The sequence below is a fragment of the Streptomyces sp. Ru73 genome, assembly GCF_002920575.1.
GTDB lineage: Bacteria > Actinomycetota > Actinomycetes > Streptomycetales > Streptomycetaceae > Streptomyces.
In genome coordinates this window covers 57672-114216 of the sequence record NZ_PQSQ01000009.1, presented here as the reverse complement: position 1 = coordinate 114216, position 56545 = coordinate 57672, and the positions used below count along the sequence as shown (strand labels likewise).

The 56545-nt window shown below is 72.1% G+C and carries 49 protein-coding genes (2 of these 49 only partly in view); 22 read left to right on the top strand and 27 right to left on the bottom strand.

Annotated elements, in window-relative coordinates; genetic code table 11:
- Positions 1-157, top strand: the 3' portion of a protein-coding gene (locus C3486_RS06615; protein ID WP_103831638.1) for an NAD(P)H-quinone oxidoreductase. Its footprint begins 824 nt before the window's first position; the window shows 157 of its 981 coding nt (coding positions 825-981); its start codon lies off the left edge, out of view; the stop codon is at positions 155-157.
- A 164-nt stretch (positions 158-321) separates the two neighbouring features.
- On the opposite strand, the gene C3486_RS06610 is transcribed toward C3486_RS06615, so the two are convergent.
- Complete coding sequence (locus tag C3486_RS06610; protein WP_103831637.1) at positions 322-1170, bottom strand: hypothetical protein; 849 nt, start codon at positions 1168-1170, stop codon at positions 322-324.
- 223 nt (positions 1171-1393) lie between these two features.
- Between C3486_RS06610 and C3486_RS06605 the strand changes: the two genes are divergently transcribed.
- Positions 1394-1963, top strand: a complete 570-nt coding sequence (locus tag C3486_RS06605; protein ID WP_181138464.1) for a bacterial proteasome activator family protein — start codon at positions 1394-1396, stop codon at positions 1961-1963.
- 135 nt (positions 1964-2098) lie between these two features.
- On the opposite strand, the gene C3486_RS06600 is transcribed toward C3486_RS06605, so the two are convergent.
- Both C3486_RS06600 and C3486_RS06595 read right to left on the bottom strand, forming a co-directional pair.
- On the bottom strand, positions 2099-2521 hold the full coding sequence (locus C3486_RS06600; protein ID WP_103831635.1) for a hypothetical protein: 423 nt from the start codon (positions 2519-2521) through the stop codon (positions 2099-2101).
- 92 nt (positions 2522-2613) lie between these two features.
- Positions 2614-4266, bottom strand: coding sequence for a protein kinase (locus tag C3486_RS06595; protein WP_103831634.1), 1653 nt, complete (start codon positions 4264-4266; stop codon positions 2614-2616).
- A 446-nt stretch (positions 4267-4712) separates the two neighbouring features.
- Here C3486_RS06595 and C3486_RS06590 point away from each other — a divergent pair, with 446 nt between their 5' ends.
- Complete coding sequence (locus tag C3486_RS06590) at positions 4713-6260, top strand: protein kinase (RefSeq protein WP_103831633.1); 1548 nt, start codon at positions 4713-4715, stop codon at positions 6258-6260.
- Between the two features lie 96 nt (positions 6261-6356).
- Here C3486_RS06590 and C3486_RS06585 read toward each other — a convergent pair whose 3' ends face one another.
- From C3486_RS06585 to C3486_RS06575, 3 genes are all read right to left on the bottom strand, one after another.
- Positions 6357-7382: a phosphotransferase gene (locus C3486_RS06585; RefSeq protein WP_103831632.1), complete on the bottom strand. Its 1026-nt coding sequence runs from the start codon at positions 7380-7382 to the stop codon at positions 6357-6359.
- A 57-nt stretch (positions 7383-7439) separates the two neighbouring features.
- Positions 7440-7856, bottom strand: a complete 417-nt coding sequence (locus C3486_RS06580; RefSeq protein WP_103831631.1) for a pyridoxamine 5'-phosphate oxidase family protein — start codon at positions 7854-7856, stop codon at positions 7440-7442.
- Positions 7857-7992: 136 nt separating this feature from the next.
- Positions 7993-8652, bottom strand: a complete 660-nt coding sequence (locus tag C3486_RS06575) for a response regulator transcription factor (protein ID WP_103831630.1) — start codon at positions 8650-8652, stop codon at positions 7993-7995.
- A 327-nt stretch (positions 8653-8979) separates the two neighbouring features.
- Here C3486_RS06575 and pdhA point away from each other — a divergent pair, with 327 nt between their 5' ends.
- The 6 genes from pdhA (at position 8980) to C3486_RS06545 (ending at position 15340) form a co-directional block, all read left to right on the top strand.
- Positions 8980-10203, top strand: a complete 1224-nt coding sequence (pdhA, locus tag C3486_RS06570; RefSeq protein WP_103831629.1) for a pyruvate dehydrogenase (acetyl-transferring) E1 component subunit alpha — start codon at positions 8980-8982, stop codon at positions 10201-10203.
- Between the two features lies 1 nt (position 10204).
- Positions 10205-11188, top strand: a complete 984-nt coding sequence (locus C3486_RS06565) for an alpha-ketoacid dehydrogenase subunit beta (protein ID WP_103831628.1) — start codon at positions 10205-10207, stop codon at positions 11186-11188.
- 23 nt (positions 11189-11211) lie between these two features.
- Positions 11212-12666, top strand: a complete 1455-nt coding sequence (locus tag C3486_RS06560; RefSeq protein WP_103831627.1) for a dihydrolipoamide acetyltransferase family protein — start codon at positions 11212-11214, stop codon at positions 12664-12666.
- A 99-nt stretch (positions 12667-12765) separates the two neighbouring features.
- Positions 12766-13203 (top strand): NUDIX domain-containing protein, encoded by a 438-nt coding sequence (locus tag C3486_RS06555; protein WP_181138463.1) that lies wholly within the window; start codon positions 12766-12768, stop codon positions 13201-13203.
- Between the two features lie 137 nt (positions 13204-13340).
- A complete protein-coding gene (locus C3486_RS06550) occupies positions 13341-14030 on the top strand; it encodes a GntR family transcriptional regulator (protein WP_103831625.1) in 690 nt (229 codons plus the stop codon).
- The gene (locus C3486_RS06545; RefSeq protein ID WP_103831624.1) at positions 14027-15340 is read left to right on the top strand and encodes a nitrate/nitrite transporter; all 1314 of its coding nucleotides are present in this window, start codon (positions 14027-14029) and stop codon (positions 15338-15340) included. The genes C3486_RS06550 and C3486_RS06545 overlap by 4 nt, the downstream gene beginning before the upstream one ends.
- A gap of 107 nt (positions 15341-15447) precedes the next feature.
- Here C3486_RS06545 and C3486_RS06540 read toward each other — a convergent pair whose 3' ends face one another.
- Positions 15448-16272 (bottom strand): maleylpyruvate isomerase family mycothiol-dependent enzyme, encoded by an 825-nt coding sequence (locus C3486_RS06540; protein WP_103831623.1) that lies wholly within the window; start codon positions 16270-16272, stop codon positions 15448-15450.
- Between the two features lie 144 nt (positions 16273-16416).
- Between C3486_RS06540 and C3486_RS06535 the strand changes: the two genes are divergently transcribed.
- Positions 16417-17205: a carbon-nitrogen family hydrolase gene (locus C3486_RS06535; RefSeq protein WP_103831622.1), complete on the top strand. Its 789-nt coding sequence runs from the start codon at positions 16417-16419 to the stop codon at positions 17203-17205.
- 64 nt (positions 17206-17269) lie between these two features.
- Here C3486_RS06535 and C3486_RS06530 read toward each other — a convergent pair whose 3' ends face one another.
- Positions 17270-17761, bottom strand: coding sequence for an LURP-one-related/scramblase family protein (locus C3486_RS06530; RefSeq protein ID WP_103831621.1), 492 nt, complete (start codon positions 17759-17761; stop codon positions 17270-17272).
- A gap of 152 nt (positions 17762-17913) precedes the next feature.
- Here C3486_RS06530 and C3486_RS06525 point away from each other — a divergent pair, with 152 nt between their 5' ends.
- Both C3486_RS06525 and C3486_RS06520 read left to right on the top strand, forming a co-directional pair.
- Positions 17914-18129, top strand: a complete 216-nt coding sequence (locus C3486_RS06525; RefSeq protein WP_103831620.1) for a hypothetical protein — start codon at positions 17914-17916, stop codon at positions 18127-18129.
- Between the two features lie 84 nt (positions 18130-18213).
- Positions 18214-20052, top strand: coding sequence for an NHL domain-containing thioredoxin family protein (locus C3486_RS06520; protein WP_103831619.1), 1839 nt, complete (start codon positions 18214-18216; stop codon positions 20050-20052).
- 18 nt (positions 20053-20070) lie between these two features.
- Here the strand turns inward: C3486_RS06520 and C3486_RS06515 are convergent, their stop codons facing one another.
- The 6 genes from C3486_RS06515 to C3486_RS06490 form a co-directional block, all read right to left on the bottom strand.
- Complete coding sequence (locus tag C3486_RS06515; RefSeq protein ID WP_258052637.1) at positions 20071-20874, bottom strand: helix-turn-helix transcriptional regulator; 804 nt, start codon at positions 20872-20874, stop codon at positions 20071-20073.
- 154 nt (positions 20875-21028) lie between these two features.
- Complete coding sequence (locus C3486_RS06510) at positions 21029-21967, bottom strand: hypothetical protein (RefSeq protein WP_103831617.1); 939 nt, start codon at positions 21965-21967, stop codon at positions 21029-21031.
- 359 nt (positions 21968-22326) lie between these two features.
- A complete protein-coding gene (locus tag C3486_RS06505) occupies positions 22327-22554 on the bottom strand; it encodes a DUF6458 family protein (protein WP_052866301.1) in 228 nt (75 codons plus the stop codon).
- A 103-nt stretch (positions 22555-22657) separates the two neighbouring features.
- Entirely contained in the window at positions 22658-24565 is a 1908-nt protein-coding gene (locus tag C3486_RS06500; protein WP_103831616.1) for a BTAD domain-containing putative transcriptional regulator, read from the bottom strand.
- A gap of 1 nt (position 24566) precedes the next feature.
- Positions 24567-25859: a M18 family aminopeptidase gene (locus C3486_RS06495; protein ID WP_103831615.1), complete on the bottom strand. Its 1293-nt coding sequence runs from the start codon at positions 25857-25859 to the stop codon at positions 24567-24569.
- Between the two features lie 223 nt (positions 25860-26082).
- Entirely contained in the window at positions 26083-27909 is a 1827-nt protein-coding gene (locus tag C3486_RS06490; RefSeq protein ID WP_103831614.1) for an acyl-CoA dehydrogenase, read from the bottom strand.
- Positions 27910-28040: 131 nt separating this feature from the next.
- Between C3486_RS06490 and C3486_RS06485 the strand changes: the two genes are divergently transcribed.
- From C3486_RS06485 to C3486_RS06475, 3 genes are all read left to right on the top strand, one after another.
- Positions 28041-28514 (top strand): SseB family protein, encoded by a 474-nt coding sequence (locus C3486_RS06485; RefSeq protein ID WP_103831613.1) that lies wholly within the window; start codon positions 28041-28043, stop codon positions 28512-28514.
- A gap of 182 nt (positions 28515-28696) precedes the next feature.
- Entirely contained in the window at positions 28697-29650 is a 954-nt protein-coding gene (locus tag C3486_RS06480; protein ID WP_103831612.1) for a pirin family protein, read from the top strand.
- Positions 29651-29851: 201 nt separating this feature from the next.
- A complete protein-coding gene (locus tag C3486_RS06475; protein WP_103831663.1) occupies positions 29852-30961 on the top strand; it encodes an AI-2E family transporter in 1110 nt (369 codons plus the stop codon).
- Here the strand turns inward: C3486_RS06475 and C3486_RS06470 are convergent.
- On the bottom strand, positions 30880-33093 hold the full coding sequence (locus C3486_RS06470) for a SpoIIE family protein phosphatase (RefSeq protein WP_103831611.1): 2214 nt from the start codon (positions 33091-33093) through the stop codon (positions 30880-30882). The two genes, C3486_RS06475 and C3486_RS06470, sit on opposite strands and share 82 nt — an antisense overlap.
- Positions 33094-33338: 245 nt before the next feature.
- Here C3486_RS06470 and aspS point away from each other — a divergent pair, with 245 nt between their 5' ends.
- Positions 33339-35102 carry an aspartate--tRNA ligase gene (aspS, locus tag C3486_RS06465; RefSeq protein ID WP_103831610.1) on the top strand — a complete coding sequence of 588 codons (1764 nt, stop codon included), beginning with the start codon at positions 33339-33341 and terminating at the stop codon, positions 35100-35102.
- Between the two features lie 144 nt (positions 35103-35246).
- Here aspS and metG read toward each other — a convergent pair whose 3' ends face one another.
- Positions 35247-36962: a methionine--tRNA ligase gene (gene metG / locus C3486_RS06460; RefSeq protein WP_103831609.1), complete on the bottom strand. Its 1716-nt coding sequence runs from the start codon at positions 36960-36962 to the stop codon at positions 35247-35249.
- 212 nt (positions 36963-37174) lie between these two features.
- On the opposite strand from metG, the gene C3486_RS06455 reads away from it, so the two are divergent.
- Entirely contained in the window at positions 37175-37366 is a 192-nt protein-coding gene (locus C3486_RS06455) for a DUF397 domain-containing protein (RefSeq protein ID WP_258052636.1), read from the top strand.
- A gap of 157 nt (positions 37367-37523) precedes the next feature.
- On the opposite strand, the gene C3486_RS06450 is transcribed toward C3486_RS06455, so the two are convergent.
- A complete protein-coding gene (locus C3486_RS06450; protein WP_103831608.1) occupies positions 37524-39257 on the bottom strand; it encodes a VWA domain-containing protein in 1734 nt (577 codons plus the stop codon).
- A 304-nt stretch (positions 39258-39561) separates the two neighbouring features.
- Between C3486_RS06450 and C3486_RS06445 the strand changes: the two genes are divergently transcribed.
- A complete protein-coding gene (locus tag C3486_RS06445; RefSeq protein ID WP_103831607.1) occupies positions 39562-41649 on the top strand; it encodes a PhoX family phosphatase in 2088 nt (695 codons plus the stop codon).
- Between the two features lie 71 nt (positions 41650-41720).
- Here the strand turns inward: C3486_RS06445 and ligD are convergent, their stop codons facing one another.
- Positions 41721-42656, bottom strand: coding sequence for a non-homologous end-joining DNA ligase (gene ligD, locus C3486_RS06440; RefSeq protein ID WP_103831606.1), 936 nt, complete (start codon positions 42654-42656; stop codon positions 41721-41723).
- A 197-nt stretch (positions 42657-42853) separates the two neighbouring features.
- Here ligD and C3486_RS06435 point away from each other — a divergent pair, with 197 nt between their 5' ends.
- Positions 42854-43795 carry an NADP-dependent oxidoreductase gene (locus tag C3486_RS06435; protein WP_258052635.1) on the top strand — a complete coding sequence of 314 codons (942 nt, stop codon included), beginning with the start codon at positions 42854-42856 and terminating at the stop codon, positions 43793-43795.
- On the opposite strand, the gene C3486_RS06430 is transcribed toward C3486_RS06435, so the two are convergent.
- Together C3486_RS06430 and C3486_RS06425 are read right to left on the bottom strand one after the other, a co-directional pair.
- The gene (locus tag C3486_RS06430) at positions 43782-44756 is read right to left on the bottom strand and encodes a hypothetical protein (RefSeq protein ID WP_258052634.1); all 975 of its coding nucleotides are present in this window, start codon (positions 44754-44756) and stop codon (positions 43782-43784) included. The two genes, C3486_RS06435 and C3486_RS06430, sit on opposite strands and share 14 nt — an antisense overlap.
- 124 nt (positions 44757-44880) lie before the next feature.
- Positions 44881-45891, bottom strand: coding sequence for a cation diffusion facilitator family transporter (locus C3486_RS06425; protein WP_103831604.1), 1011 nt, complete (start codon positions 45889-45891; stop codon positions 44881-44883).
- Between the two features lie 357 nt (positions 45892-46248).
- On the opposite strand from C3486_RS06425, the gene C3486_RS06420 reads away from it, so the two are divergent.
- Positions 46249-47421, top strand: coding sequence for a cytochrome P450 (locus C3486_RS06420; RefSeq protein ID WP_374936842.1), 1173 nt, complete (start codon positions 46249-46251; stop codon positions 47419-47421).
- A 75-nt stretch (positions 47422-47496) separates the two neighbouring features.
- Here C3486_RS06420 and C3486_RS06415 read toward each other — a convergent pair whose 3' ends face one another.
- Genes C3486_RS06415 through C3486_RS06395 form a run of 5 tightly spaced genes read right to left on the bottom strand, consistent with a single transcriptional unit; the run spans position 47497 to position 51786 of the window.
- On the bottom strand, positions 47497-48747 hold the full coding sequence (locus C3486_RS06415; protein ID WP_103831602.1) for a cytochrome P450: 1251 nt from the start codon (positions 48745-48747) through the stop codon (positions 47497-47499).
- 22 nt (positions 48748-48769) lie between these two features.
- Positions 48770-49399, bottom strand: a complete 630-nt coding sequence (locus C3486_RS06410) for an ATP/GTP-binding protein (RefSeq protein WP_103831601.1) — start codon at positions 49397-49399, stop codon at positions 48770-48772.
- Entirely contained in the window at positions 49380-49733 is a 354-nt protein-coding gene (locus tag C3486_RS06405; protein ID WP_103831600.1) for a DUF742 domain-containing protein, read from the bottom strand. Before C3486_RS06405 ends, C3486_RS06410 begins: the two co-directional genes overlap by 20 nt.
- Complete coding sequence (locus C3486_RS06400) at positions 49730-50158, bottom strand: roadblock/LC7 domain-containing protein (RefSeq protein WP_103831599.1); 429 nt, start codon at positions 50156-50158, stop codon at positions 49730-49732. Before C3486_RS06400 ends, C3486_RS06405 begins: the two co-directional genes overlap by 4 nt.
- Positions 50155-51786, bottom strand: a complete 1632-nt coding sequence (locus C3486_RS06395) for an ATP-binding protein (protein ID WP_103831598.1) — start codon at positions 51784-51786, stop codon at positions 50155-50157. Before C3486_RS06395 ends, C3486_RS06400 begins: the two co-directional genes overlap by 4 nt.
- Positions 51787-52046: 260 nt before the next feature.
- On the opposite strand from C3486_RS06395, the gene C3486_RS06390 reads away from it, so the two are divergent.
- Complete coding sequence (locus C3486_RS06390) at positions 52047-53297, top strand: GTP-binding protein (protein ID WP_103831597.1); 1251 nt, start codon at positions 52047-52049, stop codon at positions 53295-53297.
- Between the two features lie 130 nt (positions 53298-53427).
- Here the strand turns inward: C3486_RS06390 and C3486_RS06385 are convergent, their stop codons facing one another.
- A complete protein-coding gene (locus C3486_RS06385) occupies positions 53428-53817 on the bottom strand; it encodes a helix-turn-helix domain-containing protein (protein ID WP_103831596.1) in 390 nt (129 codons plus the stop codon).
- A 63-nt stretch (positions 53818-53880) separates the two neighbouring features.
- Here C3486_RS06385 and C3486_RS06380 point away from each other — a divergent pair, with 63 nt between their 5' ends.
- Positions 53881-55038 carry a Gfo/Idh/MocA family protein gene (locus C3486_RS06380; RefSeq protein ID WP_258052633.1) on the top strand — a complete coding sequence of 386 codons (1158 nt, stop codon included), beginning with the start codon at positions 53881-53883 and terminating at the stop codon, positions 55036-55038.
- Between the two features lie 3 nt (positions 55039-55041).
- Here the strand turns inward: C3486_RS06380 and C3486_RS06375 are convergent, their stop codons facing one another.
- Positions 55042-56545, bottom strand: partial view of a phosphoketolase gene (locus tag C3486_RS06375; RefSeq protein ID WP_103831595.1) — the 3' portion only. It continues 920 nt past the right edge of the window; the window shows 1504 of its 2424 coding nt (coding positions 921-2424); its start codon lies off the right edge, out of view — the gene reads right to left on this strand; it ends in the stop codon at positions 55042-55044.

Sequence of the window (56545 nt, the reverse complement as noted above, 5' to 3'; positions counted from 1 at the left end):
CGTCGCCGCCGTGCGGGAGCACGTCTGGCCGCTGATCGAGAACGGTCAGGTCCGGCCGATCGTGGACCGCACGCTGCCGATGGCGGAGGCCGCCGAGGCGCACCGCATCCTGGAGGAGAGCAGCCACATCGGCAAGATCGTCCTGACGGTCGGCTGAGTGGGCTCCACCGGCGACGGCCCGTCCCCGTACGGCCGTACGTGGCACCGCCCCCGTTCGGCCGTACGCGGCGCACCACCTCCGGTAGGTCCGTAAGCCGTTCGCTGCTCAGTGGCGCGTCGCCCCGGTACGTCCGTACGCCGCCACCACTCCCCAGCGGCCCCTCAGCGGCGTCGCAGCCGGAGGCCGATGAAGGCCAGGCCCAGACCGGTGAGTGCGAGGCCGGCCCCGAAAGGGAGGACGCGGGCGACCCGGGCGGCCCGCTCCGTGGTGTACGGCGGCCGGAGGGCACCGGCGGTCTCGCTGCTGGTCGAGGAGGGGTCGGTGGTCGATGCTCCCTCCGGCGGGACCAGCGGCTGCCAGCCGCGCCCGGTGCGGCCGTGCGGCGACAGCGGCGGGTACGGGCTGCCGGGCCGGTCGCCGGACGGCCGGTCGGACGTGCCGGGGCTCTGCAGCGCCGTGCCGACGCCCGCTGAGGCGGAGTCCCCGGGCGTGCCGGAAACGGTTCCTGTGGGGTCCGAAGCGCTGCTCCTGGACGGGGTGGCGGGCCGGTCGGCCGTACTGCCGGAGCCGGTGGCCGACCGGCTCGGTGTCGGCCGGCCGGGTGACGCCGTGGCGGAATCGCTGGCGCCCGCCGTCGGGCTCGGGCCGGTGGCGGTCGAGGACGGTGAGGGGCTCTGCCCCGGCTCCGTCGGTGCGTCGGACGAGCCGGCGGGCCCCGAGGAGCCGGGCCCCTGGGAGCGGCCGGTCGTGCCGTCGTCCGTCGGGACCTGGGCCGGCGGGAGTCCCGGCACGTCCTGGGAGGCGCTGCGGCCGGGGGAAGCGCCGGCGGGCGGCCGGCCGGCGCCGGGCCGCCCGTCGGTGGTCTGTGGCTGTGGCGGGTCGGCCGCGGCCCGGGCGTGCACCCGCCCGTGGGGCGCCGTCGCGGCGGCGCAGGCCGCGGGTACGGCGGGGAAGAGCGTGGTGGCCGTCAGCAGTCCGGCGGCGATGAGCGAGCGGAGTCCTGCAACCACGCCGTGTCCTCCCGTGCCAAGCCGTCGAGTGACGTAATCAGGGTCACATGGGCCGACTATCGCGGCATCTCGTAAATGAGCCGCAAAACGGGAGAAGTCACAGGAAACGCAGTGATGTGCCTGCATCTCGACCGAAGTACTGAGACTTTGCCGCCCGACGGGGTGGATCACCAGTTCTCCGGGGCACAACTGTTCTTAAGTGCATGTACGAGAGAATGGCGGCATGGATATGCCGATGAACGAACGGTCGCAGGAGAGCCCGCACGTCCTGGTTGTCGGCCCGGACGGCATGGCTCTCGGCAGCGCAGGCGGCTCCGGTGGCGGAGACGGCGATGACGAGCCACGCGAGGTTCCGGTGACGGAGATGGTCGAACAGCCGGCGAAGGTCATGCGCATCGGCAGCATGATCAAGCAGCTGCTGGAAGAGGTGAAGGCCGCCCCGCTGGACGAGGCGAGCCGGGTCCGTCTCAAGGAGATCCATGCCGGCTCCGTGAAGGAGCTGGAGGACGGGCTGGCCCCGGAGCTGGTGGAGGAGCTGGAGCGCCTCTCCCTCCCCTTCACCGACGACTCCGTCCCCACCGAAGCCGAACTCCGTATCGCGCAGGCCCAGTTGGTGGGCTGGCTGGAGGGCCTCTTCCACGGCATCCAGACCGCCCTGTTCGCCCAGCAGATGGCCGCCCGCGCCCAGTTGGAGCAGATGCGCCGCGCCCTCCCGCCCGGCGCCGTCCCCGCCGAGGACGACGACCACCCCCACCCCGGCCGCGGCAGCGCCCGCTCCGGTCCGTACCTCTGAGCTTGCGGCGGCGCCGATGCCCCGGGCAGCGGGAGCCAGCGCGGCACACGTCACCCCGAGCCGAGAATGGGGCGAGGGCCCACCGCGCAGCAACGCGGTGGGCCCTCGCTCGTTCCCGGGACCCCGGTACCGGATTTACCAGTAGGGGTTGGCCTTGCTGGCGCCTCCGCACTCCCGGATCAGCGTCTTGCCGTTGAAGATCGCGAGCTCGATGTTGGCGCGCTTGATGCCCGCGGTGTCGTTCGCCGAGCTGGTCCAGGTGTCCTGGTTGCCGTTCCCCCCGTACATGTGGTGGTAGGGCCAGTAGTGCATGGTGTCGTTCGACTTGAGCGTCACCAGCCGGATGGCCACGTGACGGCCGTCCGCGGCCAGGTCACGTGCCGTCAGCCGTACGTTGGAGAGCTTGTACTTGCTGCTCCACGTCCACTTGCCCGTGCCGCTGCCGCCCGACGTCGAGCAGTTGACCTCCGCGCTGGAGGCCGCTGCCGCCGGGCCGGCGGACAGTGGAAGCGTCGCGGCCGCGATGGCGGCGGCGACCAGATAACCGATGCGTCGCACGGTGATCCCCCTGAGTAATTTGTTGGTCGATCAGCGAATGTACCCAGGAAGATCACTTAAGTGTGCCGCGTTCTGCGGTCGTGCCGGAGCCGTTATGAAGACTTGCCCGTCGACACGACCAGCTGGATCTTCTCGTCGCCCTTGGGGTCGTAGTCGTCGCTCTCGGCCGGGGTCTGCCGGATGACCGCGTTCTTGCCCCACATGGGCTCGCTGTTCTCGTAGGAGATGTCCCACTGCCAGCCGGCCTCGCGCATGCACGCCTTCACCGAACTCAGGTTCTTGCTGTAGAAGTTCGGCATCATGACCTTCGACTTGTCGTCGAAGCTCTCGACCGCGTCCGTGCACTCCTTCGGGTCGATGGTCCGGTCCTTCTGTTCGGGCTGGACCTTGTTCGCGGAGTCCTCGGTGGGGGAGGCGGTGGGCTGGGGGGAGCCGGAGCCGCCGGCCTGGGGGCTCGGCTTGTCCGGGTCGCCGCCGCTGAGGGCGATGACCAGGACCACGGCGACGACGGCGATCAGGGCGACCACCGCGGAGCCGATCAGCACCGGCTTGTTGTTGTTCCTGCCGCCGCCGGACTGCCCGCCGTTCTGCGGCGAGATGGTGTACGGCGGCGGGGTCTGGAGGCCGCCGTTGTACGGGCCGGGCGTCGGGGCCGGTGTCTGGTAACCGTGCGTGGGCGGCGGCGGGGTCGACGGGCCGAAGCCGCCGAACTGGCCGTTCGCGGGCGGCGGGGTGTACGGGCTCTGCACGTTCGGCGCGCCCGTCGCCGGGGCTCCGGTCGCCGAGGGGAAGACCGCGGAGGCCACCGAGGAGCCGCTGGTCCGCGGGCCCTGACCGCCGACGATCACCGGCGAGCCGCCGGTCTGTCCGGCCTGGGCGATGCGCAGGCACTCGTCCTGCATGGCCTGGGCGGTGGGGAAGCGCTCGTTGGGGTTCTTCTTCAGCGCGCGGGCCACCAGCGCGTCCACCGCGGGCGGCACCGAGCGGTTGATGCTGGAGGGCACCGGCGGCTCCTCCTGCACGTGCGCGTACGCGATGGCCAGCGGCGAGTCCGCGTCGAAGGGCAGCTGCCCGGTCAGCAGCTCGAAGAGCATGATGCCGACGGAGTACAGGTCGGAGCGGGCGTCGACGCCGCGGCCCAGGGCCTGCTCGGGCGAGAGGTACTGCGGGGTGCCGACGACCATGCCGGTCTGGGTCATGGAGGTGACGCCGGACTGCATGGCGCGGGCGATGCCGAAGTCCATGACCTTCACGACGTTGCGCTTGGTCATCATGACGTTGCCGGGCTTGATGTCCCGGTGGACCAGGCCCATCTCGTGGCTGACCTCGAGGGCCGCCAGCACATCGGCGGTGATCTTCAGCGCCTTCTCGGTCGGCATGGCGCCGAACTGCGCGACGTCGGCGTCCAGCACCGAGCGCAGCGGCTGCCCGGCGACGTACTCCATGACGATGTACGGCGTCATCCCGCCGTCGAGCTCGTCCTCGCCGGAGTCGTAGACCGAGACGATGTTGGTGTGCGAGAGCTTCGCGACGGCCTGTGCCTCGCGGCGGAAGCGCTCGCGGAAGGCCTGCTCGCGGCCGAGCTCGGTGTGCAGCGTCTTGATCGCGACCTCGCGGTCCAGCACGCTGTCGTACGCGAGGTGGACGGAGGCCATGCCGCCGGCGCCGAGAAGATCACGCAGCTGGTAGCGTCCCCGCCCCACCGCACGGCCCGCGCCATGGCCCTGTGCGCCGTCCTGGCTCATCTTTCCGTTTCCCCCTCGGCGCACTGCCCGGTCCGCCCGTACGCGGCGTGCCCGGGCTGTTCTGTTGCTGGCCGGGGCCGGTATGCGACCGGCAGGCCAGGTTCTGGAATTCCGCAGCCAAGTGTGCCTCAGGCCTCCGGCCAGTCAAGCCGCGTGCCCGTTCCGTGACCAGATGGGCAGCGGCCCCGCACGCCCGCGCCGCGGACAGGAGCCTGCCAGTAATGGGCCGGGCCGTTGTCGCGAGCGTGTCAGAAACCTGTCACGACTCTGTCAGCGCGCCCCGGGCAAATCGGTCACTCGTAGTGAACTTGCGACATGTGAGCGGTGCAGGGTTTGATGGCCGGTCCCTCACAAAACCGGTGCGCGCCGCGGAGCCTGTAGCGTGCTCTTGCGAAGACCGAGACGTAAAACCGCGTACACGCGGCCCGATTCGACGGCGAGGACCGATGGCACAGACGCAGAGCCCCCAGGGCCCGTCCGATCCTGAAGCCACCGGCTCCAATATCCCCGACGCACCGGAGATGTGGGGCAACGGAGGTCTGGTCGGCGACGGGCGCTACCGCCTGACGCGCCGTCTGGGCCGGGGTGGCATGGCGGAGGTGTTCGCCGCCGAGGACGTCCGGCTGGGCCGTACGGTCGCCGTGAAGCTGCTGCGCTCCGACCTCGCCGAGGACCCGGTTTCCAAGGCCCGCTTCACCCGCGAGGCGCAGTCGGTGGCCGGTCTGAACCACCACGCCGTGGTCGCGGTCTACGACTCCGGCGAGGACCTGGTCGGCGGCAACACCATCCCGTACATCGTGATGGAGCTGGTCGAGGGCCACACCATCCGCGATCTGCTGCTGAACGCGGACGCGCCGCCGCCGGACCAGGCGCTGATCATCGTGTCCGGGGTGCTGGAGGCGCTGGCCTACAGCCACCAGCACGGCATCGTGCACCGCGACATCAAGCCCGCCAACGTGATCATCACGAACAGCGGCGCGGTCAAGGTGATGGACTTCGGCATCGCGCGCGCCCTGCACGGCGCGTCGAACACGATGACCCAGACCGGCATGGTCATGGGCACGCCGCAGTACCTCTCGCCCGAGCAGGCGCTCGGCAAGACCGTCGACACCCGCTCCGACCTGTACGCGACCGGCTGCCTGCTGTACGAACTGCTCGCGCTGCGCCCGCCCTTCGTCGGCGAGACCCCGCTGTCGGTGGTGTACCAGCACGTGCAGGACACCCCGGTGCCGCCGTCCGAGGTCTCCGACGCGGTGCCGCCGGAGCTGGACGGGCTGGTCATGCGCTCGCTGGCGAAGGACCCTGACGACCGGTTCCAGACCGCCGAGGAGATGCGCGGCCTGGTCCAGTACGCGCTGCAGATGCTGCACGAGCAGGGCGGCCACACCGGTACCTGGAGCACGGGCCCGGTCGCCGTGCACGAGGGCGGCTCGACGCCCGCCATGGGCGTGGCGGCCACCACGGCGATGCCGCACCCGACGCACGGCTCGACCGCGGCGCAGCCGATCCTCCCGCAGGGCATGCGGGACGACGACGGCGGTTACGAGGGCGGGCCGCGCGGCTCCAAGGGCGGCCGGGGCAAGATCTGGCTGATCGCCGCGCTCGCGCTGATCGCCATCGTGGCCGGCGTCGCCCTCGCGCTGCACAACACGGGTGACGACAAGCCCGAGAAGAACCCGAAGCCGACGCCGACGGCGACGAAGAGCAAGGACGAGAAGACCACCGAGCCGCCGTCGGAGGAGCCGACGACCGGGGCGACCCAGCCCGGCGGCACGGGCGGCAACACCGGTGACTACACCCAGGGGCCGACCAACACCGGGAACCCGACACCGTCGGACACCCAGTCGGCGACGGACGAGCCCACGGACCAGCCGACCGACGAGCCGACGACCACCGAGCCCACGGACGAGCCGACCCAGCCGACCCAGGAGCCGACGGACGACACGTCGCCGATCATCCCGCCGCCGAGCGCGGACACCGGCGGGGACCAGTAACCCTCCGGGCGATCCTTACGCGCGGTGCAGGACCCGACGAGCGGGGCACGGAGAGCCGTGCCCCGCTCGTTCGCGCAGGGCCTGGTGAGGCGGGTTTCAGCCCGTGAACGCCTGCCGTACCGCCGCGTACTCGTCCGTCCACCACACCGCCAGCGCGGCCGCTGCCGGGAAGAGGCCGTCGGCGCGCCGGTCGCCCAGCCGGTACCGCCAGTCCAGCATCCAGAAGTCGTTCAGCCGCTCCCACCAGACGCGGTGCACGGCGGCCGCCAGCTCGTCCGGGCCGACGCCCGAGGCGCGCCGGTAGGCCCGTGCGTACGCCGCCACCTTCGCCAGGTCCAGACTGCCCGACGGCCGGACGAAGAAGATCGCGGCGGCGCGTACGGCCTCCTCGGCGCGCGGCTTGACCGCCAGCCGGTCCCAGTCGACGATCGCGGCCGGCTCGGCGCCCCGGTAGAGCAGGTTCAGCGGGTGGAAGTCGCCGTGCACCCAGCCCGCGGGGGCGGCGCGGGGCGGGCGGTGGTGGGCGTGCGCGGCCAGCAGGGCGCGGCGTTCCCGGAGCCGGTGCTCGGCCAGCGTGTCGAAGCTGTCGTGCGGGCGGGCGGCCCTGGCCAGGGCCAGCAGCTCGTCGATGCCGACGAAGGTGGCGGCCGGGTCGGCGCTCTCCTGGCCGGGCTGCGGCGGCTCCTCGGGCAGGACCTGGGCGAGGGCCACGTGCACCCGGCCCAGCAGCGTGCCGAGGCGGTGGCACTGGCCGGGTGTGAGGGCAGCGCCGTCCAGGTGGCGGCCCTCGACCCAGGGATGCAGGGCGTAGCAGCGGCCGTCGAGGACGGCGACGGTGCGGCCGTCGGCGGCGCGTACGGGGGGCGCGACGGGCAGCCCCATGGCGCCCAGCAGGCGGGTGGCGCGGTGCTGCCGGACGAGGGCGCCGCGGTCGGCGTCGAGATGGTGCTTGAGGAAGAAGCGGCCGTGCGTGGTGGTCAGCCGGTAGCCGTGGTTGAGCAGCCCTTCGGCGACCGGCTCGCACGACAGCGGCTCCCCGGCGCCTTCGTAGCGGCGCAGCAGGGAGCCGAGGGTGTGTCCGTCGGGCGTCGTTGCCGTCCGGACCGCAGATGAGCGCAGCACCCGTCAGATGTTAGATCACCGCGGCCGGGCCGGATTCCCGCACCGGTCGGCTATCGGTCAGCCTGAAGAGGCGTATCCGAACACCGGGACATCGGTCAGCGTGTGGACCTTGGCGAAGACCGGTTCGATGTGCAGGAAGACGGGGTCGAAGGGCTCGCCGTCGGCGAGCGCGGGGGTGCGCCCGAAGGCGTCGTGGTCGGCCGGGCGCGGGCACACGACGCCGGCCGTACCGGTGAACTGCACCGCCCAGGTCTCCCGCTCGCCCGCCGTGACGTTGTCCGCCTGGTACGAGACCACGCTGCCGTCCAGGGCGCGGTGGTAGCCGTAGCCGCGGTGCAGGCGCAGCAGCAGCCGGCGCTCCTCGGTCACCACGTGCCGGGCGACCGTGGTGAAGGGCAGCGCCCGCAGGCTGGCCGAGACCCGGCCGTAGGGCGTACGGCTGAGCAGCTCCAGTGCGCGGAATTCGTCGGGCATGGCCACCACCCTGCCCGGCTGCGCTGTGCCTGCTGTAGGGGCGGCCGCCCCCGGGCCGCCGGGACGTTGGTCCCGAAATCACGGATTCCGCAGGTCAGCCCGGTAAAGCCGGCAATGGCGCGGCACCGGGCCGTGATCAGCGGCCTTCCGCCTGCATTCTGGCCACGTATGCGGCGGCCTGCGAACGGCGTTCCATACCGAGTTTGGCGAGCAGGCTGGAAACGTAATTCTTGATGGTTTTCTCGGCCAGGTGCAGCCGTTCCCCGATGGCGCGGTTGGTGAGTCCCTCGCCGATCAGGTCGAGGATCCGCCGTTCCTGTTCGGTGAGGTTCGCCAGCCGGTCGTCGCCCTTGGGACCGCCGCCGTCCCGCAGCCGTTCCAGGACCCGTGCGGTGGCCACGGGGTCCAGCAGGGACTTGCCGGCCGCCACGTCCCGGACGGCCGAGAGCAGCTCGTTCCCGCGGATGGCCTTGAGCACGTACCCGGAAGCACCGGCCATGATCGCGTCGAAAAGTGCCTCGTCATCGGCGAAAGACGTGAGCATGAGGCACTTGATGTCCTCGTTCTGCGAGCGGATCTCGCGGCACACCTCGACACCGCTGCCGTCCGGCAGCCGGACGTCCAGCACGGCCACGTCGGGGCGCGTCGCAGGGATCCTGACCAGGGCGTCCGCTGCCGTGCCGGCCTCGCCGACCACCTCGATGTCGCTCTCTACGGTGAGCATGTCGTGAACGCCACGCCGGACGACCTCATGATCGTCGAGGAGGAATACCGTGATTTTTCCGTCTTCGTGCACGGCCTCAGTCTCACACACGAACCCTTCCCGTGCTCCGGCCCGGCGATATAACGTGCCGTTGTCCCGGCGGCCTGCGACGCTGTGACCAGGAGTTGTTCCCACCCTTCGCGATTTACTTGGAAATCCAAGCAAAATCGCAGGTCAGGGCCGTTTTCGCTTAGGCTCGGGAAATGGGTAACGTGCATGGGCAGGCCACGTCCGGGGCAGTTTTGTTCCACCCGGGCCTGACCGCGTTCGCACACACCCCGTGCGCCGTATCGGAGACCGGGTGAGCCGCAATACGGCCGCCGGCGGACCCCGGGGGCCGGACAGACGGAGGAGCAGCACGTGACCGTGGACAGCACTGCCGCACGGAAAGCTACGCGCAGTAGCGGCAAGCGCACGACCGCGAAGAAAGCGCCCGGCGGGACCGCGGCGAAGGCCAAGACCGGCGCGAAGGCCGGGACGAAGCCGGCCGCCGGAACGCCGGCTTCGGCGGAGCAGGATCCGGACCGGTTCGTCCAGCTGCTCACCCCCGAGGGGGAGCGCGTCGAGCACCCGGAGTACGCGATCGACCTGTCCGCCGAGGAGCTGCGCGGCCTGTACCGCGACATGGTGCTGACGCGGAAGTTCGACGCCGAGGCGACCACCCTGCAGCGCCAGGGCGAGCTGGGCCTGTGGCCCTCCCTGCTGGGCCAGGAGGCCGCGCAGATCGGCTCGGGACGCGCGCTGCGCGACGACGACTACGTCTTCCCCACCTACCGCGAGCACGGCGTCGCCTGGTGCCGCGGGGTGGACCCGACGAACCTGCTGGGCATGTTCCGCGGCGTCAACCACGGCGGCTGGGACCCGAACAGCAACAACTTCCACCTGTACACGATCGTCATCGGCTCGCAGACGCTGCACGCGACGGGCTACGCGATGGGCGTCCAGAAGGACGGCGCCGACTCCGCCGTCATCGCCTACTTCGGTGACGGCGCGTCCAGCCAGGGTGACGTCGCCGAGTCCTTCACCTTCGCCGCCGTGTACAACGCGCCCGTGGTGTTCTTCTGCCAGAACAACCAGTGGGCGATCTCCGAGCCGACCGAGAAGCAGACCAGGGTGCCGCTCTTCCAGCGCGCCCGCGGCTACGGCTTCCCCGGCGTACGGGTCGACGGCAACGACGTGCTCGCCGTCCTCGCCGTCACCAAGGCGGCCCTGGACCGCGCCCGCACCGGCCAGGGGCCGATGCTGGTCGAGGCGTACACCTACCGCATGGGCGCCCACACCACCTCCGACGACCCCACGCGCTACCGCGGCAACGACGAGCTCGCGGCCTGGGAGGCCAAGGACCCGATCCTGCGGCTCCGCCGGTACCTGGAGGCCGAGGGGATCGCCGACGAGGCGTTCTTCGCGTCCGTCGAGAAGGAGGACGAGGCGCTCGGCAAGCGGGTGCGCGACGCGGTCCGCACCATGCCGAACCCCGATGACATGGCGATGTTCGAGCACGTCTACGCCGACGGGCACGCGCTCGTCGACGAGGAGCGCGCCCAGTTCGCCGCGTACCAGGCCTCGTTCGCGGAGGAGAACTGACATGGCTGTCTTCGAGAAGATCACGATCGCCAAGGCGATCAACGAATCGCTGCGCGCGGCCATGGACGCCGACCCCAAGGTCCTCGTCATGGGCGAGGACGTGGGCAAGCTCGGCGGCGTCTTCCGCGTCACCGACGGCCTGCAGAAGGACTTCGGCGAGGACCGGGTGATCGACACCCCGCTCGCCGAGTCCGGCATCGTCGGCACCGCGATCGGCATGGCCCTGCGCGGCTACCGCCCGGTCGTCGAGATCCAGTTCGACGGCTTCGTCTTCCCCGCCTACGACCAGATCGTCACCCAGCTCGCCAAGATGCACGCCCGCGCGCTCGGCAAGGTCAAGCTGCCGGTCGTCATCCGGATTCCCTACGGCGGCGCGATCGGCGCCGTCGAGCACCACTCCGAGTCGCCCGAGGCGCTGTTCGCGCACGTCGCGGGCCTGAAGGTGATCACTCCTTCGAACGCCTCGGACGCCTACTGGATGCTCCAGCAGGCCATCCAGGGCGACGACCCGGTCATCTACTTCGAGCCCAAGCGCCGCTACCACGACAAGTCCGCGCTGGACACCGAGGCCATCCCGCACCCGCTGCACAAGGCCCGCGTCGCCCGCGAGGGCAGCGACCTGACGCTCGCCGCGTACGGCCCGATGGTCAAGGTCTGCCAGGACGCCGCCCAGGTCGCCGCCGAGGAGGGCAAGTCGGTCGAGATCGTCGACCTGCGCTCGATCTCGCCGCTCGACTTCGACACGCTCCAGTCCTCCGTCGAGAAGACCCGCCGCCTGGTCGTCGTGCACGAGGCGCCGGTCTTCCTCGGCTCCGGCGCGGAGATCGCCGCACGGATCACCGAGCGGTGCTTCTACCACCTGGAGGCGCCGGTGCTGCGGGTGGGCGGCTACCACGCCCCCTATCCGCCGTCCCGGCTGGAGGACGAGTACCTTCCGAACCTCGACCGGGTGCTGGACGCGGTCGACCGGTCGCTGGCGTACTGAGGGGCTTGAGGAGAGTCGTGACCATGACTGCAACCGATCAGCGCTTCCGCGAGTTCAAGATGCCCGACGTGGGCGAGGGGCTCACCGAGGCGGAGATCCTCAAGTGGTACGTCGCCGAGGGCGACACCGTCTCCGACGGGCAGGTCGTCTGCGAGGTCGAGACCGCCAAGGCGGCCGTCGAGCTGCCCATCCCGTACGACGGCGTCGTGCATGAGCTGCGCTTCGGCGAGGGCACCACGGTCGACGTCGGCACGGTCATCATCAGCGTGGACACCGACCCGGGGGCCGGCCCGGCCGAGGCCCCGGCCGCCGCTCCGGAGGCCGACGAGCCGGCAGCCGAGGGCGGCGAGGAGGGCCGCAAGGCCGTCCTGGTCGGCTACGGCGCCGCGCCGTCCTCGACCAAGCGGCGGGCGCGCAAGGCGCAGCCCGGCACCGGTACCGCCAATGGCGTCGGGGCGGCCGTCCAGGCCGAGCTGAACGGCCATGCCGCGCCCGAGCCGGCCGCCGCGCCGGTTTCACGTGAAACGCCCGCGGCCGCGCCCGCTGCCCCGGCCGAGCCCGCCGCCGGCGGCCGTCCGCTGGCCAAGCCGCCCGTCCGCAAGCTCGCCAAGGACCTCGGCATCGACCTGGCGACCGTCATTCCGAGCGGCCCCGACGGGATCATCACCCGCGAGGACGTGCACGCGGCGGCGGCGCCCGCCCCCGCGGCGGTGCCGGAGTACGACGTGGCGCCGGCCCCCGCCGTGCCCGCACCGGCCCCCGAGACGGTGGCCGCGGCCCGGGAGACCCGCATCCCGGTCAAGGGCGTGCGCAAGGCCACCGCCCAGGCGATGGTCAACTCCGCGTTCACCGCGCCGCACGTCACGGAGTTCATCACCGTCGACGTGACCCGCACGATGAAGCTCGTACAGGAGCTGAAGCAGGACCCCGACATGGCGGGCGTCCGCGTGAACCCGCTCCTCCTCGTCGCCAAGGCGTTCCTGGTCGCCATCAAGCGCCACCCGGACATCAACGCCTCCTGGGACGAGGAGAACCAGGAGATCGTCCGCAAGGACTACGTGAACCTGGGCATCGCGGCCGCCACCCCGCGCGGTCTGATCGTGCCGAACATCAAGGACGCCGGCGCCAAGACGCTGCCGCAGCTCGGCGAGTCGCTGAGCGAGCTGGTCGCCACGGCCCGCGAGGGCAAGACCTCCCCGGCGGACATGGCGGGCGGCACGGTCACCATCACCAACGTCGGCGTCTTCGGCGTCGACACCGGTACGCCCATCCTGAACCCCGGTGAATCCGCGATCCTCGCCTTCGGCGCGGTCAAGGAGCAGCCCTGGGTCCACAAGGGCAAGGTCAAGCCGCGCCAGGTGACGACGCTGGCGCTGTCGTTCGACCACCGGCTGGTCGACGGCGAGCTGGGCTCCAAGGTCCTCGCGGACACCGCGGCGATACTGGAGCACCCGAAGCGCCTGATCACCTGGGGCTAGTTCCGTAGGCGGGGACACCCCGCGAGACAGCGGCCCGGGCAGGGCGGCTCGGCGAAAAGCAATTGGTGCCGCCGCGCCGCCTTGCCTACGGTCACCGTCATGACCGATACACAGATCGCTGCTGACATGGGCCGGGACGGCCTCGCGCCGCTGGAGTCCGTCGCCTGGCTGCACGTCCGCGACGGCCGCCTGCTGAGCGTCCGTACGCGCGGCAACGACACCTTCTACCTCCCCGGCGGCAAGTACGAGCCCGGCGAGACGGCCGCTGAGGCGCTCTCCCGTGAGCTGGCCGAGGAGATCGGCGTACGGATTCCGGCGGCCGAGCTGACCGAAGCGTTCACCGTGCACGACGTGGCGCACGGCCGCGCCGGCCGGCGCCTGCGGATGACCTGCTTCACCGGCGGCCCCGCCACCGTGGAGCCCGTACCGGGCCGCGAGATCGCCGAGGTCGCCTGGCACAACGCCGAGGACTTCGACGTCTGCGCCCCCGCGTTCCGCCAGGTCGTACGCCGTCTCACGGAGGCCGGGCGGCTCTAGCGCGGCCCGGTACGGCCCGCGTTCACCTTCCCGTCCATTCCGCATCATGGACGCGTTCGCGGACGCATACCTGTTGTATCTATCCTGTGCTCATGCCCACCCGTCGCCCGGCCACCGCCCCTCAGGGAATGCTGCGCATGCCCCTCCCCTCCGTGTCAGCCCCCGCCCCCGTCCCCGAGAAGACACCCGCCAAGCAGCCGCCCGCCGCCGAGCGGGTGTACGCGTACGTCAAGCAGGCCGTCCTGGAGCGCCGCTACGAGGGCGGCATGCTGCTCACCGAGGGCGAGCTCGCCGAGGCCGTGGGCGTGTCGCGGACGCCCGTACGGGAGGCACTGCTGCGGCTGGAGGTCGAGGGGCTGCTCAAGCTCTACCCGAAGAAGGGCGCCATGGTGCTGCCGGTCTCCGCGCAGGAGATCGCGGACGTCGTGGAGACCCGGCTGCTGGTCGAGGAGCACGCGACGCGCAAGGCCGTGCCCGCGCCGGCCGCGCTGATCGACGAGCTGGAGGCCCAGCTGGCGACGATGCGGGAGCAGGTCGCCGCCGGTGACCTGGCCGCCGTCTCGGTCGCCGACCGCTGCTTCCACGCCGCGATCGTGCGCAGCGCCGGCAACCAGATCCTGGACCGCCTCTACGAGCAGCTGCGCGACCGCCAGCTGCGGATGGGCGTCGCGGTGATGCACGCGCACCCGGACCGGATCGCGAAGAACATCGCCGAGCACGCCGAGATTCTCGAAGCGCTGCGGGCCGGCGACGCGGAGGCCGCCACCACCGCCGTGCACCGGCACGTCGGCTGGGTCCGCAACCTCGCTCAGGGGGACGTGCGATGAGCAGCGCACAGAACGCCCCGGTCACGCTGCCCGGGGACCCGCCCGGCGGCCGGCAGGCCGTCTGGGTCTGGGGCATCGGCGTCGCCGTCTACTTCGTCGCCATCATCTACCGCACCAGCCTGGGCGTCGCCGGGCTGGACGCCGCCGAGCGCTTCCACATCAACGCCTCGGCGCTGTCGACCTTCTCCATCCTGCAGCTGCTGGTCTACGCCGGCATGCAGATACCCGTCGGCCTGATGGTCGACAAGATGGGCCCCAAGAAGGTCCTGATCCTCGGCGCGACGCTCTACACCGTCGGCCAGCTCGGCTTCGCGCTGTCCGGCTCGTACGTCATGGCGCTGGTCTCCCGCGCCCTGCTGGGCTGCGGCGACGCGATGACCTTCATCAGCGTGCTGCGGCTGGGCACGCGCTGGTTCCCGGCCCGCCGCGGCCCGCTGATCGCGCAGATCGCCGCGCTCATCGGCATGTCCGGCAACCTCGTCTCCACCCTCGTCCTCGCCCGGCTGCTGGACACCGTCGGCTGGACGCCGACCTTCGCGGGCAGCGCCGTCTGCGGCATCGCCGTGATCGCGCTGGTCCTGCTCTTCCTCAAGGACCACCCCGAGGGCTTCGCGCCGGTGCCCGTGAGCAAGCCGGCGGTGGCCGGCGGCTACGTACGGCGGCAGATCTCCGAGTGCTGGCGGGAGCCGGGCACCCGGCTCGGCATGTGGGTGCACTTCACCACCCAGTTCCCGGCGATGTTCTTCCTGCTGCTGTGGGGGATGCCGTTCCTCGTCGAGGCCCAGGGCCTCACCGAGACCGCGGCCGGCGGGCTGCTGACCCTCATCGTGGTCTCGAACATGGCTTCCGGGCTCGTGTACGGGCAGATCATCGCCCGCCACCACGCGGCCCGGCTGCCGCTCGCGCTCGGCACCGTCGGCGCCACGGCGTCGCTGTGGGCGGCCATGCTGTGCTGGCCGGGGCACGCGCCGATGGCGCTGCTGGTCGTCACCTGCGTGGTGCTCGGCACCTGCGGCCCGGCCTCGATGATCGGCTTCGACTTCGCCCGCCCTGCCAACCCGCCGGAGCGCCAGGGCACCGCCTCCGGCATCGTCAACATGGGCGGCTTCATGGCCTCGATGACGACGCTGCTGGCGGTCGGCGTGCTGCTGGACGCCACGGGCGACAACTACCGCATCGCCTTCACGACGGTCTTCGTCCTGGAGGCGCTGGGCCTGAGCCAGATCCTGCGGCTGCGCGCGCGGGCCGCCCGCCGCGAGCGCGAGCGGACGGTCGCGAGCCGGGTGGAGGCGGTGCACGTACCGGCGTGACCGCCTGAGCGCACGCCTCCCGCACGTACGAGGGCCCGCCGCCGTGTCCACGGCGGCGGGCCCTGCCGCTTCTCGTCACCCCTGCGCAGCCTCCGGCGTCACCCGCCCTACGGCGTCACCGCGAAGTGGTCCAGCACGGCGGCGGCCAGCGCCTCGTCGCCTTCGGTCTTGATCCGGTCGGCGACCGCGGCGGGCCGCACCCGGCCGCAGGCCAGCCGGACGTACGTCTCCCAGTCGGTCGTGAGCGTCACGGCCGGGCCCAGCGAGACGCTGCCGTCCACCGAGCCGCGGCCCTCCGCGTCGACCCGTACCGTCCGCATGAACTCCACCGGGCCGGTCACGTCGATCACCACGGCCGAGCCGGCCGGCGCGCCCGCGCCCTCGGCGACGACCTTGCCCAGCGCAGGTATCAGGAAGTCGCGGGTGAGGTGGGCACCGGGGGAGTCGAGGTTGCCGGGCTGTCCCAGCGCCCGGCGGATGTCCTGCTCGTGCACCCAGGTGTCGAAGGCCCGTACCGTCAGCGCGTGTTCGAGCGTCTGCTCCTTGCCCTGCGGGCCGCGGACGATCGTGTCCGGCGCGCGGGTCTCGTTGCGCAGCTGCCGGGCGCGGCGGATGATCGTGTACTCCAGCTCGGCCGTCATCTCGGGGCCCGTGTGGTGCCGGCGGACGTCGACCTGCATTTCCATGTACCGCGCGAACTCGCTGCGGACGTGGTAGAGATCGCGCGGCAGCGCATGGATGGGGCGGGGGTCGCCCAGCGCCTCGCAGTCCAGGCCGATGAGGTGGGACACGACGTCCCGCACCGACCAGCCGGGGCATTCGGTGGCGCGATTCCACTCCCCTTCCACGAGTGGCGTCACCAGCTCGGATATCGCTTCGATGGAGTGCGTCCAGGCGTCGATGGAGGGCTGGAGGACTGGGTGGACGGTCACGGGACCCCTCGGACGGTTCGTACGCGGGCTGCTGTCTGTGCAGTTAAGTTACGCTGCGCACGGGCACCCCGGCAGTGCTTTCGGGTGACCATCGTAGGCATTTTTTGACGGCGGACCGGGCTCGGAAGACCAGGCGGTGGTACTGTGCGCGCTTCACTGATCCAAGTCGGTGTGGACCAACAGGAACCGGTCAATTCCCGCCGGGAGCGCGTGGCTTCGCTCGTCCGCTCGCAGTCGGCCGCTGATCTCGTGGTCCTGCCCGAACTGTGGCCGGTGGGCGCCTTCGCCTTCGAGGAGTTCGAGGCGGTCGCCGAGGAACTGGAAGGCCCGACGCACCGGGCGATGTCCGCGGCGGCGCGGGACGCGGGCGTCTGGCTGCACGCCGGGTCGGTCATCGAGCGCGCGCCGGACGGCACGCTGTACAACACCTCGCTCGTCTACTCCCCCGACGGGGAGCGCACCGCGCAGTACCGCAAGATCCACCGCTTCGGCTTCGACAAGGGCGAGGCGACGCTGCTGGGCGCAGGCACCGAGCCGGTGACGGTCCCGCTGCCGGACACCACGCTCGGCCTGGCCACCTGCTACGACCTGCGGTTCCCCGAGCTGTTCCGGCAGCTGGTGGACGCGGGCGCGCAGACCCTGGTGATCCCGGCCGGCTGGCCGGCGCGGCGCCGCGCGCACTGGTCCCTGCTGGCCAGGGCCCGCGCGGTGGAGAACCAGACGTACATGCTCGCCTGCGGCACGGGCGGCAGCCACGCCGGCGTCGAGCAGGCCGGGCACAGCGTGATCGTCGACCCGTGGGGCGAGGTGCTCGCCGAGGCGGGCACCGGCGAGGAGATCATCGGCGCCGAGCTGGACCCGGAGCTGGTCGGGAAGACCCGGCACGTCTTCCCCGTGCTGCGGGATCGGGTGCTGGGGCTGCCGAAGCCGTGACGGTACGGCGCCGCGGCGCCGTACCCCGGCCGGGGCGACGGCACCGGCGGCCGGCCGCCGGGCCTCAGTCCTCGCGCTCCCGCTCCGCCAGCCGGATCACGCACACTGCCACCGCGATCAGCAGCGCGGCGTCGGCGTCCTCCCGTACGACGTTGACCGCGTAGGTGTCGCGCACGGTCAGCCAGCGCCGGGAGATCTCCGCCAGCAGTTCGCCGTCGTACTCGACCGCGAACTCCCGGTCCAGGATCTTGCCGCTGACGTCCAGCTCCGTGCCGTCCACCAGCTCCACGCGGTAGTGGTTGCGCAGCAGCGACAGCCGCTTGCGGCGGATGGTCGCGAGCGGCTCGCCGTCCCGCTCGATCGTCATCGCGTCCCGCAGGCTCAGCACTTTCTTGTGCAGCGTGATCAGAACCCGGCCCTCGCGGTCCTTGATCTCGAAGGTCTCCCGGAGCCGGAGCGCCTTGCCGTCGACGAGGTAGACGTTCCGCCCCGTCTCGTCCTCGATCCAGTAGTCCTCGCCGATGCCGAAGATCCGGTCGCGTACCAGGTATCTCATGGTGTGAGGTCTTCCCCGAACCCGCCGGAATGCGCTGCCGCCCGGGCATGAACTTGGGCTGGGCCGGTTGAGGGACACAGGGACGCGTACGGCCCGCCCGCGGGTATCGCTCATGAGGTCAAGATCCGCGCACATTTTCGACAGGAGACCTCATGCGCATTCGACGGACCCTCGCTCTCGCGCTCGCCGGCCCGGCCCTCGCCGGAGCCTGCGCCCTCGCCACGGCGAGCAGCGCCCAGGCCGCCCCCGCACCCGAGCTGACCGCGAAGGCCTGTGCCGATGCCAAGGGCCACGTGGTGGAGGACGTGGTCACCCACGCGCACCTGTGCGTGGTCGACGGGAAGGTGGTCGGGGTCGTCAAGGGCTGACGGCGGACCGTGCGGGCGCTCCGGTCCCGGGGCGCCCGTACCCCGCCGGAATGCGGGACGGGGTGGGTGACGTTGAATGTGCACATGGCTTCACGTGCGCGCGTCCGGGCCCCCGAGCTGATCGGCAAGGGCGGCTGGCTCAACACCGGCGACAAGGATCTGACCCTCTCCGACCTGCGGGGACGCATTGTCGTCCTGGATTTCTGGACGTTCTGCTGTGTGAACTGCCTGCACGTCCTGGACGAGCTGCGGGAGCTGGAGGAGCGCCACCGCGACACCGTCGTGATCATCGGCGTGCACTCCCCGAAGTTCGTGCACGAGGCCGAGCACCAGGCGGTCGTCGACGCCGTCGAGCGGTACGAGGTCGAGCACCCCGTGCTGGACGACCCCGAGCTGGCCACCTGGAAGCAGTACGCCGTACGCGCCTGGCCGACGCTGGTCGTGATCGACCCCGAGGGGTACGTCGTCGCCCAGCACGCCGGTGAGGGCCACGCGCACGCCATCGAGAAGCTGGTCGAGGAGCTGGAGGCCGAGCACGGGGCGAAGGGCACGCTGCGCCGCGGCGACGGCCCGTACGTGCCGCCGGAGCCGGTCGCCACCGACCTGCGCTTCCCCGGCAAGGCGCTTCAGCTGCCCGGGGGCACTTTCCTGGTCTCCGACACCACCCGGCACCAGCTCGTCGAGCTGGACGGGGACGGCGAGACCGTGCTGCGCCGGATCGGCACCGGTGAGCGCGGCCTGGCCGACGGCCCCGCCGACCGGGCCGCCTTCAGCGAGCCGCAGGGCCTCGCGCTGCTGCCTGGGGGCACCTCCCGGACGAGGTCTGGGGGAGACAAGGTGATCGTCGCCGACACCGTGAACCACGCGCTGCGCGTCTTCGACCCGGAGAGCGGCGAGGTCAGCACCGTCGCCGGCACCGGCAAGCAGTGGTGGCAGGGCTCGCCCACCGAGGGCCCGGCCCGTGAGGTGGACCTCTCCTCGCCGTGGGACGTGGCGTACTTCGACGGGCAGGTGTGGATCGCCATGGCCGGCGTGCACCAGCTGTGGACGTACGACCCGGAGGCCGGGACCGTACGGGCCGCCGCGGGCACGACCAACGAGGGCCTGGTGGACGGGCCGGCCGCCGAGGCATGGTTCGCGCAGCCTTCGGGCCTGGCCGCCACCGAGGACCGGCTGTGGATCGCCGACTCCGAGACCAGCGCGGTCCGCTGGATCGACCGCGAGGGCGTGGTGCACACGGCCGTGGGCACCGGCCTCTTCGACTTCGGGCACCGCGACGGCGCCGCCGGTCAGGCGCTCTTCCAGCACCCGCTGGGCGTCACCGCGCTGCCGGACGGCTCGGTCGCGGTCTCCGACACCTACAACCACGCGCTGCGCCGCTTCGACCCCGCGACCGGCGAGGTCACCACGCTCGCCACCGATCTGCGGGAGCCGTCGGACGCGGTGCTCGTCGGCGACGACATCGTCGTCGTGGAGTCCGCGCGGCACCGGCTGACCCGGCTGCGGCTGCCCGAGGAGGCGGTACGGGTCGAGTCGGTCGCGCACCGCACCCAGCGCGCCGCGACCGAGGTGGCCCCGGGCCGGCTCCGGCTGGACGTGGTCTTCCAGGCGCCGGCCGGGCAGAAGCTGGACACCCGGTACGGCCCCTCCACCCGGCTGCTGGTCAGCTCGACCCCGCCGGAGCTGCTGGCCGAGGGAGACGGTGCCGGTACGGACCTCAGCCGTGATCTGGTCCTGGCGGACGGGGTGACCGAGGGTGTGCTGCACGTCTCGGCGATGGCCGCGTCCTGCGACGACGCCCCGGACATCGAGTACCCGGCCTGCCATGTGCACCAGCAGGACTGGGGCGTGCCGGTGACGGTCACCGCGGACGGCACGGCCCGGCTGGGCCTGGTGCTGGCGGGGCTGGACAGCGAGGCGTAAGCCCTGCGGGGAGGCGGATCAGTCCGGGCAGTTGCGGAGCGTGGAGTACTGCAGCTGGTCGGGCTCGATCCGGATGCCCGGGAACCACAGGTCCTTGTCGTGCAGCCGGACCTTGTACCAGATGCTGTTGTGCCCGCCGGCCTCGTCGGTGACGGTGACGCCATTGGCGATCCGGCACTGCGCGGTCAGCCGGTCGCCGTGCCAGACCCGGCCGCCGATGTTGGACGGCCGGTAGGGCACGTACGGGTCCAGGGCCAGGCCGAGGGCGCACTCCCGGCGGTGGCTGTGCTGGCACGCCTTCTCGACATTGTGGACGGTGATCCGCTCGGTCTTTCCGTTCTTCGCGGCCGGGCCGGTTTCACGTGAAACACCCGTCCCCGCCGGGGAATTGGGCGGCCCGTCGCCGGTGAGGCCGACCACGACGGCGGTGGCAGCGCCGAGGACGAGGACGGTGCCCGCGGCCGTGAGGGCCCACTTCGTGCGTGAGGACTTCGGCGGCCGTCCCGCTGCGCCGCCGAGCACCTCCGTGCGCTCCGAACCGCCCGCGGTCTCATCCGAACTTCCTCCTGCTGCGGCCTCGTTGGCGAGGTGCAGCAGCCGCACCAGCTCGGGCAGCCGGTCCTCGCCGGTGAAGGAGAGCTTGCACCACTGCACCAGCAGCCGTTCGTCGGGCAGGCTCTGCCCGCGCAGGTAGCGGGAGAGGGACGATCTGCTGGCGGGCAGCCGGGCTTCGAGGTCCTTCAGGCTGAGTCCCAGCTCGCCGTGCATGTGGCGCAGCCCGGACACGAAGTCGCGTACGGGTCCGTCGAGTTGATCGGGCAAGGGGGCGAGCGGCTTGCGGCGAGGGTTCGTGGCGCGGTTCGGATTCCCATGCACGGACGGCATTTCAGCACAGCGGCGGCACGTACCGCGAGAGGCACTTCCGCTCCCCTGCGGCGGAAGTGCCTCTCGTTACAGAATCCGGAAAGCGCCCGGATCAGTCCGTGAACTTCACGGGCCGGTAGGGCTTGAACTCCCCGCCGTTGAGCCCGTAGGTGAGGGACCGGTGGTCGGTGCCGTGGCCGCCGCGCTGCTCGTAGGCGGTGTACGAGGTGTGTGCGGGATTGTCCCACTTCTCGAACATCACGACGTGCCGGGTGTTGTTGTCACCGGCCGCGTCGATGAGCAGGTCGCCGGGCTTCAGCTCGCCCACGGAGATCGGCCGGGTGATCCGGGAGCTGGTGAGCCCCACGGTGTTGGTGCCGGGCGCGCCCAGGTTCAGCGCCATGGAGACGTAGCCGGAGCAGTCCTGGCGGTAGCCGTCCTTCCAGGTCTTCGCCTGGCTGTAGGGCACCTGCGCGCCGTTGTTGGCGGTCAGCCAGGTGGCCGCGCGCTGCAGCGCCTCGCCGCGGGTGCCGCCGGGCGCCGGGGCCGGCGGCGGACCGCCCTGCACGGGCACGCCCGGCAGCGAGTCCTGCGGAATGTCGACCGCGATCACGCTGAGGAAGCCGGTCACCGGGCCGGTGATGTGCGCCATGTAGGTCGAGCAGGCGTTGCCCTCGCAGACCTTCTTGCCCGTGTTGACCTGGTAGTCCGCCGTGATCTTGTCCTGGCCCGGCGCGTCCTTGTTGATCATTCCGACGGACGGCGAGCCGGCGTCCGGCGAGGCGTGCACGACCCAGCGCGTCCCCCAGGTCGGGAAGGTGCTGCCGGCCGCCGTCTTCTTGAGGGCCGCGGCGGTGCCCGCCTGCGTCTTCAGGTCGGCCTTGGTGTCCCGCGTCTGCACCGTGGTCTGCTCGGTGCCCTTGCTGCCGGTGGCGGCCTTGGCGTCCCCGCCCGAGCATCCCGTGATGCCGGCGATGCCGATGCCCGCGGCGGCGACGGCGGGCAGGACGCGGCGCAGCGCGGTCCTGCGGAAGGTGGCGTGTGTGGTCATGATGGATTCCCCTCGTTTGTGAGGCTCCTGGGCACCGCGCTTCCGGTGCGGCGCCCTGTCGGCCTCGGCGACGGGATCCATCATTGGGCGGGCGGAAGGGGCTTTCGGGGCCTGCCGCGTCCCATGGGACGTCCCACCCGCCGGGACGCCCGTGAGACGTCCCTGGCCTGCTGGGACGTCGGCCATGGCACGGCGGGCACGGGACGTCCGGACGGCGCTGCCGGGACGTGACGGGACGTACGGAGGCCCCTGGCGGAGGTGGCCGGTCCGGGCACGCAAGAGGGGCGCCCGCGCGTCATTGCGCGGGCGCCCCGTCAGGCGGAATGGGTGTCACATGGGGTCACATGGCCGTGGGCCCGTCACTCGTAGCCGTGCCGGTGGGTCTCCTCGATCACCGGGGCGGCGGGCGGCGGCGGCTGCATGCGACGCCGCTTGAAGATGCTGACGTACGCGGCAATACCGATGATGCCGACCGCCATCAGGATCAGGCCCACGAGATCGAGGTTGACCCCGGCCATGTGCCAGTCCACCGCGAAGGTCAGGATCCCTCCTACGGCGAGCAGACCGATGCACCAGCCGATGCCCATGATGTGCGCCTCCCTCTCGATCGGCGGTACCGGGCAGGTCGTGCACCGGGTACCCGACCGCGGGGGCGTCAATCAGCCGACGTCCGAGGAGAGTTGCGGCACCTCAGCCGGCATCCCCCGTACCGTCCGCCTCACCGTTACCGTCCCGCGCGAAGAGCTGGGTCAGCGTGCTGATCGTGTAGACGTCCGTGGCGGCCTCGTCGACCAGGTGCATCTCGGCCAGCCGGGCCAGCCCGTCCTGCGTGCGCTCCAGGTCCGAACCGGCCAGCGCGGCCGCGGCCGAGGCGTTCAGCTGCCCGTCCGCGCTGGTCGCGAGCGCGCTCAGCAGCCGTGCGTCGTCCGCCGACAGCCGGGCCACCGACATCCGCAGCGCCGAGGCGATCCCGGTGTCCTCCGCCGACAGCAGGGACAGCCGGCGCCGCTCGTCGCGCAGCGCGGCGGCCAGCCGGGCCAGCCGCCAGCGCGGCCGCGCGGTCAGCTGGGCGACCGCCGCACGCAGCGCCAGCGGCAGCCCGTCGCACAGTTCCACCAGCTCACGGGCGGCCTCCGGGTCCTCGGCCACCCGGTCGGCGCCGAGCATCGCGCCCAGCAGCGCCACGCCCTCGGTGCCGCCGAACACCTGCAGTCCGACCGGCCGGGCGCAGTCGGTGGCCACCAGGCCGTCCAGCCTGCTGCGGCTGGTGACGACCGTGGCGCAGCCGGGCCCGCCCGGCAGCAGCGGGCGCACCTGCGCCGAGCTGCTGGCGTTGTCCAGTACGACCAGCAGCCGGCGGTCGGCGACCAGCGAGCGGAAGAGCGCCGAGGCGGCCGTCGCGGAGGACGGCACGGCGTGCTCCGGCGTGCCCAGGGCGGTCAGGAAGAAGCGCAGCACGGTGGCCGGTTCGAGCGCGTCGCCCTCGCCGAAACCGCGCAGGTCGGCGAAGAGCTGCCCGTCGGGGAAGTCCCCGGCGTGCTGGTGCGCCCACTGCACGGCGCAGGCCGTCTTGCCGACCCCTGCGGGCCCGGTCACGACGGCCAGCGGGCTGTCGCCGCCGGAGCCGGCGTCGTCGATGAGCGCCGAGGTGAGCCGGTCCATCGCCGCCTCGCGGCCGAGGAAACGGGCCGGCGGGCGGGGCAGCAGCCGGGGCGGCCCGGTGGGCGCGCCTCCCGTGCCGCCGTCCGCGCCGGGCTCCGCCGTGCCGGTTTCACGTGAAACGGCCGCCTCCGGCCGCCCGGACGCCGCCGCGCCCCCCTGCTCGGGCACCCGGGGCGCCCCGGTGTCCGGTGCCGCCTCCTCGGCCCGCAGGATCTCCTCGTAGGCACCCCGCAGCCGGGCGCCGGGGTCCACGCCCAGCTCCTCGCTGAGCAGCCGCCGGGTGCGGTGGTACCAGTCCAGCGCGTCCGACTGGCGGCCGGTACGGAACAGCGCCCGCATCAGGGCCGCGACCAGCCCTTCCCGCAACGGGTGCTGCACCGCGGTGGTGTAGAGGACCGAAGCGGCCTGCTCGTGCTCGCCCAGCGCGCTGTGCGCACGGGCCAGCGCCTCCACCGCCGTCAGCCGCCGCTCGTCCAGCGCGTGCGTGGCGGCGGCGAACGGCGGGCTGCTGACCGTGCCGGTCAGCGCCGGTCCGCGCCACAGCCCGAGCGCCTCGCGCAGCAGCGGCACGGCGTCGGCGGGGGCGGTCTCCGGCCGGGCCAGCGAGACCAGCTCACCGAAGCGGTGCGCGTCGATCAGTTCCTCGGGGAGGCGCAGCAGGTACGCGGAGCCGTGCGTGGCCAGCTCCACGCCGTACGCCTCGGCACCGGCCTCCGCGAGCGTGGCGCGCAGCCGCGAGACGTGTCCCTGCACGACCGTGCGCGCGTGCGCGGGCGGCTCGTCCTCCCACAGGGAGTCGATCAACTGCTCCAGCGGAACGGTGGTGTTGGGACGCAGGAGCAGCAGCGCGAGCACGCTGCGCCGCTTGGCGGGCCCGAGCGCGAGCTCACCCGCTGCGGTGGTGACCGCGACCGGACCGAGCAGGGAGAATTCCAACTCAGCCCTCCAGAAAGGCCGTCAGCGCGGCCGCGAGCAGGTGCGGGTCTTCGGCGCCGCACAGTTCGCGCGCCGAGTGCATCGACAGGATCGCGACGCCGATGTCCACGGTGGTGATGCCGTGCCGGGCCGCGGTGATCGGGCCGATCGTCGTCCCGCACGGCATGGAGTTGTTGGAGACGAAGGACTGCCAGGGCACGCCGGCCCGCTCGCAGGCGTCGGCGAAGACCGCGCGGCCGCCGCCGTCGGTGGCGTACCGCTGGTTGACGTTGACCTTCAGGATCGGGCCGCCGTTCGGCATCGGGTGGTGGCCCGGCTCGTGCCGCTCGGTGTAGTTCGGGTGCACGGCGTGGCCGGTGTCGGAGGACAGGCAGACCGTGCCGGCGAAGGCGCGGGCCCGGTCCTCGTAGCTGCCGCCCCGGGCGAAGACCGAGCGCTCCAGGACGGTGCCCAGCAGCGGGCCGTCGGCGCCGGTGTCGGACTGGCTGCCGTTCTCCTCGTGGTCGAAGGCGGCCAGCACCGGGATGCAGGCCAGATCCTCCTGCGCGGCGGCTGCGGCGAGCGCGGCCGTTCCTGCGTGCACGGAAAGGAGGTTGTCCATCCGGGGCCCGGCGACCAGCTCCCGGTCCCGGCCGAGGTAGGCGGGCGGCTCGACGCTGTGCACCATCAGGTCCCAGCCGCGCACCTCGTCGGCGGCGAGCCCCGCCTCCTCCGCCATGAAGGAGATCAGCGAGCCCTCCTGGACGTCGCCCAGGCCCCAGATGGGCGTCATGTGCCGCTGCTTGTCCAGCTTGAGGCCGTCGGCGTTGACCGAGCGGTCGAGGTGGACGGCCAGCTGCGGTACGCGCAGCAGCGGCCGGTCGGCGTTGACCAGGCGGTGGCTGCCGTCCCGCAGCGTCAGCCGGCCCGAGAGGCCGAGGTCCCGGTCGAGCCAGGTGTTCAGCAGCGTGCCGCCGTAGATCTCGACAGCGATCTGCCGCCAGCCCCGCGCCCCGGTGTCCGGGATCGGCTTCACCCGCAGGTTGGGCGAGTCGGTGTGCGCGCCGATGATGCGGAAGGGGGTCGCGGGGGTGGCCCCCTCGGGCACGTACCAGGCGATGATCGCGCCCCCGCGGAGCACGTACTTGCCGCCCGTCTCGCCGTCCCAGGCGTCGGTCTCGGCGACCTGCCGGAAACCGGCCTTCTCCAGCCGGGCGGCCGCGTTCGCCACCGCGTGGTACGGCGACGGGCTCGCGGCGAGGAAGGACATCAGGTCGTCGGTGTGGCCGCGATCGAAGCGGACAGATGTGCTCATGGATTCAGCATAAGGAGGCGTCGGACCGGGTGGGTGGTGCGCCGTACGGATGAGTGGAATCCAGCGCCTGCGTGGCCGGTGGGGCCCCTGTGACGCCGGTGACGGGGCGGCAACTGCCCGGAGCGGGACGGGGACCGCGGCCGAACGCCCGTGGCCCCGCCCGGTACGCACCGGACGGGGCCACGGGAGGGGCGGACGGGCACCGCCCCTCAGCGGCGGCGGATCAGAACGCCGCCTCGTCCAGCTCCATCAGGGACTGGTCGACGGACTCGGCGAGACCGCGCTGCACGGAGACGCCCGGCAGCACGTTGTGCGCGAAGAACTTCGCCGCGGCGATCTTGCCCTGGTAGAACGCGGTGTCCTTGGTGGACGCGGTCGCCAGCTTCTCCTGGGCCACGGCGGCGCCCTTGAGCAGCAGGTAACCGATGACGACGTCACCGGAGGCCAGCAGCAGGCGGGTGGTGTTCAGCCCCACCTTGTAGATCGACTTCACGTCGTTCTCGGTGGCCGCGAGGTCGGTCAGCATCGCGCCGACGATGGCCTCCAGGTCACCGGCCGCCTTGGCCAGCTCGCCGCGTGCGGCCTCCAGCTCCTCGCCGCCGGCCGCCTCGGCCAGGAACTTCTTGATCTCCTCGGAGAGGCGGGTGAGCGCCGCGCCCTGGTTGCGGACGATCTTCCGGAAGAAGAAGTCCTGGCCCTGGATCGCGGTGGTGCCCTCGTAGAGGGTGTCGATCTTGGAGTCCCGGATGTACTGCTCGATCGGGTACTCCTGCAGGTAGCCGGAGCCGCCGAAGGTCTGCAGCGACTGGGCCAGCTGCTCGTAGGACTTCTCCGAGCCGTAGCCCTTCACGATCGGCAGCAGCAGGTCGTTCAGCGCGTGGTCGGCGGAGGCGTCCTCGCCCGCGGTCTCCTTGAGCAGGATGTCGTCCTGCACGGTGGCCGTGTAGAGCACCAGGGCGCGCATGCCCTCGGCGTACGCCTTCTGCGTCATCAGCGAGCGGCGCACGTCGGGGTGGTGGGTGATGGTGACGCGCGGCGCGGTCTTGTCGGTGAAGGCGGCCAGGTCGGGGCCCTGCACGCGCTCCTTGGCGTACTCCAGCGCGTTCAGGTAGCCGGTCGACAGGGTCGCGATGGCCTTCGTGCCGACCATCATCCGGGCGAACTCGATGATCCGGAACATCTGGCGGATGCCGTCGTGCTTCTCGCCGATGAGCCAGCCCTTGGCGGGGTGCTTGTCGCCGAAGGTCATCTCGCAGGTGTTGGACGCCTTGAGGCCCATCTTGTGCTCGACGTTGGTCGCGTAGACGCCGTTGCGGGCGCCCAGCTCACCGGTCTCGAAGTCGAACTCGTACTTGGGCACGAGGAAGAGCGACAGGCCCTTGGTGCCCGGACCGGCACCCTCGGGACGGGCCAGCACGTAGTGGAGGATGTTCTCCGCCATGTCGTGCTCACCGGAGGTGATGAAGCGCTTCACGCCCTCGATGTGCCAGGAGCCGTCCTCCTGCTTGATCGCCTTGGTCCGGCCGGCGCCCACGTCCGAACCCGCGTCGGGCTCGGTCAGCACCATGGTGGAGCCCCAGCCCTTCTCCGTCGCGATCTTGGCGATGTGCTTCTGCTGCTCCGTGCCCTCCTCGAAGAGGACGCCGGCGAAGGCCGGGCCGGAGGCGTACATCCACACGGCGGGGTTGGAGCCCAGGATGGACTCGGCGAAGGCCCACAGCAGGGAGCGCGGCGTCGTGGTGCCGCCGATCTCCTCCGGGATGCCCAGCCGCCACCACTCGGCGTCCATGTACGCGTGGTAGCTCTTCTTGAAGCTCTCGGGAATCGGCGCGGTGTTGGTCTCGGGGTCGAAGACCGGGGGGTTCCGGTCGGCGTCCTCGAACGACGCGGCCAGCTCGTTCTCGGCCAGCCGGGCGATCTCGGACAGCACGCTCTTGGCGGTGTCGACGTCCATCTCCGCGAACGGGCCGGTGCCGTACACGCTGTCGCGGCCGAGCACCTCGAAGAGGTTGAACTCGATGTCGCGGAGATTCGACTTGTAGTGCCCCATGGCGACGGCTCCGTAATCCTTCGTGAGGAGGTCCTCAAACGCATACCAGGTAGTAGCTTCTAGGATGCTACCCGTCGGTAATAAGAAGCAACCCCTAACGGCCCATCTGTGACTCAGTACGCTTTGCAGCTATGTACGGCTACGACCAGAACGTGGGCGCGGGTCAGCAGGGTTACGGCGCTGCGCCGCCTCCGCCGCAGCAGGCTCCTGGCGGTTACGGCGGGCAGCCGCTGTACCCGGAGCCGTCCCCGCCCTCCCTCGCCGACGCGGTGCGTGCCTTCACGACCGGCTCGATGTCGGCCGAGGACTTCCAGGGGATCTTCTCGAACTCCAAGGTGTACTGCCCGCGGGGCGACAACCCGGGCTTCCTGGCGCTGCACAACACCCAGCAGCCGGTGATCCCGATGTTCACCTCGCTCAAGGAGCTGCGCGCGTACGCCGGCAAGGAGTCGAAGTACTTCGTGATCACCGGCGCCGAGGTGCTGGACCTGCTGCCGACCGGGTACGGCTTCGTGCTCGACATGGAGGGCGAGCACCGCATGGTCTTCGACGCCAAGGCCGTGGAGCAGATGGTCGACTTCGCGATGCGCCGCATGTACGGCTGACGCCCCGTTCCGCCGGGGACCCCTCCCGGATCCGACCCCTGGTGGGCCGGTCGCCTCTGACGCGACCGGCCCACCGGTTTTGTTACCGCTCTGACCTGCGAGGACGTCGCGGGAATGAAGTGCGGCTTGCAGGTTGTTCAGTGTTCAACTAAATTGAGCGTTGAACGACCGAGGAGGCCGTCATGCCCGCAGTGACCGTTGAGAACCCGCTGACCCTGCCGCGCGTTGCGGCGCCTGCCGACGCCCGGCAGCGCTCCGCGCTGGCCGTATCGACCGCGCCCACCGGATTCGAGGGCGAGGGCTTTCCCGTCCGTCGCGCCTTCGCCGGCATCGACTACAAGCACCTCGACCCGTTCATCATGATGGACCAGATGGGCGAGGTGGAGTACGCACCCGGCGAGCCCAAGGGCACGCCCTGGCACCCGCACCGCGGCTTCGAGACGGTCACGTACCTGATCGACGGCACCTTCGTGCACCAGGACTCGCACGGGGGCGGCGGCACCATCAACGACGGCGACACCCAGTGGATGACGGCGGGCTCCGGCCTGCTGCACATCGAGGCGCCGCCGGAGTCGCTGGTGATGTCCGGCGGTCTCTTCCACGGCCTCCAGCTGTGGGTGAACCTGCCGAAGAAGGACAAGATGATGGCTCCCCGCTACCAGGACATCGGCGGCGGCCAGGTCAAGCTGCTGACCTCGTCCGACGGCGGTGCGCTGCTGCGGCTGATCGCGGGCGACATCGACGGCCACCAGGGTCCCGGCATCACGCACACGCCGATCACGATGATGCACGTGTCGCTGAACCCGGGCGCCGAGCTGACGCTGCCCTGGCGGTCGGACTTCAACGCGCTGGCGTACGGCCTGGCCGGGCGCGGCACGGCGGGGCCCGAGGGCCGTCCGTTCCGGATGGGCCAGGCGGTCGTCTTCGGCAACGGTGACTCGCTCACCATCAAGGCGGACGCCACCCAGGAGTCCCGCAGCCCGAACTTCGAGGTCGTCCTCCTCGGCGGGCAGCCGATCCGCGAGCCGATGATGCACTACGGCCCGTTCGTGATGAACACCCACGCGGAGCTGGCCCAGGCCTTCGAGGACTTCCAGGCGGGACGGCTGGGCACGATTCCGGCCGCCGCCGGCTGATCCCACCCACCCTCGGCCGCGCCCTGCGTTTCACGTGAAACGCAGGGCGCGGCTTTGTGCTGTCGGCATGCCCGGTGGCCGGCGGCCCGCCGCGGGGGCTCGCCCCGTCGGCCGCGTGCCGGATGTGTCCGGCCGGGCGCGCGGTTCCCCGCGCCCCCGGGGCGCGCATGGTGGACTGGTCCGGTGCAGAAGCGGACGAAGATGGATGAACAGGAAGCTCTGCTTCCTCTCGGTGCGCGCCGGGCCGCGGCCTGGTGCGGAGTGGTGCTGCTGGTCGTCGCGGTGGTCGCGGTCGCCGTCTGGCTGACCGTGCACCTGAAGGCGGCCGTGACGCCCGTCCTGCTGGCCCTGCTGGGCAGCGCCCTGCTCGGCCCGGTCTACCGGCGGCTGGTCGCCATGCGGCTGAACCGCTCGCTGGCCTCCGGGCTGACCTGCGTCGTCATGCTGGTGGTCGTCGGCGGGGCCGGATACATCGTGGTGGCGGCGCTGATCGACACCGGCGACCAGATCGTGTCGTCGGTGCAGCAGGCGACCAGAGAGCTGACCAAGCACCTGGGGGCCACCGGCACCTCGCTGGGCGACCTGACGGCGAACGCGAAGCAGCTGGCGCAGAAGTTCGGCGGCCGGGCCGCCACCGGGCTGCTCTCCGGCATCAGCCTGCTCGGCCAGACGGTGGCCGCCGCCGTGCTGGCGCTGCTGCTGACGTTCTTCTTCCTGCGGGACGCCGACAAGGCGGTGGGCGTGCTCCGTTCCTGGGCGCCGGGCGGGTCGGGGCCGCAGCTGGAGCGGATGGCGCGGCGCGGCTTCGAGGCCGTGGAGGGCTTCATGCGCGGCACCACCCTCATCGCGCTGATCGACGCCGTGTGCATCACCGTCGGCCTGCTGATCCTGGGTGTGCCGGGCGCGGTCGGGCTGGGCGCGCTGGTCTTCGTCGGCGCGTACATCCCGTACCTCGGCGCCTTCATCTCCGGCGCCGTCTCGGTGCTGGTGGCGCTGGCCGACCGGGGGTTCGTGATCGCGCTGTGGGCGCTGGGCGTGGTGCTGGCGGTACAGGTCCTGGAGGGCCACGTCCTGCAGCCGATGATCCAGAGCCGTACCGTCCACATGCACCCCGCCGTGGTGCTGCTGGCGATCACCGCGGGCGCGAGCGTCGCGGGCATCCTCGGGATGCTGCTGGCCGTGCCGCTGACGGCCGCCGCGACGGGCATCCTGTCAGAACTGCACGCGCACTACGCCGCCGGCTCGGACAGCGACGGGCCGGACAGCGAGGGACCGCCGCCCGGGGACTCGCCGGGGGCCTCCCCGGCCTGAGCCGCGTCCGGCACGGCGGCGGTGGCGTCGCCCGCGTCCTCGTACAGCTCGAACCAGATGGACTTGCCGTCCCCGCGCGGGTCCACGCCCCAGGCGCCGGCCAGCAGCTCCATCAGGACCAGGCCGCGCCCGGAGGACGCCAGCTCGCCGGGGCGGCGGCGGTGCGGCAGCTCGTCGCTGCTGTCGGCCACGTCCACCCGGATCCGCCGGGCGCCCCGCATGCCGGAGATCTCGGCGACCAGCAGGGCGTCGCCGTCGGTGTGCAGCAGGACGTTGGTGACCATCTCGGAGACCATCAGGACGGCCGAGTCGACCTGGTCCTCGTCGGCCCAGTCGTGCAGCACGTCCCGGATCTGGCCGCGGGCCTCGGCGATCCGCTCCGGCTCGGCCTGCGCGATGGTCAGGACGGTACGGCGGACGGGCAGCCCGGGCTGCAGCCCGCCGGTGCCGATGGCGCAGCTGCCGCCCTCCCGGCACAGCAGCAGCATCGCGATGTCGTCCTCGCGGCGGTCCGCCAGCGGCCCCGTGGTGTGGTGCGAGGACGGCCCGTGCACGGCCTGGACGAGGGCGTCGGCGAGCTGCTCCAGCCAGTCGCCGGCCTCCGGGTCGTCATGGCCCTCCATGACGTCCCGCAGCCGCGACCAGCCGCTCTCCAGGTCGTGCCCGCCGGTCTCGATGAGCCCGTCCGTGCAGACCAGCATCGTCTCGCCGGGCTCCAGGACGAGCCGGGTGGTGGGGTAGTCGGTGTCCGGGTCGATGCCCAGCGGGATGCCGCCCGCCGTCGGCCGCACCAGCATCGTGCCGTCGGTCATCCGGATCGCCGGGTCCGGATGGCCCGCCCGCGCGATGTCCAGCAGCCCGGTGGCCGGGTCGACCTCGATGTAGAGGCAGGTGGCGAAGCGCGGGTCCAGCCCCTCGGCCTCGGTGTCGTTCAGGCCGCAGAGGAAGCGGGAGGCGCGGGAGAGGACGGCGTCGGGGTGGTGGCCCTCGGAGGCGTAGGCCCGCAGCGCGATCCGCAGCTGGCCCATGAGCCCGGCGGCCCGTACGTCATGGCCCTGGACGTCCCCGATGACCAGCGCGATCCGGCCGGACGGCAGCGTGATCATGTCATACCAGTCGCCGCCGACCTCCAGGCCACCGCCGGTGGGGACGTACCGCGCGGCCACCGCCATGCCGGGGATGTCCGGCTGGACCGTCGGCATCATGCTGCGCTGCAGGCCCGTCGTCAGCTCCAGCTGCGACTCCTGGTCGCCGGCCCGGTGCAGGGCCTGCGCGAGCATCCGGGCCACGGTGGTGAGCACGGAGCGCTCGTCGGGGGTGAAGGCGACGCGCTGGGCGAAGGCGGCCATCCAGGCGCCGACCGTACGCCCCGCGCTGATCAGCGGCAGGAAGGCCCAGGACTGCCGCTCGAAGCGCTCGGCCATCGGCCAGGTCGCGGGGAACCGGCGGCGGTACTCGTCCGGCGTGGGCAGGTAGATGGCCCGCCCGGTCCGTATCACCTCGGCGGCCGGGTACTCGGTCTCCAGCGGCATGTCGGCGAACGGGCGCTCGGCCCCGGGCTTGTGCCCGTGGTGCCCGATCACGGATATGCGGTCGCCCTTGATGCCGAAGACGGCGAGCCCGTCGGGCATGAAGCCGGGCATGGACAGCCCGGCCGCCACCCGCAGCACCTCGGCGGTGGACCGGGCCTCGGCCAGCGCGCGCCCCGCGTCCAGCAGGAACGCCTCGCGGGAGCGGCGCCAGTCGCCGGTGACGGGGGTGCGCGCCGCGGACGTACCGGGCTGCGGCTCGGGGACCTCCTGGAGGGTGCCGACCAGCTCGTAGCTGTTGTCCAGCGGCGTGACGCGGGCCCGGCAGCGGATGACGCGCAGCACCTTGCCGTCGTCGCGCATGACCCGGAGCCGGCCCTCGGCGAGGGTGCCCTCGGTCAGCGCGAGGTGGACGACGCCGTTGATCTCGGCGAAGTCGACGGCGTGGAAGCGGGAGCGGATGAAGGCCTCACTGAAGTCGGCGGGCTCCTCGGGCAGGCCGAGCAGCCTGGCCGCCTCTGCGTCCAGCGACACCTTGCCGACTGCGTGGTCCCAGTGCCAGAGGCCGGTGCCGATGGCGGCCAGGACGTCCTTGGTGCGCATTGCATCACTTTATGTGGGTTTCACGGAGGCCCACCAGTGAGAAGCACGTGACCCTGGTCCCATGGTGTTCCACCGGGGAGCTCTCGGGTGCTTTGTCGTGGATATGGCAACCCGGAGGGCGGGGGTGGAGCGGTAACCTGGAGCGGTTATGCCAATCCTGGGGTGATCATCGGGTACCGACCGGGAGCCGACCCGGCCTCCCGTCCCCGTTGCCCCACCTCGACTCGCGACGACTTGGATGAGCGATGCATCGGTACCGGTCCCATAACTGCGGCGAGCTCCGGGCCGCGGACGTCGACACCGACGTCCGCCTCAGCGGCTGGCTGCACAATCGACGTGACCTGGGCGGCATCCTCTTCATCGATCTGCGCGACCACTACGGCATCACGCAGCTCGTCGCCCGCCCCGGCACCCCCGCCAACGAGGCACTCGGCTCCCTGACCAAGGAGACCGTGGTCCGCATCGACGGCAAGGTCAGCGCCCGCGGCGCGGACAACGTCAACCCCGACCTGCCCACCGGCGAGATCGAGATCGAGGTCTCCGCGGTCGAGGTGCTCGGCGCCGCCGAGCAGATCCCCTTCACGATCAACGCCGAGGACGGGGTCAACGAGGAGAAGCGCCTGGAGTACCGCTTCCTCGACCTCCGCCGCGAGCGCATGCACCGCAACATCATGCTGCGCACGGCCGTCATCTCCGCCATCCGGCAGAAGATGGTCTCCCTCGGCTTCAACGAGATGGCGACGCCGATCCTGTCCGCCACCTCCCCCGAGGGCGCGCGCGACTTCCTGGTCCCCTCGCGCCTGCACGCCGGCAAGTTCTACGCCCTGCCGCAGGCCCCGCAGCAGTTCAAGCAGCTGCTGATGATCGCGGGCTTCGACCGGTACTTCCAGATCGCGCCGTGCTTCCGCGACGAGGACGCCCGCGCCGACCGCTCGCCGGGCGAGTTCTACCAGCTCGACATCGAGATGTCCTTCGTCGAGCAGGAGGACGTCTTCCAGCCCGTCGAGAAGCTGATGACCGAGCTCTTCACCGAGTTCGGCGGCGGCCGCGAGGTCACCTCGCCGTTCCCGCGCATCCCGTTCCGCGAGTCGATGCTGAAGTACGGCAACGACAAGCCGGACCTGCGCGCCAAGCTGGAGCTGGTGGACGTCTCCGACGTCTTCGAGGGCTCGGGCTTCAAGGCGTTCGCCGGCAAGCACGTCCGCGCGCTGGCCGTGCCGGACACCGCCGACCAGCCGCGCAAGTTCTTCGACCAGCTCGGTGAGTACGCCGTCGAGCAGGGCGCGAAGGGCCTGGCCTGGGTCCGCGTCGGCGAGGAGAACGCCCTCACCGGCCCGATCGCCAAGTTCCTCACCGAGGACGACGTCAAGGCGCTGGTGGAGAAGCTCGACCTGGCCCCCGGCCACGCCGTCTTCTTCGGCGCGGGCGAGTTCGACGAGGTCTCGAAGATCATGGGCGCGGTCCGCGTCGAGGCCGCCAAGCGCGCCGGCCACTTCGAGGAGGGCGTCTTCCGGTTCTGCTGGATCGTCGACTTCCCGATGTTCGAGAAGGACGAGGAGACCGGCAAGATCGAGTTCTCCCACAACCCCTTCTCCATGCCGCAGGGCGGCCTGGAGGCGCTGGAGACCAAGGACCCGCTGGACATCCTGGCCTGGCAGTACGACATCGTCTGCAACGGCGTCGAGCTGTCCTCCGGCGCGATCCGTAACCACGAGCCGGAGGTCATGTACAAGGCCTTCGAGATCGCCGGTTACGACAAGGAGACCGTCGAGGCCGAGTTCGGCGGCATGCTCCGCGCGTTCAAGTTCGGCGCCCCGCCGCACGGCGGCATCGCCCCGGGCGTGGACCGCATCGTGATGCTCCTCGCGGACGAGCCGAACATCCGCGAGACCATCGCCTTCCCGCTCAACGGCAACGCCCAGGACCTCCTCATGGGCGCCCCGAGCGAGGTCGAGGAGTCCCGCCTGAAGGAGCTCCACCTCTCGATCCGCAAGCCGCAGATCAAGTAACCGGCACACACCCCGAGGGGCCCGGAACCGCCGAGCGGTTCCGGGCCCCTCGTGCGTCACCGGGATGTCCGCCCCACCCGCCCACGACGGCGAAGGGCCCGGAACCCGTGGGGTTCCGGGCCCTTCGGCAGGGCGTTGTGGGGCTTACTCCTCGCCGCCGAAGCGCTCCTTGTAGGCCGCGAGGTCGTCTTCGGTGATCTTGGCGAAGAGGACCGGGGGAACGGTGAAGGGGGTGCCGGCCGGGACCGAGGCGAGGGCCTTGGCCTCATCGGCGGTGACCCACAGGGCCGTGTCGTCGGCCAGCGCGAACGCGCCGCGCATGGCCTTCGCCGACGCCGGGATGAAGGGCTCGGAGACCACCGAGTACAGGTGGATGAGGTTCATCGCCGTACGCAGCGTCAGCGCCGCCGCGTCCTTGTCGGTCTTGATCTCCAGCCAGGGGGCCTTCTCCTCCAGGTAGGAGTTGCCCGCGCTCCACAGGGCACGCAGCGCGGCCGCGGCCTTGCGGAACTGGAGCGCGTCCATGTGCTCCTCGTACTCGGCGAGCAGCCGGGCGATCTCCTCGCCCAGCTTCGCCTCGGCCTCACCGGGCTCGGCGCCCGCCGGGACCTCGTCACCGAAGCGCTTCCGCGAGAACGACAGCACGCGGTTGACGAAGTTGCCGAGGGTGTCGGCCAGGTCCTTGTTGACCGAGGAGGAGAACAGCTCCCAGGTGAAGGAGGTGTCGTCGGACTCCGGCGCGTTCGCGATCAGGAAGTAGCGCCAGTAGTCGGCGGGCAGCAGCTCCAGCGCGGCGTCGGTGAAGATGCCGCGCCGCTGCGAGGTGGAGAACTTGCCGCCGTAGTAGTTCAGCCAGTTGAAGGCCTTGAGGAAGTCGACCTTCTTCCACGGCTCGCGGGTGCCCAGCTGCGTCGCCGGGAACATCACGCTGTGGAACGGCACGTTGTCCTTGGCCATGAACTCCGTGTACCGGACGTCGTCGGCCTCGTACCACCACGACTTCCAGTCCCGTACCTCGCCGTCGGGCGCCGCGTCCGCCCACTCCTTCGTCGAGCCGATGTACTCGATCGGGGCGTCGAACCAGACGTAGAAGACCTTGCCCTCGGCGGCCAGGTCCGGCCAGACGTCGGCCGGCACCGGCACGCCCCAGTCCAGGTCACGGGTGATCGCGCGGTCGTGCAGGCCCTCGGTCAGCCACTTGCGGGCGATGGAGGAGGCCAGCGTCGGCCACTCCTCGCCGGTCTCGTCGATGAACTTCTCGACCTCGCCCTGGAGCTTGGACTGCAGCAGGAAGAGGTGCTTGGTCTCGCGCACCTCCAGGTCGCTGCTGCCGCTGATCGCCGAGCGGGCGTCGATCAGGTCGGTCGGGTCCAGCACGCGGGTGCAGTTCTCGCACTGGTCGCCGCGGGCCTTGTCGTAACCGCAGTGCGGGCACGTGCCGACGATGTAGCGGTCGGGCAGGAAGCGCTCGTCGGCCTTCGAGTAGACCTGGCGGATCGCCCGCTCCTCGATGAAGCCGTTCTCGTGCAGCTTGCGCGCGAAGTGCTGGGTCAGCTCGACGTTCTGCTGCGAGGAGCTGCGGCCGAAGTGGTCGAAGGCCAGCCCGAAGCCCTCGTAGATCGCCTTCTGCGCGTCGTGCTGCTCGGCGCAGAACGCGTCGACGGACTGGCCGGCGTCCTTCGCGGCCAGCTCGGCGGGGGTGCCGTGCTCATCGGTGGCGCAGATGTACAGCACGTCGTGCCCGCGCTGCCGCATATAGCGGGAGTACACGTCGGCCGGGAGCATGGACCCCACCATGTTGCCCAGGTGCTTGATCCCGTTGATGTACGGAAGGGCGCTGGTGATGAGGTGTCGAGCCATTGCCGGCTGCTCCCAAGTCGCTACGGTGAGTGATTTTTTGCACTACGGAACGCCAATATCGTACTCGCCCGGCAGGGGGTCACCGCGCCCCCTTTCCTGCGCCCGGCGGGCGCGCGCACGGCCCCGTGCACGTGGCCGTGCGGGGGGCCGCGCATGGGGCGCTGACGACCGGGGATGCTGTGGGGAGGAGGGACCAGGGGGAGGGGCGGGCCGTGGAAGAGCAGCTGAGATGGGTCTCGTCGAGCTACAGCCGTGAGACGGACGGCACCTGCGTGGAAGTGGCGATCACCGCGAGCGGGGTCCACGTACGGGACTCGCGGCGGGGCGCGGACGAGGAGGCGCCGCGGCTGGCGTTCTCCCGGGCGGCCTGGTCGCTGTTCCTCGCCCACACGACGGCGGACTGAGCGGTGGGTTTCGCCGTGCGTGCGTCGTCGTGCGTACGGCGGCGGGCTGAGCGGTGGGCGGGAGCGGACGAAGTGTCCTGGCAGCGGAACGGCCCGGGAGCCCCTTGCGGGGCCGCCGGGCCGGGTCCGCTGCTGACGCTGCCGGTCAGCTGGCCTTTCAGCTGTCCTTGAGTACGCCCGCGGTGCGCGCCTCGGTGAGCCACTCCGGGAACTCGATCATCAGCTGCGCGTAGAGCTCGGCGTCGGCGACGGCGCGCGGGTCGCGGCCGGCGTGGAAGAAGCCGGCGTTGTCGACCTTGCGCTTCTCCGGTACGGCCAGGTCGTCCAGCTTGCGCAGGAAGTCGAAGCCCTTGGCCTCGGGGTCGCCGAAGCCGACGAACTGCCAGAAGATCGGCAGGTCGGCCGCCTCGCACAGCGCCTTCTCGGCGGCGGGCTTGGACGTCGGGGCGCCGTCCGTCTGGAAGATCACGAACGCCGGCGCCGTGGTCTTCGACTTCTTGTAGTGGTCGACGACGGCCTTGATCGCCCAGTGGTAGTTGGTACGGCCCATGTGGCCGAGGCCCGCGTGCAGCTCCTCGATCCGGCCCTCGTACGAGGTCAGGTCCAGGTCGGCGGTGCCGTCGACGTCGGTGGAGAAGAAGACGACGGGCACGGTGCCGTCGTCGTCCAGGTTCGCGGCGAGGCCGAGGGCCTGCTCGGCGAGGTGCTGGACGGTGCCGTCCTTGTAGTAGTTGCGCATCGAGCCGGAGCGGTCGAGTACGAGGTAGACGGCGGCGCGCTGGGTGCCCAGGCCCTGCTTCGCCAGCGCCGCACCGGCGTCCTTGTACAGGCTGACCAGCCCGGGCGCGACCGTCTCCACCTTGCTGAGCGAGATCGCGGCGTCCGCGCCGTCGCCGGCGGGGACGGGCGCCTCGGCGGCCTCGGGGGCCGGGGCGGCCTCGGGCGCAGGCGCCGGCTCGGTGGCGACCGTCTCGGCGGGCACCTCGGAACGCGCGGCGGGGATGGTGGGAGTGGCCACCGGCTCGTCCTTGGCCTTCGGCTCGTCGTCGGCCTGGGGCTCGGCCACGGGCTGCGGCTCGTCCTCGGCCTTCGGCTCGTCCTCGGTCTGCGGGATGGCTTCCGGCTTGTCGGCCTTGGGCTCGGTGGCCTCGGGTTCAGCTGCCTCGGTGTTGGCCTCGGCCTCGGCGGCCACCGGCTCGGGGGTCTCCGCGACGGGCTCGACGGCGGGCTCCCCGACCGGCTCCGCTGCGGGCGCGGCCTCGACCTCGGCCTCGGGCTCCTTTGCGGTCTCGGGCTCCGTCGCGGCCTCGGTAGTGGCCTCCGCTGCAGGCTCCTTCGCGGCCTCGACCGCGGGCTTCACCTCAGCCTCGGGCTTCGCCTCGACCTCGACCTCGACCTCGGCCTTGTCCTCCGCCTCGACCGCGGCCTCGGCCTCCGCCTTGTCCTCCGTCTTCGCCCCGGCAGGGGCCTCGGCCTCGGCCGACACGTCGTCAGCGGGCTTCGCCTCAGCGGCCTCCTTCGCCGGCAGGCGCTCGGCTGACGGACGGTCGGTCGACGGCCGGTCGAACGCCTCCCGCACCAGGTCCGACACCTCGGACGACGCCGAGCCCGTGGCCGGGCCCGCGGAGCCGGCCGAGCCGGCCATCACCGCGGCGCCCGCCGCCGGTGCGGTCTCCGCGTACACCTCCGTACGGGCCGGCTCCTGCTCCGTACGGGCCGCGGGCACCTCCTTCTCGGCGGTGGCCGGTGCCGACTCCGCCGGTGCCGCCTCCTCGCGGGCCTCCGGAATGGCCGCCGCGTCGGTGGCCTCCGTCTCCGCGGCGGCATTCGGTTCCTTACGGGCCGCCTTGGAGCGACCGAAAGCGTTGCGCAGCAGACTCCGAATGCCCATCGGCGTACCTCTCGTGCGTGTGGTGTCGTGCGGTGGTGGGTGCGGCGAATGTCCGATAAACGCAGTGCGTTCCTGACCTGCACGGACACCAAAGGGTAGCGGCCAGGCCCTATCGCATCGTGGGACCCCGCGCGTCGTGCTGCGGCACGAGCCGAAGCAGCCCGGATTCACCGTCAGTTCATCCTTTTGTCGCCGCGTGTCGGGCCTGTGCCCATACCGTCACCGCTGATCACACGAATTCGGTCATCAGACCAACCGTCAAACCGGCCGAACGGCAAGCCGAGCGGCCCGGGGAAGGAACACCGTGCGCAAGCTGCTGCCGCTGATCGGCTCGCACCCCGGCGGCCGTTCGGCCCTCACCTGCCGCTACCGGTGCGGCGACGCCTGCTTCCACGAGACGCCCAACACCAGCGACAACGCGTACGTGGGCGACGTGATCGCGAGCGCGCTCTCCCGTCGTTCCGTGCTGCGCGCGAGTGCCGTCGTCACGGCGGCGGCCGCCACCGGCGCCGTACTGACCGGCCCGGGTGCCGCGCCCGCCGCCGCGGCCGGCTCCGGCGCCGCGTCCGGTACCGCCGCCGGTGCCACCCGGCACGCCCGCCGCCCCGCGCGCGGCCTGCGGTTCTCCCCCGTCGCGCCCAACACCGCCGACACGGTGACCGTTCCCGCGGGGCACGAGCAGAACATCGTCATCCGCTGGGGCGACCCGGTGCTGCGCGGTGCGCCGGCGTTCGACGCTGACCGTCAGTCCGCCAAGGCCCAGGCCGGGCAGTTCGGCTACAACAACGACTACATGGCCGTACTGGACCTGCCGGGCGAGCGGGACCGCCAGCTGCTGGTGGTCAACCACGAGTACACCGACGAGAACCTGATGTTCGCCGGGTACGACGCGGAGCACCCCACTCGCGAGCAGGCCGAGATCGGGCTGCAGGCGCACGGCCTGACGGTGCTCGCGGCGCAGGAGGAGCGGCGCAGCGGCCGGCTCACCGCGGTGCCCCGGCACCGTCTCAACCGGCGGATCACCGGCACCACGCCCTTCGACGTGACCGGTCCGGCGGCCGGCAGCGACCTGCTGAAGACCTCCGCCGACCCCAAGGGCACCCGCATCCTCGGCACGCTCAACAACTGCGGTGGCGGCATCACGCCGTGGGGCACGGTGCTGTCCGGCGAGGAGAACTTCAACCAGTACTTCGGCAACGCCGACCAGGTCACCGACGCGCGGACCGTGGCGCGGCTGAAGCGGTACGGCATCACGGGCGGGGCCAGCCAGCGCAAGTGGGAGCGGTTCGATCCGCGCTTCGACGTGGCGAAGGAGCCCAACGAGACCAACCGCTTCGGCTGGGTGGTGGAGATCGACCCGTTCGACCCCGACTCCACGCCGCGCAAGCTCACCGCGCTGGGCCGCTTCAAGCACGAGGCCGCCGAACCGCGGCTGACGCCGGACGGCCGACCCGTCCTCTACATGGGTGACGACGAGAAGTTCGACTACTTCTACAAGTTCGTCTCCGCCAAGCGGATGAAGCGCGGGACGAGCGCCGCGGCCCGCGAGCACAACCGCACGCTGCTGGACGAGGGCACGCTGTACGTCGCCAAGTTCACCGGCGACAGCCCGGCCGGCCAGATCGACGGGTCGGGGAAGCTGCCGGCGGACGGCGAGTTCGACGGCCACGGCGAGTGGATCCCGCTGGCTACCGGCACCACCTCGCACGTGCCCGGCATGACGGCGGAAGAGGTGTACGTCTTCACGCGGATGGCCGCCGACAAGGTGGGCGCCACGAAGATGGACCGCCCCGAGGACGTCGAGCCCAGCCCCCGTACCGGCAAGGTCTACGTGGCGCTGACCAACAACAGCGACCGCGGCAAGGCCGGCAAGGCACCGGCCGACGAGGCCAACCCGCGGAACGCCAACAAGCACGGCCAGATCCTGGAGCTGACCGAGCACCGCAACGACCCGGCGGCCGGACGTTTCACGTGGAACCTCTTCCTGGTCTGCGGTGACCCGGAGGACCCGTCGACGTACTTCGGCGGCTTCCCCAAGGACCAGGTCAACCCCATCTCCTGCCCCGACAACATCACCTTCGACGTGCACGGCAACCTGTGGATCTCCACCGACGGCAACGCCCTGGGCAGCCACGACGGCCTGTTCGGCGTGGCCACGACCGGTGCCCGGCGGGGCGAGGTGCGGCAGTTCCTCACCGTGCCGACCGGCGCGGAGACCTGCGGCCCGATCGTGCAGGAGCGCCGGGTGATGGTCGCGGTGCAGCACCCGGGCGAGGTGGACGGCGCGAGCGTGGAGAAGCCGGCGTCGCACTGGCCGGACGGGCCGGGCGTGCTGGTCCGTCCCTCGGTGGTCAGCGTCTGGCGCAAGGACGGCGGCGACATCGGCGTCTGAGCGGGCGCGCGGCGCGGCTCCCCGCCGCGCCGCGCTTCATTCCTCGGGCGTGCGCTGCCCCGCGCCGCTTCTCACTCCTCCGGCAGTCGCTTCGCCGCGGCACCCACCGACCGGCCGCGCCAGCCGTCGCCGGACCACGGGTCGGCCGCCTCCAGGCGCTCGGGGACGGTGCGGAGCGTCCACCGCTGGGCGTGCAGTTCGGGGTCGTCCAGCTCGTCGCGGCCGATCGGTACGGCCACCGGTGCGCCCGGCTTGGCGCGCACGCTGTACGGCGCGACCGCGGTCTGCGCGTAGGCGTTGCGCTGCACGTCGAGGTAGATGCGGCCCCGGCCGCCCTTCGTGGGGCGGTCGGCCTTGCGCTGCTCGGTGGTGAGCCGGTCCGGGTGGCGGTCGGCGAGCAGTTCGGCGGCACGGTGCGCGAAGTCCCGTACCGCGTCGTAGTCGGCCTTGGCGTCCAGCGGCGCGATGACGTGCAGCCCGCGCGAGCCGGTGGTCATCAGCCGTGCGGGCAGCCCGACCTCGTCCCACAGCGCGCAGACCCGGCCGGCCGCCCAGCGCACGTCCTCGAAGTCCGCGCCCTCCGAGGGGTCCAGGTCGACGATCAGGAGGTCGGGCTCGTTGGGGGTGTCCTCCCGGGAGAGCCAGCGGTGCTGGGTGAGGGACGCCTGCCCGGCCAGGTAGACCAGGGTGGCGGCGTCGTCGCAGACGACGTGCGTGACCTTGCCGCCGGCCTTCTCCTGCACGGAGGTGCGGATCCAGTCGGGGAAGTAGTCCGGCGCGTTCTTCTGCATCAGGGGCCGACCGCCGATGCCGTCCGGATGCCGCTCCATCATCAGGGGCCGGCCGCGCAGGTGCGGCAGCGCGCGCTGGGCGACGGCCCGGTAGTGCTCGGCCACGTCCAGCTTCGTGATGCCGTCGTCCGGGAAGAGCACCTTGTCCGGGCGGGTGATCGCGACGGTGCGCCGGCCCGCCCGTACGGTCGCTTCGTCCTTCTTGTCGCCCTTCATAAGGGGGAGGGGTAACCGCACCGGTGGCCCGCCAAACCCGGCGCCTCCGTGCCGGGGCGGTGCCGGAGGGCGGCCGTACGAGTTGCTTCGGGGGCACGGCCCGGCGCCTGCTGCGCCGGGCGGCACCCGCGTGCTTACGATCCTTGGCGGCAGGGGCCGGACAGGGGCCGGGTACGGAGAGGTGAAGGGACGCCACGATGAGAGCCGTAGCAGTCAGTGCTTTCGGGGCCGAGCCCGAGCTGATGGACCTGCCGCAGCCCGAGCCGGGGCCCGGCGAGGTGCTGGTGGCGATGGCGGTGGCCGGGCTGAACCCGGTCGACTGGAAGATCGCCGACGGCATGCTCAAGGACGCCGTGCCGCACTCCTTCCCGTTGGTCCTGGGCGCCGACGGCGCGGGCGAGGTGGTCGCGATCGGTCCGGGCGTGCGCCGCTGGACGGTCGGTGACCAGGTGTTCGGCCAGTTCCAGCTGGTGGGCAGGGGCGGCGGTTCCTACGCGGACTACGCCGTCGCCGCCGAGGACGCCATCGCGCACGCGCCGCGGAACGTCACGTACGCGACCTCGGCCGCGGTGCCGACGGCCGGGATGACCGCGTACAACCTCGTCGAGGAGACCCGGATCGCCGAGGGCAAGCGGGTGCTGGTGGTCGGCGCGACCGGTGGCGTCGGCACGTTCGTCACGCAGCTCGCGGCCCAGCGCGGCGCCGAGGTGATCGCCACGGCACGGGAGGGCAGCGCGGAGCTGATGACGCAGTTCGGTGCTGCGGCCACCGTGGACCACACCCGGGGACCGGTGGCCGAGCAGGTGCGGGCCGCTCACCCGGACGGGGTGGACGTCCTGGTCGACCTGGTCAGCGGGCCGGAGGCGTTCGCGGAGATGACGGGCGTCGTCCGGGAGGGCGGCACGGTCGTCTCCACGATCGGCGCGGCCGACGCGGACATGCTCATCGACCAGAACCTGCGCGGCTTCAACTTCGTCAACCGCCCCTCGCCGCAGCTGCTGTCGATCCTCGCCGACCAGCTCGACGCGGGCCGCCTCACCGTCCTCATCACCAGCGAGGTCCAGCTGCAGGAGGCGCCGGAGGCCCTGGCCCGCAGCCGCACGGGCCGCGCGCAGGGCAAGACGGTCATCGGTCTCTGAGCTCCCGCCGGGCGCGCCGCGCCGCGAGGGCACCCGGCACGAAGGCCGCCAGGGCGGTGAGGAGTCCGGCGGCGAGCAGCAGCAGGCCGCCGAGCCGGGCGCTCGCGGTGAGCGCGTCGAACACCGCCTCGCCCGTGGCCCGGGTCACCGACCGGGGGAGCGCGTCGAGGGCGTAGCCGCGCGCGGCGGCGAACACGGCGAGCAGCAGCGCGCCGCCCGCCGCGCAGCCCAGGCCGGTCCCGAGCAGTGCCCGGCGGCGGCGCGGCGCGACCAGCAGCCCGGACACCAGGCACAGCACGGCCGCGACGGGCAGCAGCCGGCCGAGCGTCCGCACCTTCTCGTACGGGCCGCGGAACCGGTCCACCTCGCCGGGGCGCAGCAGGACGAGCGTGGTGCCGGAGACATGGACCCGCTGGATCAGCCGGGCGCCGGCCGGCACGGTGCGGGCGAGGCGGGCCCGGGCGCGGTCCACGACGGGCTGGAGGTCCAGCTTCACGGACCGCTCGCCGGACGCGGAGAGCGCGGTGACGAGCGAGGCGTGGGTGGTGCCGTTGACGTGGTTCCACAGGGCGGGGAACGAGCGGGAGGCGACCACGCCGCGGATCTGGGTGGCCACGAAGTCGCGGACGCCGCGGGTGAACCGCTTGCGCACGGCGGGGCGCTGCTCCGGCGGTACGGCGTTCACCAGCGGTGACAGGTCCACCCGCTGCATCACGCCGTCGGTGATCGCGGTGACCATGTTCCGCTGGACGGCCGGGGCGCGGGAGAGCGGTGCGGTGGTGGCGGTGTAGCGGGCGGTGTCGGTGAGTTCGGCGCGCGCCCAGCCGGCGGTGAGGGCCGACGGGGCGAGGATGCAGCCGAGCACCAGCAGCACGGTGGCCAGGACGGCACGCGACCGGTGGCGGATCGGCGTGCTGGTGACGGGCGGAGCGCCGGTGCGGGCCGGTGCGCTCGCTGCCATCTCTCCTCCGTTTCACGTGAAACCGGCACGTACTGAGGGGCGTTGCTGGCGCCCCTCTTCCCGCAAGTGTGCCGCGCGTCGTCCCGGAGATGCCCGAAAAGCCGGATAAGGCGCGTCGGGCGGCTCAGTGGTCGTGCGGTCCCGACCGGTGCACGGGCCCGTGCGTGTCGGCGCAGTGGGAGACGGAGGAGCCGGAGTCCCGGTGCCCTATGCGCAGCAGCTCGCCGGCGGCGTCCTGCTCGCCGAGGTGGTCGACCTGGAGCGTGGCGTGCGTGATGCCGTACTCGGCGGCGAGCAGCTCCTGCAGCGTGCGGCGGACCTTGTGGCAGTCCCCGCCCGGCTCGACCAGGACGTGCGCGGAGAGCGCAGGGTCGCCCGAGGTGATCTCCCAGACGTGCAGGTCGTGCACCTCCACGACCTCGTCGGCGGCGACCAGCCGGTCTCCCAGCGCGTCCGGGTCCACCCCGGCGGGCGCGGCCTCCATGAAGATCCGGCCCGAGTCGCGGACCAGGCTGATTCCGGCCTTCAGCATCAGCGCCACCACCAGCAGCGACGCGATGGCGTCGGCCTGCGCGAACCCGGTGGTCAGGACGACCGCACCGGCCACGGCCGTGGCGATGAACCCGAAGAGGTCGGTGAGGATGTGCTGGTAGGCGCCCTCGACGTTCAGGCTGGAGCGGTTGGCCTTGGAGATGCACCAGGTCGCGACGAGGTTCACCACGACGCCGGCGAGCGCGGTGACCAGGACCAGGCCGCCGGTGACCTCGGGCGGCTCGATCAGCCGGTGGACCGCCTCGTACGCCAGCCAGACCGACAGCACCAGCAGCGTGACGCCGTTGGCCTGCGCGGAGAGGATCTCGGCGCGCTTGAGGCCGTAGGTGTAGCCGCCGCGCGCCGGGCGGGCCGCCAGCCGCATCGCGATCAGCGCGAGCACGATCGAGGCGGCGTCGGTGAGCATGTGCGCGGCGTCGGAGATCAGCGCGAGCGACCGGGCGACGAAGCCGATCACGACCTCGATGGCCATGAACGCGGTGATCAGGATCAGCGCGGCACGCAGCCAGCGGCGGTCCGCGTCCGCGGCCACGGCGTGCGAGTGGCCCGAGTGATCACCGTGTGCGTGGGCGTGCCCCGTCATGGCCCACTCCCTCCTGGGTCGGGCGGCATGGCTGCCGCATGGGCGCTCGGATCGGTCGCGCGGCAGGGCTGCCGCAGAGGGCGCTCGAACGAAGCAAACCGCACTTCGGCGGGAGATCCAAAGGCTGCACCGGTACCCGTTGTCATTCCCCCGCCGGCCGCCCAACGCCGCAGGTCAGAGCGGTGATGGCGGGCAACTCGCCGGGAGGCTTCCTGAAAAGGATTTCCGTCGGCGGTCTTGAAAGGGCGCCGGTCAGGAACGATCTTGGTGGGGACCGCAGCACCCCCACCCACACACTCCCAGGGAGCGTTCTTGGCCGCGAACCGAGAAGCGCCGGACATACTCTCGCCCGAGTTCATGGCGGACCCGTACGCCGCGTACCGCGTCCTGCGCGACGACTTCCCGCTGCTCCACCACGAGCCCACGCAGAGCTACATCGTCTCCCGGTACGAGGACGTCGAGCGGGCCTTCAAGGACCCGGTGTTCACCACCGAGAACTACGACTGGCAGCTGGAGCCGGTGCACGGCCGGACCATCCTCCAGATGAGCGGCCGCGAGCACTCCGTGCGCCGGGCGCTGGTGGCCCCCGCCTTCCGCGGCGTCCCGCTCCAGGAGACCTTCCAGCCGGTCATCGAGCGCAACGCGCGCGAGCTCATCGACGGCTTCCGCAAGGACGGCAGGGCCGACCTCGTCGCGCAGTTCGCGACCCGCTTCCCGATCAACGTCATCGTCGACATGCTCGGCCTGGACCGCGCCGACCACGACCGCTTCCACCGCTGGTACACCGCGATCATCGGCTTCCTCGGCAACCTGAGCCAGGACCCGGACGTGGCGGCGGCCGGGCTGCGGACGCAGGAGGAGTTCGCCGCGTACATGCTGCCGATCATCCGGGAGCGGCGCGCGAACCCCGGCGACGACCTGCTCTCCACGCTGTGCACCGCGGAGATCGACGGCACGGCGATGAGCGACGAGGACATCAAGGCGTTCTGCAGCCTGCTGCTGGCCGCGGGCGGCGAGACCACCGACAAGGCCATCGCCGGCGTGCTGCACAACCTGCTGCGCCACCCCGAGCAGCTGGCCGCCGTGCGGGAGGACCGGTCGCTGATCGAGCGGGCCTTCGCCGAGACGCTGCGGTACACGCCCCCGGTCCACATGATCATGCGGCAGCCGGCCGAGGACGTCGAGATCGGCGGCGGCCGGGTGCCCGCCGGGGCCACGGTGACCTGCCTGATCGGCGCGGCCGGGCGGGACGAGCGGCGGTACGCGGAACCGGACCGCTTCAACATCTTCCGTGACGACCTGAAGACGACGACGGCCTTCTCCGCCGCCGCCGACCATCTGGCCTTCGCGCTCGGCCGGCACTTCTGCGTCGGCGCGCTGCTGGCCAAGGCCGAGGTGGAGACCGGCATCGGCCAGCTGCTGGACGCGCTGCCGGACGCCGCGATCGAGGCCGGCGCCGCCCCGCGCGAGCAGGGCGTCTTCACCCGCGGCCTGGACGCGCTGCCGGTGACGTTCACGCCGGTGGGCTGACCGGCCGCCAGGGGCCGTACGGGACGTCCCGTACGGCCCCTCGCCCGCCCCGCCCCCGCCGGCGGGCGGGGAACGTCAGGCGGGCCCCGGCGCGTACGTCGGCGTGAACGTCACCGGCAGCCCCGTCAGGCCGCGCATCCACAGCGACGGGTGCCAGACCAGGTCCTTCTCGGGCACCGCCAGCACCACGTCCGGCAGCCGGTCCAGCAGTACCTCGACCGCGGCCCGCGCCATCACCTCCGCCAGCTGCGGCGCCGGGTACGGACAGGCGTGCTCGCCGTGGCTGAACGCCATGTGCGCCTGGTTGCCGTCGGCGTCGGCCGCGGCGAAGTCCGGCCGTACCAGCGGGTCGTTGTTGGCCGCGGCCAGGCCGAGGACCAGCAGGTCACCGGCCTTGATGCGGTGGCCGCCGAGCTGCGTGTCGCGGGCCGCCCAGCGCCCGATGAAGTTCTGCGTCGGGGTGTCCTCCCACAGCACCTCGTTCAGCGCCTGCCCGACGCTGCGCCGGCCGCCGGTCAGGCTGACCGCGAACCGGTCGTCGGTGAGCATCAGCCGCAGCGTGTTGCCGATCCAGTTGGCGGTGGGCTGCTGCGCTGCGGCCATCACCACCAGCAGGTCGATGACCACTTCCTCGTCGGTCAGCCCCGCCGGGTGGGCCAGCAGCCGCGACGGGATGTCCGGGCCAGGGCGCCCGTGCTTGTCCGCGACCAGGCGGGCCATCCGCTCCGCCACCCGCCGGTGTGCGTCGATCGCGCCCTCGTGGACGTCCAGCGACTCGGCGATGTCCCGTACCAGGTCCGGCACCTCGTCCGCCGGGGCGCCGTACAGCTCGGCGACCACGCGCAGCGGCAGCCGCGCCGCGTACTCGGCCACCAGGTCGGCGTCGCCGCGCCCGGCGAACGCGTCCACCAGCTGGTCGGCGAGCCGCTCGCAGATCAGCCGGAGCTCGAACTGGTCGACGGCCAGCAGCGCGTCGCTGATCGCCCCGGCCCGCCGCCGGTGCTCCGGCCCCTCGGCGAACATCACCGACGGCTGGTACCCGACGAACGGCAGCAGCGGCCAGTCGTCCGGCACCTGGTCCCAGGCGTGCCAGCGGCGCGAGTCGCGCGCGAACAGCTCGGGGTCGGAGGTGACCTGGTGCAGCTCGCGGTAGCCGATCACGAACCAGGCCGGGAAGCCGCCGTCCAGCAGGACCGGCACCACCGCACCGTGCCGGCCGCGCATCTCCCGGTACAGCCGGGCCGGATCGCCGCTCAGCCCCTCGCCGTACAGCGGTACGGCTCCGGCGGAGACGGGGCAGCCGGCGGTCTGCGCGGCTTCGGTCACGGTGCACCCTCCTGAACTCGGGTCATGCGGTGGCTTCCTGGGCGGCGAGCGCGTACAGATGGCGGACGAGGGAGATCAGCACCTGCTTGCTGGACTCCCGGTCGCGGGCGTCGCAGGAGAGCAGCGGCACGTGGGGCGGGAGGTCCAGCGCGTCCCGTATCTGCTCCAGGGTGTGCCGCTCGCCGCCGAAGTCGTTGTGCGCGACGACGAACGGCATCCCGTGCGCCTCCAGCCGGTCTATCGCGTACCAGGAGTCGTGCAGCCGCCGGGTGTCGACCAGCACCACGGCGCCCAGCGTCCCGGAGAAGAGCCGGTCCCACAGGAACCAGAAGCGCTCCTGGCCGGGGGCGCCGAAGAGGTACAGGACGTTGCGGTCGCTGATCGTGATGCGGCCGAAGTCGAAGGCGACGGTGGTCGTGGACTTGGCCTCGACGCCGGCCGGGTCGTCCACGCCGACGCCGGCCTGGGTCATCGTCTCCTCGGTGCTGAGGGGACGGATCTCGCTGACCGAGCGGACCATGGTGGTCTTGCCGACGCCGAAGCCGCCGACGATCACGATCTTCAGGCCGTTGTCGGCGGACTGGTGCAGCGGGGCCCGTACCCTCTCGGCCGGTTCGGCCCCGGCCGTCTCGTCACAAGCGCTGGAGTGCATCGAGCACCTCCTTCAGCAGGTCGGGTTCGGGCAGCTCGGCGCGGGCGGCCGTGCGCGGATGACGGGCGGTGATCCGGCCCGTGTCGAGCAGGTCGGTCAGCAGGATCCGTACGACGCTCACCGGCAGCCGCAGTTCAGCAGCCAGTTCGACCACGGCCGTCGGGCGCCGGGCCAGCTCCAGGATGCGGACGTGCTCGGACTGCATGCCGGGGGCCGGCTCGCACTCGGTCACGATCAGCGTGACCAGGTCGAAGGCGGCCCCGGTGGCCCGGCTGCGGCCACCGGTGACCGTGTACAGGCGGTCCGGGTCCTCGTCCGGCCCCAGCGGGCTCATGCCGGCCGGCCGGGCAGCGCGGCCCCGCCGTCCTCGCGGGGCGCCGCGCTGAGGTACTCGCCGATCTGCTCGACCAGTTCGTTCATGTTGAAGCCGATCACGCCGACGTCGGCGTCCTCGCCCGCGACCACGGCCAGATGCGCGCCGTGGCCCGCCTCGACGATGAACAGGATGCCGCCGTGGAACTCGGTCATGGCCTGCCGCACCCCGCCGCTGCCGTCGCCGAACTCCACGGAGGCGCCGTGCGACAGCGACTGGATGCCCGAGGCGATGGCGGCCAGCTGGTCGGCCTGGTCGATGCTCAGATCCTTGGAGTGGCAGAGCTTGAGGCCGTCGCGGGACAGCACCAGGGCGTGCCGGGTGCCCGGCGTCTTCTGCAGGAGGTTCTCCAGCATCCAGTCCAGGCGGTTGTCGGTGGTGTTCATCGGGGATCGTCCTTCGGGGCTGCTTCGGGAGTGGTGGGCCGAGCGGGCGGGGCCTCGCCCTGCACGGCCCGGCGGAAGGAGCGCAGGCGCGCCGCCGACTCCTCGTGGGAGCGGCTGCGGGTGCGGCCGGCGGCCGGCGGGTTCTGCGGAATCGGAGCGCCGGCCAGGGTCTGCCCGCGCCGCCGCTTGGGCAGCCCGCTCGGTCCGTACTCCGTCGCGGGCGCCGGGCCGGCGCCGCGCGGTCCTGGCACGTCCGGTGCGCCCATGTCCTGGGGCGTGCGCCGGCCGTGCGCGTCGTCCGGGCCCCGCTCCGCGCCCCCGTCGCGTGCGGTGCCCGCGTCCCGGTCGGGGACGGTGGGGCGGTCGTCGGTGGTCCGCAGCGCGGCGCTGCCGGCGCCGGCGGTGGTGCGCTCGCGCGCGGTGGCGGGTCCTGCCGTGTCGCGCTCGTGCATCTCGCGGTCCTGCAGGTTGTGTGCGGCGCGCAGGGGCGCGGCGGGCGCCTCGTGGCCCTCGGTCCTGCCGTCCCCCGGGCGGCGCGGCGGCTGCTGGGTGATCAGCTGCTGCGGGATCAGCACGACGACGCTGGTGCCGCCGCGGGCCGACGGACGGAAGGAGACGGTCAGGCCGTGCTTGCCGGCCAGACAGCCGACGACGGCGAGGCCGAGCCGGGTGCCGGACAGCGACATCAGGTCCAGGGTCTTCGCGGAGACCGCCGCCTCGGCGCGGCGCAGCGCGGTCTCGGTCATCACCAGGCCGCTGTCCTCGACGCTGACGACGACGCCGGCCTGCGCCTCCTCGACGTACACGTGCACCGTCGAGGTGGGCGGCGAGAAGGAGGTGGCGTTGTCCATGATCTCGGCGAGTGCGTGCATCACGCCCTCGGCCGCGTGCCCGGCGACCGCCGCTGTGCTGCTGCTGTGCAGCCGGATGCGGCGGTAGGCGCTGATCCGGCCCATCGCGCCGCGCAGGATGCTCTCCATGGCGATCGGCTTGTTCCAGCGGCGGCCGGAGCGGGCGCCGGTCAGTACGGCGATGCTGTCGGCCAGCCGGCCCGCCTGCGCGGTGCTGTGGTCCAGCTTGAGCAGGTCGCCCAGGACCTCCTCGCCGTGCCGGTGCTCCATCTCGCGCAGGTCGGCGAGCATGCTGGTGGCCAGCGCCTGGACCCGGCCCGCCGCGCTGGCGCAGGCGGACATCGCGGCGGCGCGCATCCGCTCGCTCCGGCCGACCTCGGCGGCCAGGTACTCCACGATGCGGCGGTGGGCCGGGGACGCCGGCAGCGCGGTACGGCCGAGCGCGGTGTCGACCGAGGCGCCGTCGCGCAGCCGGGCCACCACGGCGGGCAGCGTGTCGGCCGCGAGCAGATCCGCCGCCGCCTCGGTGTCCGCGAGCCGGGCGCGGTGCGCGGCGGCCGTGCGGACCGCGTGCACCGTGACCGCCAGCAGCACGCTGACCACCACGGCGACCGCTCCGCAGCCCCAGGCCAGCGCGGTGCGCAGGGCCGCGGGACCGGCGAGGACGGCGCCCAGCGCGAGGCCGCCGGTGACGACGAGGGCGGCGAGGAACACGTACAGCGCCGTCACCAGGGGTGCGCGCGCCGGCTGCGGACGGGTGGGTGTCTGAGCTGACATCAAACGGGTCCTCGGGCGGTTGCGGCATCGCCAACAGGCCCTGCGGGCGCAGGAGAAAGCGAAGATCGACTGCACCCTATCCGCTCGCTACCGGCAAGCAACTTCCGCGTACGGAGGAACTTTTGCATACCTGTCCGCATCCGCAGGAGCGCTGTTCGCCCCTGCGTTCTTCCACCGCATCTGCGTAGTTCTCCGCCCTTCCCGCGGCCCTCTCGCCACCCCCTTGTTGAACATGATTATCAAGTGCTACCGTCCTGGGCATGAACCCCACGCCGTCCGACGGCCGGCTGCCGGTCACCGTGCTCTCCGGTTTCCTCGGCGCCGGCAAGACCACGCTCCTCCACCACGTCCTCGCCAACCGCGCGGGCCTGCGCGTCGCGGTGATCGTCAACGACATGAGCGAGATCAACATCGACGCCGCGCTGGTACGGGACGGCGGCGCGCTCTCCCGTACGGAGGAGCGCCTGGTGGAGCTGACCAACGGCTGCATCTGCTGCACGCTCCGCGACGACCTGCTGGACGAGGTCGCGCGGCTGGCCCGCGCCGGCCGCTTCGACTACCTGCTGATCGAGTCCAGCGGCATCTCCGAACCCATGCCGGTCGCGGCCACCTTCGCCTTCACCGGGGAGGACGGCGCCTCGCTCGCCGACCTGGCCCGGCTGGACACCATGGTCACCGTCGTGGACGCAGTGAACTTCGCCGCCGAACTGGGCCGCGGCGACGACCTCGTGGACCGCGGCCTCGCGCCGTACGAGGACGACGAGCGGACCGTCAGCGATCTCCTCGTCGACCAGGTCGAGTTCGCGGACGTGATCCTGCTGAACAAGACCGACCTGGTCTCAGCGGGGGCGGCCGACCGGCTGGTGGCCACGCTGCGGCGGCTCAACCCCAAGGCGCGTGTGCTGCGCACGGTACGGGGCGTGGTCCCGGTCGCCGAGATCCTCGGCACCGGCCTGTTCGGCCTGGCCAGGGCCGAGCAGGCGCCCGGCTGGGTGGCCGAGCTCAACGGTGACCACGTGCCGGAGACGGAGGAGTACGGCATTTCCTCCGTGGTCCTGCGCGACCCGCGCCCGTTCCACCCGGGCCGCCTGTGGGACCTGGTGACCGGCCCGCTCGACGCCGGTGCGTACGGCGAAGTCCTGCGCTCCAAGGGCTTCTTCACGCTCGCCACCCGGCCCGACGTCACAGGGCTGTGGTCCCAGGCCGGCGCCGTGGCCCGCTTCGAACCGAACGGCGTCCACGAGCACGAGGGGCACGAGCGCGACGGGCACGGGCACGACCGGCCCGACCACGACGGGGCCGAGCACGGCCATGAGCACGGTGGCCCCGGCGGCCTGTCCGTGCAGGGCCAGGAGCTGGTGTTCATCGGCACGGGCCTGCGGGCCGAGGCGCTGCGCGAGGCCCTGTCCGGCGCCCTGCTCACCGCCGGCGAACTGGCCGACGGACCGGCGGCGTGGGCGGCGTACGACGACCCCTTCCCCGCCTGGGACCTGACCGTTCAGGCGGCCTGAGACCCGGGGATGCCCGGCGGGCCCGGCAGCCCTCGCCGGGCATCCCCGAAGGACGGGTGGCGGCGGGCACCGGAGTACTGCGGTCCGGTGCCCGCGCCGCCCGCCGTGCGGCCGGCGCCTGTCCCGCCGGTCACGCGCCCGCCGGCGGCTCCACGGTGAAGCTGCCGGTGTGGGCGCGCACCCAGCGCCGCAGGTGGGCCAGCGGCTCCAGCGCACCCCGGCCCAGCTCGGTGAGCTCGTACTCGACGCGGGGCGGGACCTCAGCGAAGACGGTGCGGCTGACCAGGCCGTGGTCCTCCAGCCGGCGCAGCGTCTGGGTGAGCACCTTCGGGCTCACGCCCTCCAGCTTGCGGCGCAGCTCGCCGAAGCGGCGCGGGCCGTCCTCCAGCGCGGTGATCGCCAGCCCCGTCCACTTGTTGGCCAGCAGCTCGAAGACGGCCCGCCCGGGGCAGAGCAGGGCGTAGATGTCGTGCCGCGAAGCCGGGTCCGTACGGGCGTCACGCCCCCGCTGATCAGTCATGGTTCCCAAAAGGTAGCAAGGTCCCTTGCGGGTTATCAGGCCCCTGCGCCTAGCGTCCGGGCCATGACGCACCCCACCGAACCGACCCTGACGACCGCACCGGCCATGACACACCCCACCGCACCGGTCCGTGTCGGCATCATCGGCCTCTCCGCGCGCGGCGGCTGGGCCGCCCAATCCCACCTGCCCGCGCTCCGCCGGCTGCCCGGCTTCGAGGTACGCGCCCTGTCGGCGAGCAGCGCCGCTTCCGCCCGTGCCGCCGGCGAGAAGTACGACGTCCCGTTCGCCTACGGGAGCGCCGCCGAACTGGCCGCCGGCGACGAGGTCGACCTCGTCGTGGTCAGCGTGAAGGTGCCGCTGCACCGGGAGGCCGTACTCGCCGCCATCGGGGCGGGCAAGGCCGTGCTGTCCGAATGGCCGCTGGGCAACGGCGCGGCGGAGGCCGAGGAGCTGGCGGCGGCCGCGGCGGCTGCGGGCGTACGGACCTTCACCGGCCTCCAGGCCCGCTGCTCGCCCGCGGTCCGGTACCTCCGTGACCTGATCGCCGACGGGTACGTGGGCGAGGTGCTGTCCACCAGCCTGGTCGCCTCGGGCCGGGGCTGGGGGCCGGAGTTCCGGCCGGGCGGGGCTTACCTGCTCGACCGGGCGAACGGTGCGACCATGCTGACCATCCCCTTCGGGCACACCATCGACGCGTTCTCCATGGTGCTGGGCGAGTTCACCGAGCTGTCCGCGGTGACCGCGACCCGCCGCGGGACCGTGCACGAGGAGGGCACGGGGCGGGCCACGCCGATGACGGCCGAGGACCAGGTCGCGGTGAGTGGCCTGCTCACCTCGGGCGCCGTGGCGTCCGTGCACTTCCGCGGCGGGCTGTCGCGCGGCACGGACTTCCACTGGGAGATCAACGGGAGCCACGGCGACCTGGTCGTCACCGGCGACTCGGGCCACCTCCAGCAGGCCGTGCTCACCGTGCGCGGCGGCCGCGGCACCGATGCCGGCCTCGCCGAACTGCCCGTCCCGAGCCGGTACTACGACGTCCCGTCGCTCGCCGACGTGGCGGACCGCACCCCGTACAACGTCGGTGCCCAGTACGCCGCGGTCCTCGCCGACCTCACCGAAAGCACCGCGCACGTACCGGACTTCGCGCACGCCGCCCGCCGCCAGCGGCTGCTCGCCGGAATCGAGCACGCCGCGACGACGGGCGACCGCGTCACCTTCTGACGCTCACTCGTACGGCCACTTCCAGTCCGCGATCTCCGGGAGGTCCGTGCCCCGCTGCCGGATGTAGGCGTGGTGCCGGAGGCGCGCGTCCTGCATCTGCTGGCGGAGCGCCGTGGCCCGCAGCGCGAGCCCCGGCACCCGGTCGATGACGTCCATGACCAGCCGGAACCGGTCCAGGTCGTTCAGGACCACCATGTCGAAGGGAGTGGTCGTGGTGCCCTGCTCCTTGTAGCCGCGCACGTGCAGGTTCGCGTGGCCGGTACGGCGGTAGGCGAGCCGGTGGATCAGCCAGGGGTACCCGTGGTACGCGAAGATCACCGGCCGGTCGGGGGTGAACAGCGCGTCGTACTCGGCGTCCGTCATCCCGTGCGGATGCTCCCCGCTCGGCAGCAGCCGCGCGATGTCGACGACGTTGACGACGCGCACGGCCAGCTCGGGCAGGTGCTCGCGGAGCAGCGCGGCCGCCGCCAGCACCTCCTGGGTCGGCACGTCGCCCGCGCACGCCAGCACCACGTCCGGGGACGCGCCGCCGCGCTCGGTGCCCGCCCACTCCCACACGCCGGCGCCCCGCGCGCAGTGCGCGATCGCCTGGTCCATGTCCAGCCAGTCGAAGGTGGGCTGCTTGCCCGCCACGATGACGTTGACGTAGTCCCGGCTGCGCAGTGCGTGGTCGGCCACCGAGAGCAGGGTGTTGGTGTCCGGCGGCAGGTAGACCCGCACGGCCGGCGGGTACTTGTTGAGCACGTGGTCGACGAAGCCCGGGTCCTGGTGCGAGAAGCCGTTGTGGTCCTGGCGCCAGACGTGCGAGCTGAGCAGGTAGTTGAGCGACGGGATGGGCCGCCGCCAGTTCAGGTCGCGGGTCACCTTCAGCCACTTGATGTGCTGGTTCACCATCGAGTCGACGATGTGCACGAAGGCCTCGTAGCACGAGAACAGGCCGTGCCGGCCGGTGAGCAGATAGCCCTCCAGCCAGCCCTGGCAGGTGTGCTCGGAGAGGATCTCCAGCACCCGGCCGTGCCGGTCCAGGTCCTCGTCGGTGTCCAGCAGCCGGTCCTGCCAGTTCTTGCCGGAGGCCCGGTACACCGCCTGCAGCCGGTTCGAGGCGGTCTCGTCCGGTCCCACCAGGCGGAAGTTGCGGCTCTCCGCCGTGTCGGCCATGACCCGCTCCAGCAGCTTCCCGAGCACCTTGGTCGGCTCGCGCAGCTCGGTGCCGGGGCGCTTCACCGGTACCGCGTACTCGGTCAGCGGCGGCATGGGCAGCGAACGGGTCAGCCGCCCGCCGTTGGCGTGCGGGTTGGCGCCGAGCCTGCGGTCGCCCGCCGGCACCCAGCGCAGCACCTCCTCGCGCGGCCCGCCCCGCTCGTCGAAGAGTTCCTCGGGACGGTAGGAACGCAGCCAGCGCTCCAGCTCGCGCAGGTGGTCGGGGTTCTCGCGGGTGGCGGCCAGCGGCACCTGGTGGGCGCGCCAGGTGCCCTCTACGGGCTTGCCGTCGACCTCGCGCGGTCCG

Excerpts from the sequence above, each read along its gene's own strand:
- C3486_RS06605 (WP_181138464.1), top strand. The coding sequence starts at position 1,394 with ATGGATATGCCGATGAACGAACGGTCGCAGGAGAGCCCGCACGTCCTG.
- C3486_RS06595 (WP_103831634.1), bottom strand. The coding sequence starts at position 4,266 with ATGAGCCAGGACGGCGCACAGGGCCATGGCGCGGGCCGTGCGGTGGGG.
- C3486_RS06590 (WP_103831633.1), top strand. The coding sequence starts at position 4,713 with ATGGCACAGACGCAGAGCCCCCAGGGCCCGTCCGATCCTGAAGCCACC.
- C3486_RS06580 (WP_103831631.1), bottom strand. The coding sequence starts at position 7,856 with ATGCCCGACGAATTCCGCGCACTGGAGCTGCTCAGCCGTACGCCCTAC.
- C3486_RS06565 (WP_103831628.1), top strand. The coding sequence starts at position 10,205 with ATGGCTGTCTTCGAGAAGATCACGATCGCCAAGGCGATCAACGAATCG.
- C3486_RS06560 (WP_103831627.1), top strand. The coding sequence starts at position 11,212 with ATGACTGCAACCGATCAGCGCTTCCGCGAGTTCAAGATGCCCGACGTG.
- C3486_RS06555 (WP_181138463.1), top strand. The coding sequence starts at position 12,766 with ATGACCGATACACAGATCGCTGCTGACATGGGCCGGGACGGCCTCGCG.
- C3486_RS06550 (WP_103831625.1), top strand. The coding sequence starts at position 13,341 with ATGCCCCTCCCCTCCGTGTCAGCCCCCGCCCCCGTCCCCGAGAAGACA.
- C3486_RS06545 (WP_103831624.1), top strand. The coding sequence starts at position 14,027 with ATGAGCAGCGCACAGAACGCCCCGGTCACGCTGCCCGGGGACCCGCCC.
- C3486_RS06530 (WP_103831621.1), bottom strand. The coding sequence starts at position 17,761 with ATGAGATACCTGGTACGCGACCGGATCTTCGGCATCGGCGAGGACTAC.
- C3486_RS06525 (WP_103831620.1), top strand. The coding sequence starts at position 17,914 with ATGCGCATTCGACGGACCCTCGCTCTCGCGCTCGCCGGCCCGGCCCTC.
- C3486_RS06520 (WP_103831619.1), top strand. The coding sequence starts at position 18,214 with ATGGCTTCACGTGCGCGCGTCCGGGCCCCCGAGCTGATCGGCAAGGGC.
- C3486_RS06510 (WP_103831617.1), bottom strand. The coding sequence starts at position 21,967 with ATGACCACACACGCCACCTTCCGCAGGACCGCGCTGCGCCGCGTCCTG.
- C3486_RS06505 (WP_052866301.1), bottom strand. The coding sequence starts at position 22,554 with ATGGGCATCGGCTGGTGCATCGGTCTGCTCGCCGTAGGAGGGATCCTG.
- C3486_RS06495 (WP_103831615.1), bottom strand. The coding sequence starts at position 25,859 with ATGAGCACATCTGTCCGCTTCGATCGCGGCCACACCGACGACCTGATG.
- C3486_RS06490 (WP_103831614.1), bottom strand. The coding sequence starts at position 27,909 with ATGGGGCACTACAAGTCGAATCTCCGCGACATCGAGTTCAACCTCTTC.
- C3486_RS06485 (WP_103831613.1), top strand. The coding sequence starts at position 28,041 with ATGTACGGCTACGACCAGAACGTGGGCGCGGGTCAGCAGGGTTACGGC.
- C3486_RS06480 (WP_103831612.1), top strand. The coding sequence starts at position 28,697 with ATGCCCGCAGTGACCGTTGAGAACCCGCTGACCCTGCCGCGCGTTGCG.
- C3486_RS06475 (WP_103831663.1), top strand. The coding sequence starts at position 29,852 with ATGGATGAACAGGAAGCTCTGCTTCCTCTCGGTGCGCGCCGGGCCGCG.
- C3486_RS06470 (WP_103831611.1), bottom strand. The coding sequence starts at position 33,093 with ATGCGCACCAAGGACGTCCTGGCCGCCATCGGCACCGGCCTCTGGCAC.
- aspS (WP_103831610.1), top strand. The coding sequence starts at position 33,339 with ATGCATCGGTACCGGTCCCATAACTGCGGCGAGCTCCGGGCCGCGGAC.
- metG (WP_103831609.1), bottom strand. The coding sequence starts at position 36,962 with ATGGCTCGACACCTCATCACCAGCGCCCTTCCGTACATCAACGGGATC.
- C3486_RS06450 (WP_103831608.1), bottom strand. The coding sequence starts at position 39,257 with ATGGGCATTCGGAGTCTGCTGCGCAACGCTTTCGGTCGCTCCAAGGCG.
- ligD (WP_103831606.1), bottom strand. The coding sequence starts at position 42,656 with ATGAAGGGCGACAAGAAGGACGAAGCGACCGTACGGGCGGGCCGGCGC.
- C3486_RS06435 (WP_258052635.1), top strand. The coding sequence starts at position 42,854 with ATGAGAGCCGTAGCAGTCAGTGCTTTCGGGGCCGAGCCCGAGCTGATG.
- C3486_RS06430 (WP_258052634.1), bottom strand. The coding sequence starts at position 44,756 with ATGGCAGCGAGCGCACCGGCCCGCACCGGCGCTCCGCCCGTCACCAGC.
- C3486_RS06425 (WP_103831604.1), bottom strand. The coding sequence starts at position 45,891 with ATGACGGGGCACGCCCACGCACACGGTGATCACTCGGGCCACTCGCAC.
- C3486_RS06420 (WP_374936842.1), top strand. The coding sequence starts at position 46,249 with ATGGCGGACCCGTACGCCGCGTACCGCGTCCTGCGCGACGACTTCCCG.
- C3486_RS06410 (WP_103831601.1), bottom strand. The coding sequence starts at position 49,399 with ATGCACTCCAGCGCTTGTGACGAGACGGCCGGGGCCGAACCGGCCGAG.
- C3486_RS06405 (WP_103831600.1), bottom strand. The coding sequence starts at position 49,733 with ATGAGCCCGCTGGGGCCGGACGAGGACCCGGACCGCCTGTACACGGTC.
- C3486_RS06400 (WP_103831599.1), bottom strand. The coding sequence starts at position 50,158 with ATGAACACCACCGACAACCGCCTGGACTGGATGCTGGAGAACCTCCTG.
- C3486_RS06395 (WP_103831598.1), bottom strand. The coding sequence starts at position 51,786 with ATGTCAGCTCAGACACCCACCCGTCCGCAGCCGGCGCGCGCACCCCTG.
- C3486_RS06390 (WP_103831597.1), top strand. The coding sequence starts at position 52,047 with ATGAACCCCACGCCGTCCGACGGCCGGCTGCCGGTCACCGTGCTCTCC.
- C3486_RS06385 (WP_103831596.1), bottom strand. The coding sequence starts at position 53,817 with ATGACTGATCAGCGGGGGCGTGACGCCCGTACGGACCCGGCTTCGCGG.
- C3486_RS06380 (WP_258052633.1), top strand. The coding sequence starts at position 53,881 with ATGACGCACCCCACCGAACCGACCCTGACGACCGCACCGGCCATGACA.